This window comes from Cupriavidus sp. 21MJTG02-4 (assembly GCF_057798975.1).
In genome coordinates this window covers 1-57671 of sequence record NZ_JBYOJP010000018.1, presented here as the reverse complement: position 1 = coordinate 57671, position 57671 = coordinate 1, and the positions used below count along the sequence as shown (strand labels likewise).

The window sequence follows — 57671 nt, the reverse complement described above, 5'->3', positions numbered from 1 at the left end:
AGGGCCGGCACGGTATCGCCCACGCCGGGGCCGATCTTGGTCGGCGTGTCGCGGTCGGGGCCGGTGATGCCCATCATCCCGCCCATGGCCTGCGAGACCACGTCGTACGCCGGCCACTGCGCATACGGGCTTTCGCCGCTGCGCGGATCGCCGAAGCCGCGCACCGTGCCGTAGACCAGGCGCGGGTTGGTTTCGCGCAGGGTTTCGTAGGAAAAGCCAAGACGCTCCATCACGCCAGCGCGGAAGTTCTCCACCACCACGTCGGCGTCGTCGATCAGCCTGCGCAGGATCTCGCGGCCCGTGCCGGTCTTCAGGTCCAGCGCAATCGAGCGCTTGTTGCGGTTGACGCTCTGGAAATAGCCGCCGAAATCCTTCAGCGTGTCGTCTGCGCAAAACGGCCCGGTGACGCGCGTGCCGTCGCCGGTCATGGCCTCGACCTTGATCACGTCGGCACCGTGGTCGGCCAGGATCTGCGTGCAGAACGGACCGGCCAGCATCTGCGTGAGGTCGACCACGCGCAGGCCGGCGAGGGCGCCGGTGGATTTGCCGTGGGAGCGGGCGTCGAAAGGGGCTTGGGGCTGCATAGTTGACTCCAACATTGGCTGGTCAGGCGGCATCGCCGGCCATCCAGGCGTGCAGGCGCGGATACAGGTCCGATGCCGGATGGGTGTCCAGGGTTTCGACGAAATCCCAGAGTGCCTGCGCCGGGCGCGTGCCAAGCAAGGCCTCGACCTTGCCGCGCAGGCTGGCGGCGCGGGTGGCATAGGGCATCGGGTCGCTGAGTTCGATGGTGCAGCTCAGCGATGCGCCGGATGCCGTCACGACAGTGGCCCGGCAGGCGGTATCGGCAATGGCCGGGTCGGGGCGGATCTCGACACGACGTGCCAGTTCCATCAGCGCGGGAGCACGGCAATTGGCATCGGAGAACGACGCGAGCGCGGCCGTGTCGACACCGGCCAGCACCATCGCGGCCGTCAGCGACAGGCTGAACTTCGCTTCCAGCCCCGCTGCCGGCTCGGCAATACAGCAGACCGGCAGCCACTGCGGTGCGATGGCCAGCGAGATCGCGTCGATATCCTGCGCCTGCAGTCCGTGCCGGGCACGCAAGGTCTTCAGCGCTTCGAGTGCCGGGTGGGTGCCATGGCAGCAGGCGTGGAACTTGTGCTGGACGTCGACAAAGCGGAACGTCTCGGGCAGGCCGGCAAACGGATCGTCGATGCAACCTTGTCCGGCGCCATGGGTGGCGGCAAACCCGGCGGCACATTCGATCGCATCGGGCCGCGCGACAAAGCCCAGCGACGCAAGCGTGGCGACTTCCACGCCGGTAGACGCTGCCATGCCCGCGTGGAATGGCTTGGCCATGGTGCCGAACTGGCACTTCAGTCCGGACGCACGCGTCGCGGCGAGGCCCAGGGCATGAACAGCCTGCTCCGTGTCGAGGCCAAGCAGGCGCGCAGCGGCGGCAGCAGCGCCAAAGGCCCCGGAGGTCGCGGTCTGGTGAAAGCCGGCGTTGTAGTGCGGCCGGCCCAGCCAGCCGCCAACGCGGCAGGTCACCTCGACGCCGGTCAGGAAGGCTTCGAGCAGGGCGCGTCCACTGGCCTGCTGCTGTTCAGCGACCGCCATTGCGGCGGGCAGCACGGCCACGCTCGGATGGCCGACAAAATCGAAATGCGTGTCGTCGTAATCGAGCGCATGCGCGGCTGCCCCGTTGAGCAGCGCGGCCGCACGGGCAGGGATGCGCTGCGCCAGGCCAAAGGCGCTGGCCTGCGGCGCGCCGTCCTCGCGGCGCACCATCTCGCGCACGGCCTGGCTGACCGGTTCCTGCGCGCCGGCGATCGCCACGGCCAGGCAGTCATAGACGGACAGCCGGGCGACGTCGAGCGCGTGCGCGGGAAACCGCAGCGAACCATCCACCGCCAGGCTGGCGGCGCGCGCGGTGATGGCGGTGGGCACGGTGGCTTGCGTCATCGCGTGCACCGGCTCAGGCTGCGACCTTGCCCAGCATCGCATCGGAGATGATGCGCATCTGGATCTCGGACGTGCCTTCGAAGATCTTGGTCAGCCTTGCATCGCGCCAGTAGCGCTCGGCCGCGAAATGCGTGGTGTAGCCTGCGCCGCCGTGGATCTGCAGGCCTTCGCTGGTGACGCGCTCGCACATCTCGCTCGCGAACAGCTTGACCATCGACGCCTCGGTGTCGGCGCGCAGGCCTTCATCGATCTTCTCGCACACCGTATAGAGCAGGGCGCGCGAAGCCTCGATCTGGGTCGCCATATCGGCCAGCTTGAAGCGGATCGCCTGGAAGTTGCCGATCGGGTTGCCGAACTGGGCGCGGTCCTTCGCGTACTGGATCGAATCCTCCAGGCTGCCCTGCGCCAGGCCGATGGAGCGCGCGGCGGTATGGGCGCGCGCGGTTTCGAGTCCGGCCGTGGCGAGATAGAACGCCTTGCCTTCGTCGCCGACCATCTTCGCATGCGGCACGCGGCAGCCGTCGAAGGCCAGTTCCCAGGTGGTCCAGCCGTGGTAGCCGATCTTCGGGATGATGCTGCCCTTGACGCCTTCAGGCAGTTGGCCGCGCGGCTTTTCCACCATGAAGGCGGACAGGCCCTTGTGGCGCGCCTTGGGATCGATCACGGGATCGGTGCGGCAGATGACGAGAATGAAGTCCGACTCGTCGGCAAACGTGCACCAGTACTTGCTGCCCGTGATGACCCAGTCGTCGCCATCGCGCACGGCGCGACAGGCGATATTGGCCACGTCGGAGCCGGCGTTGGGTTCCGACAGCGAAAACGCACCGAGTAACTCGCCACGCGCCATGCGCGGCAGGTACTCGGCCTTCTTCCCGGGCGAAAGGCCCTTCAGCGCGCCGATCAGGCCATTGCCACGTGCGATCAGGCTGCCCACGCTCATCCAGCCGCGCGAGAGCTGCTCGGCCACCAGGCAGTACTCGTAGGCGCCCAGGCCCAGGCCGCCGTATTCCTCGGGAATCAGGATGCCGAAGTAGCCGAGTTCGGCCATCTCGTCGATCAGCTCGCGCGGGATCTGGCCCTTTTCCGGGTCCAGCTTGTTGGCGATGGGCAGCACGCGCTCCATCGTGAACTGGCGCGCGGCCTCCTGGATCATGCGCCGCTCTTCGGTCAGTTTTTGCACCTTGCACTCCTGGCGGTAGCCTGTGATTCGCCTGTTTGGCGACGTTTATGTACGTACATAGTAGCTGGAGAGAGTGGGTGGGTGGCAAGCCTTATCGCGGATACCCACCCAAACTGGGTGGGTATATTTCCGCAATCTACACGGCATACACAAAGGGCCTTCTGGTGATTTCCAGTTGACAGGCCTGGTTTCGCCAATCACTATGTACGGACATAAAACGAGTGACGGGACGATGCGGCAGCGTGACGCCCGAGGCCAGAGGGACAAGGAAACGGATATGAAGAAGGACCGCAGCGGCAACTATTTCGAGGATTTCCGCGTCGGCATGCGGATCAGCCATGCCACGCCGCGCACGTTGACCGAGGGCGACCGCAGCCTGTACATCGGCCTGACCGGCAGCCGCGCGGCGCTATGCACGGCCGAGACCAATGCCCGGCAGCTCGGCTTCGAGCGCCGGCCGCTGGAAGACCTGCTGGTGTTCAACACCGCGTTCGGCAAGACCGTGCCGGATATCTCGCTCAATGCCGTGGCGAACCTCGGTTACGCGGAAGTGCGCTTTATTTCGCACGTGTATCCGGGCGATACGCTGGCCGTGGATACCGAAGTCATCGGCCTGAAAGAGAACTCCAACCGCAAGAGCGGGGTGGTCTACGTGCGCTCCACGGCCCGTAACCAGCATGGCCGCGAGGTGCTGAGCTGGGTGCGCTGGGTGATGGTGCACAAGCGCGACCACGGCGCCGCCTGCGGCGAGGCCGTGGTGCCTGCCACCGAGACGGCGGTGCCGGCCGAGCGACTGCGCCGCAGCGACTACACCGCCCGCGTGCGCGAGATCGCCGCCATGACCGGCTTCGACGACCTGTGGGAAGACTACGCGGTGGGCGAGCGCATCGACCACCCGGGCGCGATGACGATCAACGACAGCGACCACAGCCTGGCCACGCGTCTCTACCAGAACACGGCGCGCGCGCATTTCGACGGCCACGCCATGGCGGCGAACGGCGGCCAGCGGCTGGTCTATGGGGGCCACATCATCTCGGTCTGCCGCGCGCTGGCCTACGACGGGCTGGAAAACGGCCTGTCGGTCCTGGCCATCAACGGCGGCAGCCACGTGAACCCGAGCTACGCCGGCGACACCATTGCCTGCGCCACCCAGGTGCTGGACAAGATCGACCTGGGCCAGGAACACGTCGGCGGGCTGCGCCTGCGCATGATCGGCGTGAAGAACGCCAGCGGCGCATCCGTTGCCTTCCCGGAGCCGGGGCAGGGCAGGCCGGCGCACCCGTCCAACGTGGTGCTCGACCTCGACTACACCATCGCCATCCCCAAACGCCAGCGGTAAGCCCCGCGCGGGCAGCCCCGATGCATCCAACCACCCAGCGAGACTAGACATGACCACCGCAACGCACCCGAACGACGCTCTCTTTGCCGGCGAAAAGGCATTCCCCGTGCTGGCCGCCTGTGAACACTTTGCCGGCAGCGAAAAGCTGATCGGCAAGGCCATGGACCTGCAGGTCGAATACGGCCCGGTCTTCGACGTGACTTGCGATTGCGAGGACGGCGCCGCCGCCGGCCAGGAGCGCGAGCACGCCGAAATGGTCGCGCGCATGATCGCCTCGGATCGCAACGTCCATGCCCGTGCCGGGGCACGCATCCATGACCCGTCGCATCCGTCCTGGCGCCAGGACGTGGACATCATCGTGGGCGGCGCCGGCAGCCGCCTGGCGTATATCACCGTGCCCAAGGCCACCAACAGCGGCCAGGTCGCCGAGGTGATCCGTTATATCGGCGAGGCCGGCAAGAAGGCCGGCCTGGACAAGCCGGTGCCGGTGCACGTGCTGATCGAGACCCATGGCGCGCTGCGCGACGTGTTCCAGATTGTCGGGCTGCCGAACATCGAAGTGCTGGACTTCGGCCTGATGGACTTCGTCAGCGGCCACCACGGCGCGATCCCGGCCGCCGCCATGCGCAGCCCCGGTCAGTTCGAGCACGCGCTGCTGGCGCGTGCCAAGGCCGACATGGTGGCGGCGGCGCTGGCCAACGGCATCGTGCCGGCCCACAACGTGTGCCTGAACCTGAAGGACGCCGACGTGATTGCCGGCGACGCGCGCCGCGCGCGCAACGAATTCGGCTTCCTGCGCATGTGGAGCATCTACCCGGCGCAGATCCAGCCGATCGTCAACGCCATGCGCCCGGACTTCACCGAAGTGGAAGACGCGGCTGGCATCCTGGTAGCGGCGCAGGACGCCGATTGGGGCCCGATCCAGTACAAGGGCGAACTGCACGACCGTGCCACCTACCGCTACTTCTGGGAGGTGCTGCAGAAGGCCAAGGTCACCGGCATGGCGCTGCCGGCCGAGGCGGAGCGCCGCTTCTTCGCGCACTGACGGAGTGGGGAGGGTGCGGCACCGGCATCGTAAAATGCGCGCATCCTCCGACTTTCCGCACCACTTGCCGCCATGACCGCGACACTGAAGGACAGCAAGCCCAGGGCCGATGTGCCGGGCACCCCCACGCGATATGCCGAGCTCGCCAGCACGCTGATGAAGGACATCGTGGAAGGGCGCCGGGTGGTAGGCAGCCTGCTGCCGACTGAGCATGAACTGGCCGAGCAGCACGGCGTGAGCCGCCACACGGTGCGGGCCTCGCTGCGCATGCTGCAGGACCTGGGCTATATCTCGCGCAAGAAGGCGGTCGGCACCATTGTCGAAAGCGCCAACCCGAACGCAGCCTACACACAGTCATTCGGCACGGCCGAGGACCTGGTGCGCGTGGCAGCCACCGAGGTTCGCGCGATCGAAGACGTGCGCGACATCACGCTCGACCGCGCCCTGGCACGCCGGCTCGAAGCACCGGTCGGCAGCGCGTGGGTGTTGCTCAGCGGCACCCGCGTCGACCCACGCAAGGACAGCACGCCCGTGGCGCGCGCCGATATCTATATCGACGCGTCGCTGGCGGGCCTGGTCGACGCCATCCGCAGCCACCCCCAGACCCTGGTCAGCGCACTGATCGAGCGCGAACGCGCCATCGCGATTGCCGAGATCCGGCAGGTGGTGACGGCCACGCTGGTCGAGGCGCCGCTGGCGGCGCAGCTGGGCGTGCCGGCCGGATCTGCGGGGCTGCGGTTGATTCGCCACTACAAGGATGGCTCGGGCAAGATCCTGGAAATCACCGACACGACCTATCCGGCCGATCGCGTATCGGTGGCGTTCCAGCTCAAGCGCAGCAGGGGGCCGGCGCTGGAGCTGTAGCGCTACCCGGCCAGGCGCCTGTCGCCATGAAGACCGGCATAGGCATTGGCGGTTTCTAGCGTGCTGATATTGTGCTTGCGCAATGCGGCAACAGACCTTCGGCGGTGGCCTGAATGACCTTGAAGAGGTCAGCTTCGCGCAGACTCATGGTCACCAATCCCTGTTCGTGCATGGCTGCCTCCCGTAGCGCCCGACGAAACTGGGAGCGTACGGGGAGGCAGCCTCAGGTGACATAGTCCTCTAGAACAAAGTTGTCGGGTTAGATTTGGCTTGACTGCTACCGTAGAGGCCCATCCTTGGAATACGCGGTATCTTTTCTCCGGCGATCTATGTGCGGAAACATGACGTGAAAAACTGGGAGCCACGTAAAACTATGGGTAAGAATAGGAAGGCGTATCAGTAGCAAGGGCTGGGGCAGGCGGTGCCGCAAGCAACCGGGGCTGGCTGGCTTCTGGCACCCCGTTGCCCAGCGATGCTCCCGCGGTGTTGTTTGGCAGCAAAATCGAGCAGGACGCGTTTGTTGATCACTCTCATACCGCGCAAAGTGTACGTTGGACCACAGTTCGCAGTACATTGGCAGGCATCTATTGAGGCCACCGATCGGAGGATCCGCCATGTGCTCCCGGGACGTCGAAGCTGCGCTCCTAAGTCGCTGCGCGACCGTTGCACGCGCGTCCACAGGGTCCGCTCTGGACCAGCGCGAGGCCAACGTATTCCGGCTGGCCGCCATGTTGGTGCAATCGAGCTTCCCGAGCGAAGCCGCGCGGCTGATGCAGGCGAGCGAGCACTACTTTGCCGCGCATCCCAGTGAACGACTGCCGGCGCAAGACGTGGTCACCAAAGGCTGGGTGACCAGCTTGCCTCGCCTGCGCGACCGGCTCAGCCACACGTTCCGTTACCAATGAGGCCATACCGCAAAGGAATCGAATTTCATATCAACCGGCGCTGGCCGCCCTTAGCGCAACTCTTGTAGCAACGGCCCTGGTTCTGAAGCGCCAGGCTTCTACGCGCGCATGTACTCAGAGAGCTTCTCGATGATCCGCAGAGGAGTCGGGATTGTGACCCAAGGTTCATTTCTCGCCGTCAACATTCCGGCGCGCAAATGCTGGGCAAAGGATGCGAGTTGTAGGTTCGAGTCCTGTGTCTGCTTCCGGAGGATCACGAACTCGACCGCTCGCTAGGTCAAATGCTGCTTGCCGGGTTGTGCGGGAAACATCGCAAACGCTTCACTCGTTTCGCCTCCTCTTAATGAAGCGGGAAGCAGAATTGACCGGTAGCAGCTTGCGCCACGTTTGTGGTGTGTTGAAGGCTTGGCCAATGACCAAAACGTCGGCGCCGACGTCAAACAATCTCTGTGTGGATGTCCGGGAGCGAATGAGCATCCCGTGTTCGCGAGGGTCGTCAGAACCGAGTCAAGGCTTGCTTTCGGCACAAATACCAAAAGGATCCCGGAAATCCCGGAGACGGGCTGCGCAATTTGCACTCCGACACGAGATACGCCTTATTCATCGCCTTCGGGTGCGTATAGCCTCAGTAAAATCCCACGAAAACGCTTGTGTAGGCGCAAAATAATGCATTTCTATGATTATCGGATAATAAAAAAACGATTATTTCGCGTGCCAGGCGGAAAATCAAGCCCCCCTCCCGTTAAGTAACTTGTAGTTACCTCGGCTGCCTTCCGGCAAATCCGATAGTGCTTGCGTATTTCCGGGGAGGGAGCTATGACGGATGTGATCACGATTCGCTCGTGATCAGGACACAACAAGGCGCGAGATCAGTAACGGCTGATCTCGCGCCGAATTTGAAATCATCCAACCGATGAATGGGAGCATTATCGCCTGAAAAAATCCTGGCCAGTGCCTCTCGCGCGCTTGCCCGAAATTTCCCCAAGTCTGGATTGACTCTGCTTCATTTTTGGCAAAAAGTCAAGGGGATCTGTGTTTGCCGCCGCGTTAGGCCTGGTCTCATCCCTCAAATCTGAGGAGCTGCGATGAAACACGAGGCACATGCGGTAGTTATGCCGCGAACGATCGCTGCGCGGCATTATGTTGATTTGCCTGAACGAGGCTTGCGCAATCTGTACGTTTTTGAGTCTCCCAAGAACGACAAAAGGTTGGCGGTATTTGGCCAAGTTTGCTTCTGGCATCTCATGTTGGCGGAGGGGAATCCCGAGATTTGCCGGTATTGCTTGTGCTCAGATCTTGCCGCCGATGTTTCCGAAGCCGTGGACGTCCATTATGTGGATGAAACCGTTGAGCGCTGGTACTTCAGCCGACGAGCTTTACCCAAGGAAGATCAGTGCCCATATCCCATCATTGTTAAGACCGAAGCACAAATTCGTGCTGCCGGGCTACTCCCGCAAAATTGGCGATTCCTCTGTGCAGCACGTACCCGTGCTCATGGCAAGTACGCAGGCAAAGAACTGTTAGTGCTCAGGGGGCTCTTTGAGAACCGCCATACCGTTGCGCTGAGCGAAATTCTTGCTCAACCAGGCATAGATGCTGCGATTATGCTCGCTGCCGTAGCACATCAACTGGCAGTAGGAGCTTTGCGAACCGAACTCAAGAAGCAATTGTTTTCACGTCGTTCCTTGATCTCGAGGATCGAAAAATGAAAACAGGTGCGAGACGATCCTTGATTCCTGCCGAATTGCAGGATATTGACGCTTGGCCAGATATCGACGTATCTCAACTCGATGAAAATGCACGTCGTGGAGTAGCGCGCAAAAAAGAGGCGATCGCCCTCTACATGGCAGGATATAGTTTCCGGGATATTGCGGCACAAACGATGATTTCGGATGATAATCTACGTCGCATCATCAAGCGTTGCCTCGCCGTAGCCCCGGATAAGCGGAACTTCGGTTTTCGTGCGCTTCATCCAGGACTTCACGTGGTGGCATACACGCGGACTAAACCGGTCGTGCGTAATTTCGTATTGGGCACGAGTTGCTCAAGCGGATTCGCTGGTGCACTCGGGCAGCTGTTTCTCCGGTTTCCCTGGCTGCGTAAGCGAGTCATAAAACAGTTTCTGGGTCAGAATGATGACGGCGAGTATGTCGAGGCCAGGAAGTCAATTGCCAACATCCACAGGGAGTTCCTTGAGGAATTAAAAGGAAAGCTCAAACCGGGCGAGTGGCCATTGAATACGCGCAATCTCGGATACTCTGCGCTGCAGAAGTATTTGCATGCGCTGTTAAAAACCAGACCTACTGCATACATCCGGGAGCGCAGTGGGGAGGATGCCGCGTGGCACTTGAGGATCGGGAAAGGGCATCCACGCTTGATCCAAGCGTGGATGCCCTTTTCGATCTTGGAATTAGATTATGTCCGGCAGGATGCGCCCGGCTACATCGAGTTCGAGGACCGCTATGGCCACCTACATAGATTGCTTGTCGCTCGTTGGTATGTCGGGTTGTTGGTCGACGAGTGCAGTGGGGGCATATGCGGCTATCACGTCGCTTATGAGGCCGAGCCGTCGTCCGATACGGCCCTCCAAACTGTCCTTAGTTCGTTGATGCCGGCAGCACAGGACGACGACGCACCATTGATGCGCGACGTTGTACCCGAACAGGCTTCACTCCTGCCGAACCTGATTCTCCTATACGCCCGCCAGGGGTGTTGCCTACTTAAAGTTGATAATGGATGGGCAAACGCTGCCAATGACTTTGTGAACAATGTCATCGATGTACTTGGTTGCGCTGTCGAGTTCGGCGTTCCACGCGCCTGGTGGCTTCGCCCCTTCATCGAACGACTCAATGGAAAGCTCGCTGAACGGGGCCTCCACCGACTTCGGTGTACCTATGGCAGTGGGCCGCATGACCCGCGGCGGCGCCGCGAGCCAGAGAAGGAGGCAGCACGGTACACGCTGCGTGACAGGGATCTTACGGCTATCCTCGATGCCGTCATCGCAGAACATCACACGGTATTTACGCCGGAAAAATTCTTCCGAAGCACGATTTTCGACACATTGGAAGACTATGCGATTCGGCCGGAACTCGATTGGGTACCACAGCCTTTGCCTAATGCGAGCGAGCCAGAACTACGGCTGCTGATGCATAAGGTGGTGGCCACAGTCCGTGGTTCCGTGAAGAAGGGGGTGCGCCCCTACGTTCAATTTGATCGATGCCGCTATACGAATCAACAACTCTCCTCCGACTTCACGCTAATTGGACAGAAAGTGGAGCTTCAAGTCCACCGCTTGGACATTCGTAAAGCATGGGCCATCGTTCTCAATACGGGAAAGGATCTCGGACAACTAAATCCTGAGGCCCGCTGGGCCGATTGGAAGTATTCAATACTGGCTCGGCGACTCATGAATCGGAAGGCCTTAGCAAGACCGGCCGAACGAGACCCTAAGTTTATTCAAAAAATTATACAGACGCGCCGTCATGAACTCATCGACGAGAAGCCAAAAAGGCGAAGCAAACGCCAAGCCTTGGATCTTGCGAATCTAGAACGCCAGATGGCGTACGACCCCAAAGAGAAAGAAACGACATCAACTGATAAGTATCGCAGCAGGGAACCGCGAGGAGCGTTCGGTATTTTTCGAAACACGAGGAGCGATGACGATGTCTGACACTAATGAAAGTCCATATGAAAGTGCCCCTTACACTCGTTGCTCAGTCGGGGAACACCCGCTTCTGGCGCACGATGTCAATAGTCCGTTGTGGACGCCTCCTATCCGATGCGCATACGACGCATGCAAACTCTGCATTCTGCAGCGTCGAAGCTTCTATCTCTCCGAGGAGACAGGAGAAGGGAAGACATCGCTCTTGCGCGCAATGTGTGAACAGCTGTCTAAGGATTTTGGTAATAATCTTGCCATTGCCTATCATTCGACGGATAACAAACAGGTACCTTCCATTCGAGCATTTTATATGCAATTTCTTTGTTCGTTAGAACATCCGCTACCCAGCGGAGAAACTCCTGCGCTAAAGAAGAGAACTTATGAGCGCATGGAAGTACTGGCAAGTACCTCGACTTGGGGCATTTTGGTGCTGCTGCTGGATGAAGCCCAAGCATTACTTCCCGTAGACTTTGGTTTTGTCAAAGATCTGCAAAATGATCTTGTTAAAAATGGATATTCGCTAGTTGTTGTGACGTGTGGGGATTCAACGTTGCAGGATAATCTAAACAATATGAGAAGGAACGAATTCGGGCGTGCATGTGCCGACCGGTTCGGCCTGCACCGCGTGCGATTGAGAGGGTATGACAAGCGTTCGCTGCATGTATTGTTCCGCGCGATTGACTGCAGAATCTGGCCAGAGGGTTCCGGCTGCACGTGGACTCAGTTTTTCTTCCCTCAAGCATTTTCAGACGGTTTTCGATTCGAAGACCACGTGGAGATTTTCTGGACGGCTTTTTCCAAGGTTGGGTTGATTAGAAGCGTAGTGATCCAGGAATCAGACAAGAAGGAGAGTTGGCTCTTGAGTCGGCGAATTTTTGAGGCTTTGGCGTACTTGGTTGTCCGTGCCACTGATGCAGATTTTATCAAAGGAAAACTCGATGAGTCGCTTTGGTTATCCGCGGCAGCACATGCTGGCGGCCTCGCGTACGATTAAACGGTTAATAATTAACCATGGTAATTAATAATGTAATTGGAGCGATGTCATGGTGGACGGGGGAGCAATGGTGGCCCTTACCATATGAATCAACTTTTTCCATCTTAATGCGATGGGTGGAACTCAACGCATTAAGCGCAACTGACCTTAGAGTCAGGCGAGTCATACGTTACCGGAGTCGAGGGCAGAAATCCTACTTCGAAGAATCCCAGGCATTAGCAAGCTCTTTGATGAAGGCAGGAGTCATAGGTAAACGCCCCGTTGAAGAAGCCGACATGATGACTGGTCGTGCTGAGAGCCTTCTAGATGCGCTCTTCTCGGAACAGCTTCGAATATGTCCGCTCTGTCTAGAAGCTGGATACCACAGCTTTTGGTTCCAATGCGTTGAGCTACCCGTTTGCCCGGTGCACGGGGCACGACTATCATCGGTTTGTCAGAGGTGTGGGGGGGCGTTGGAAAATTTGTTTGATGATTGGCGTTTGGTGCATCCATATCACTGCAAGAACTGTCGTGCATGGATCGCCGGAGGTGAGTTTCAACCGAAATTTTATCTCGAGTTTCGAGACCATGCTGAAGAGCTCCATCGAGGATTCGATGGATTAATGGCGTGGGCAAACACCTTGAACTTGGTACACGCTGATGTGGGATATTCCAAACTTGTTCTGCGAAAGTTCTGGAACGATAATCCATCACTGGCCTACGCACTATGCGCTCGCTTGTCTGTTTTTACTCCAGTTCTTCTCGAGACGGCGAAACGTCGCGTGACGATCCTCAGCTGGAGCCTGCGCCGTAGCCAGCCACCGCTGACTCGAAGAGGAGCCCGGGTCGACGAATTCCGCCAGGTTCATCTCGTCTATCGTGCTACCCTTCGGATGCTTGCACGATGGCTGCAAGCACGCTCGACGCATCCATATAAGGAGCAAGACTGTACGAATGTATGGAGCGATAGTTGGAAACTAATTTGTGATTCACCGGACCCTTATGTCGCATCTCTCCATATCTTGCGCTATCTCTTCGACGAGGGTCCAGCCATGTGCCAATACCGGCTCGATGACGATCTGCAGCACATCTATGCGGCAGAAAAGCTGCGATGGATACTTCATGGAGTTCCCAATTGTCGGCTGTGCATACGGGCTGCAACGCTTGGACTGTATGCAGCGATCTTAAGATACTTCGGTAGTGGACAGCCACTAAAAATTGAGGACTTATTGATGCGGGTCGTTCGCCAACCAACCCTAGTCAACTTGGACGATGATGCGTACAGACAAGGCTTCGTCGCCTTCGAAAGCGTCGGGGATATGCCGTTGAAACCATTCCACCGTGCATTATCGGGTACCCACAACAATCGTTCTTCCCGACTATGACGGAGTGCTGCCTCCGGATGCCGGTTATCGTATGAATGGGCGGCCCACCCCATAGGGGTTTTTATGTGAGCGCCTATTCTCGATACACAGTTCGAGCCGTATCCGGCTATTCGAACCCGTGCTGAACAGAGTAGTTTCACCCGCGTCCCATGTGTGCCGCACTGCATAGCGCCGGCGGTGGCCTCCGCTCGGGGCTCAGGCGTCTGCGGCGATGTCAATATCACGGGTCTCGCGGAAGAAGCACAGGGCAACCAGGGACAGGATCGCCCAGCCAACGGGATACCACAGTCCGGAAAGCATGTTGCCAGTCTGGGCCGCGATGGCGAAAACGAAGGTCGGCAACAGCCCGCCTACCCAGCCGGTAGCGAGGTTATACGGCACTCCCATTGAGGTGTAGCGGATGCGGGTTGGGAACATCTCCACCAGCGCGGGACCGATCGTCATCACAGTCAGGATCGAGCTGGCGAAGAAGAGCGCCAGCAGGAGCAGCACCTTCATTGCGTTAAAGGCCTTCGGATCGCTCTTGCCGGGATAGCTGTACTTTTCCAGCGCCGCGTGCAGCGCCTGCGACAACTGGGCTGATTGTGCCCTTGCCTGATCCGCAGACATGCCGCCCGCATCGTAGGCGTTCAGGATGTCGTCGCCGATCCGGATCCGCGCGGTCGCGCCAGGGGCGGCGTCGATGATCTGGTAACTGGCGCCCGCGCTGGCCAGGGCTTGCTTGACCAAGTCGCAGGACGAGGCGAACTTGCGATTACCCAGAGGATTGAACATCAGCGAGCAGTTCGCTCGGTCCACTTCGATAGAGATAGGCGCCTTGGCCTGTGCGGCGGCAAGGGCCGGATTGGCGTAAGTCACGAGTCCCTTGAACACTGGAAACGCCAGCAGCGCGCTGGCAAGAAAGCCCACTAGCAATACCGGCTTTCGGCCAAATCGGTCACAGGCCCATCCGGCCAGTGGAAACACGGGGACGCAGAGTGCGGTAGCCAGCAGGACCACCGTATTCACCGTGGTGGGATCCACTTTCAGGGACTTGGTGAGGAAGAACGTCGGATAGAGCGCAGCCATGTAGTACATGGACGTCATCCCGGCGCACAACGCGAAGGCGATGACGATGCGGCCGAGATTGGCGCGATCCAGCAAAGCATCGCGCAACGGCGCCTTCGACAGCTTGTTTGCGCTGCGCAGCTTGCGGAACGCAGGCGATTCATCCATGCGAACGCGCAGCAGCAGTGAGACCAGCAGCATCACCGATGCGGCGAGGAACGGCAGGCGCCAGCCCCAATCGTCAAAGCCGTCGCCGGCGATGGTGCGCGATGCCAGGATCACGAGGAACGACAACAGCAGGCCGACGGTTGACGACGCTGTGGTCCATGACATGTTGAGCCCGCGGCGGCGGCCGGGGGAATACTCAGCAACGTAGGTCAGGGCGCCCGTATACTCACCGCCCGCGGACAATCCTTGCAGGATGCGCAGGCAGATCAGCGCAATCGGCGAGATGATGCCCGCCGCGGCATAGGTGGGCAAGCAGCCGACACCGATCGTCGCGCCACCCATCATGCAGATCGTGATCATGAACGTCCGCTTTCGGCCGATCATGTCGCCGATGCGTCCGAACACCAGTGCGCCCAGCGGACGCATCATGAACCCGACCGCGAAAGTCAGCAGCGCAAAGATGAAGGCCGTGGACGGATCCACGCCAGCAAAGAACTTCTCCGCCAGTACCGAGGCCAGCGCGCCGTACAGGGCAAATTCGTACCACTCGAAGATGGTGCCGATCGAAGCGGCCCAGATTGCCCGCGACATTGGGCTGGTTGCGTCGGGCCCGTTGGCGACGGCTGTCTCCGTTCTGGCGGGACTGTTCATGGATATGGCTCCTGGGATTGCGGTATTTCCCGCAATGCGAGGATCGTGCGGCCGCTAGGCGGCCGTCAACGCACGGGGGGAAGCTATTCCGTACTTTGAAACGGCCGCAGGGCACAAGAACTCAATTCCCTGTCCTGAGGATGAAGTATTGGCAGAAAGCGTTGAGCGAGAAATCCCCATGGCGGTAGGGCGCCTTTAATCCAAAGTATGGATTCAGACAGCGGCGCATATTAAAAGCGCCGATAACGACACTTTAGATAAATGGTCACGCGGGGAAACTAAGTTGATAAAGCAACCGGGCGGGTCCGCGAGCGTGCTGCCGCGCCCGAGTGGGCCTAAGGGACCAGGGCACTGCGACTCGCCACTTCAATCCCTCCGAATCGCCGTTTCGAAAAAGGCCAGTTGGCGAGGCGGCGACGCGCCTCTACTCTTCGCGCATGCGTCCGGTCCAAGCGGATGCAATACAACGCATATCAAACCAAGGAGCGTATCAGCAATGCATGATTTGCCTCTCGACGGTGTGGTGGTGGTCGAGCTGAGCGACAGCGCTTCGGCGCCGTTCGCCGGCCAGATCCTGGCAGCGCTCGGCGCAGACGTCTGGAAGATCGAGCGGCCCACGGGCGATTCGGCGCGCGGTTGGGGGCCGAGCAAGTGGAAGGGAAGCGGCGCGGCCTTCCATGCCATCAACCGCGGCAAGCGCTTCATCAGCCTTGACATCAAGGATCCCGGTGACCTTGCCACGCTCCACCAGCTCATCGCGGAACGCGCCGACGTTTTCTTTCATAACCTTCGGCCCGGCTCGGCGGCGCAGTACGGGCTCGATGCCGATAGCCTGCGTGTGACCAAGCCGGAGCTGATTTGCTGCGAGATCGGGGCCTTTGGCCACCAGGGGCCGCTGAATACCGCGCCTGGGTATGACCCGCTGATGCAGGCGTTCGCGGGAATCATGAGCATTACGGGCGAGGAGGGCCAGTCCCCGGTGCGTGCCGGGGTGTCCATTGTCGACTTCGGCACGGGTATGTGGGCCGTCATTGGTGTTCTCGCCGCACTGTTTCGGCGACAACAGAAGCAGGCCGGCGCGACCGTCAACAGCTCGCTGCTGGAGACTGCCATTGCCTGGATGTCGATCGGCGTCGCCAACTACAACGCCGACGGCGAGCCGGGCTCGCGCCATGGATCTGGCGTCGCCTTTATTGTGCCGCATCGCGCCTACCAGACTGCGGACGGTGATCTGATCATCAGTTGTGCGAACGACGCGCTGTTCGCGCGGCTTTGCGAGACGCTGGACCGGCCAGAGTGGGCTGGCGACGAGCGCTTCGCCACGAATGCGGCGCGCCTGCGCAATCGGGCCCTGATCGACGGACTAATCGGCGACCGCCTGCGCGAGTATCCGCGTGTCTACTGGCAGGAGCGGCTGGGCGTGGCCGGACTGCCGTGCGCACCGATCCAGACGACCAAAGAACTGGTGGAGCACCCGCAAACGGAAGCGCTTGGCATTATCGGCAAGCCGTCGGACGATGAGCTCGCTGCCGTCGGCTTGCCGCTGTCGTTCAATGGCAAGCGCCCGCCGCCGCTGTCGGCGGCGCGGGACGTCGGTCACGACAACGCGGATCTTGCGCTCCTGACCAAGCGGTCCAAGTCTTGACGACTAGATGACATATAACAATGGAGAGAGACATGAGTGACGTTCTGAAAGCGACCGGCCGGCGAAGATGGCTGCGCCTGGCCGGCGCTGCCTTGCTCGCGGGCTGCCCGGCGCTTCTGCTGCCAAAGACCGCAGCGGCCGAGCAATGGCCGACCAAGCCGGTGAAGATTGTGATCGCGCTGGCAGCCGGCTCGTCGGGCGATATGCTGGCGCGCATTCTTGCCCAACGGCTGGAGGGCATTTGGAAGCAGCCCGTGATCGTAGAGAACAAGCCCGGGGCGGGCGGCGTGATCGGCACGGAGTATGTCGTGAACGCCACGGACGGCCACACCATCCTGCTCGGCACGCAAAGCTCGATCCTCCCCAAGTTCACCACCAAGAACCTGAAGTTCGACCCGATGGTCGACCTGGTACCCGTGTACAAGGTCATCAACTACCAGCTCGTGGTCGCGGTGAATGCCGAAACCGCGCTCAAGGCGAAAACGATGCGGGATCTGGTCAAGTTGAGCAAAAGCAGTCCTGACGGACTGTTCTTCGGCGGCGCAGGCCCGACGTCGATCTTCGACCTGACGATGGGATTGCTGAACAAATCGTTAGGCATGCGGTACACGAAGCTCGACTTCAACAGCGTTGGCGCCATGAATCTCGCGGTGATACGCAATGACGCACAGTTCATGGTGAACACGCCAAGTTCAATGAAAGCTCAGATGGATGCGGGGAATCTGAAACCGCTCGCCGCGATCAGTACCGAGCGCTATCCGAACCTGCCCGATGTGCCAACGCTGTCCGAGGCTGTGGGCTACAAGGGCTACCTGCCGCTACTGTGGGCCGGGGTCTTCGTGCCGAAATCCACATCGTCCGCTGTGGTTGACCGGATTGCGCGCGATCTCCAGACCTTGTCCGCCGACAAGCAATTCAAGGACACGGTGGAGACGCGGCTGACCGGCACCGTGGTGACATCCTCGCCGGCCGCTTTTTCAAAGCAGCTGACTGAAGAGGTGGGGATCTGGAAGGGTCTTTTCACCGAGATGAATTACCAGCCCGACTAATCATGAACGCCAACCAGAACACTGCCACCGCAGCCAACACGAGCAACTCCGAGCGACCCCTGAGCGGCGTGCGCGTCCTGGCAGTTGAGAATTTTGTTGCCGGACCGTTTGCCTCGATGTGGCTCGCGGACGCCGGTGCCGAGGTCGTCAAGGTGGAGTCGCGTGACGGCGGGGATTTTGCGCGCAGCACCACCCCGGACTTCCGAAGGAGGCAGGGTGCCTACGCCCACCCAGACAGCGGTCGCCACATTCGCTGGCGGGCTGATCAGTGCGAGCAAGGTGCTTGCCAAGGAACTGGCCCGAGACCGGATCCGTGTGAACTGCGTGTGCGTGACAGTGGTACGCGACAGCCCCTCCTGGCAGGCTGCGTTCGAAAAGGAGGGGGGGGTGTCGGAGCGCCACCGCAAACAATACGAGAAGATCATTGCCAGCAGCCCGCTTGGCGTGGCGGCCCCGCAAGACATTGGCCAGGTGGTGGCATTCCTGGCTTCGGATGCGGCGCACTACCTCACGGGGGCGACGCTCAGTCCGACGGGTGGGTTGACCATTCACTGAGGAACGTGGCGACGCCAGGTGGAACGGTAATTCCGGGCCTGGTCCGACAGGTAAACGACAGCACCCGGGATCCATTTCCAGGTGCAAGCCCCGAGCCAAACCTCTGGCTCAATTCTGTTCCTGACCCAGGCCATCCGCGAATGCGACAGACCAACGGCGACGCATCAAACAGCCCAGCGCAGACGTCATGAGCGCGAGTACAAGCAGCGCTGCGCGCACGCCCATGTGGTCGGCCAGCGCGCCGAATGCGGCAGCGCCGCTCGCACCGCCCCCCATTGCGGCCATGAAGAAAACCGCCATTCCCCGTGCGCGAAGACGGTCTGGCAGCGCCAATTGAGCGCTGACGTTCAAGGAATTGCCGATTGCAATCCACCCAGCGCCGCAGATCAACAGGACCGGCGCTGCAACCCACGCGTGCGGAGCTAGTCCAACGCCTGCAATCGCCATGCCGAGCACGAGCGAACCCTCCGTGACGATTCTTTGCGACCCGAAGCGCGCCCGAAGCCGTGGCAGCACCATCACAGCCGTCATGGCCCCGGCGCCCACGCATGCAAGTAGCGTCGTGTAGACCATCGCGCTGCCGACACCATACGCGCGCGCGAGCAGCGGCAGCAATGCCATCAGTGCCGTCACGGTCGTAAAGAGTACCCAGATACGCACGGTTGCGGCGCGCAGGCGGCAACTGCGCCGTGCGTAACGCAGGCCGGCTCGTATCGCCTGCGGGAAACGCACCGTGCGACGCTTGCGCGGCGGCGCTTCATAGTCCCATTTCCAGATCACCAGCGCGGACGTAAGCGAGAGCAGCGCACCGACGATAAACACCGAGGCGCCGCCCCACATTGCCAGGAACAGGCCGGCGACGAGGGGCCCTCCCACGCGTCCTCCGTGCACGGCAAGGCCATGCAACGCCATTGCCTGCGGCAGCTCCGGACGTGACACGACCTCGGGCAGCAAGGCGGAGAACGCTGGCCAGCGCAGTGCGGCACCGACACCTCCGGCGAAGACCAGAGCCAACAGCAAAGGAGTGTTGAGGGTACCTGTATAAGTCGCTACCGCCAGCGCGCTCGTAGTGGCCGCCGTACACAAGAGTGTGATGAGGAACCACATCCGTCTGTCCACCTGATCCGCCAATGCGCCACCGGGAAGCGCTAATAGGAAGGCGGGCAATGCCGTGGCTGTCTGCACCAGTGCGACCAGGGTCTTGCTGTCGGTCAGCGTGGTCATTAACCATGCCGCGGCAACGTCGCACATCCAGACACACACGTTGGCTGCGACCCACACCGACCAGAGCACCGAGAATCGCCGATTGCGCAGCGGTCCCCAGGCGGTGGCAGTAGCGGCATCAGCGGGCTTGCAGGGCGGCGCGGTCATGTGGTTCTTCTCCTATGTATCTTGGATTGCACATCGAAGCCACGCAGCATCGCAATGGCCTGCAAGCATACGTACCGTACTTTGAAAGGCTGTCTGCGGGCGAAGCCTGAGGATCCTCCGGTGGGGTTACCAAGGCGCCTGCGATGCGCTCATCCCGGCCGCGTCAGACGGAGGATTGTTAAGTGATGATTACCACTGTGGTCCGGATGACGTACTTGTTTAGCTTCAGCTGAATGCCTACATTCATTCCTGCGAACTTATCGTTCAACCACATCACCAACGAGGTGACCCGAATGGAAACTATCAAGATTAAGAACCGGTACTGGGATATCGCAGCAGATATCCATTTCCCGCCGGGATTCGACCCGAAGAAGAAGTACCCGGCCATCATCAGCGCGCACCCGATCGGTAGCTGCAAAGAGCAAACCTCCGGTAACGTCTACGGCGAGGCCCTGGCGAAGGAAGGCTTTGTTGTCCTCGCATTCGATGCGAGCTTCCAGGGCGCCAGCGGTGGCGAGCCACGCTACATAGAAGATCCCACCCTGCGTGTCGAGGATTTCCGCGTTGTCGCCGACTATCTGGTGACGCTCGACTACGTCGATGAAGATCGTATCGGCGTGCTGGGCATCTGCGGCGGTGGCGGCTATTCGATCAACGCTGCAATGACCGAACGCCGCATCAAGGCGGTGGGCACCGTCACCGGCGTGAATTACGGCCGGCTCATGCGCGAAGGCTTCAGCGGATATGATCCCGTCGGCGCGCTGGAAGCGATGGCAAAGCAACGCACCGCCGAAGCGCGTGGCGCGCAACTGCGTGTCGACGACCTGCTGCCGTCGTCACCGGAAGAGGCAAAGAAGCGCGGTCTCACGGAAATCGATGTGTTCGAGGCCACGGAGTACTACCGGACACCGCGGGGCCAGAAGCCACACGGCGCCAACCGGTCGCTCTTCTCCCACCAGGGTGCAGCTGTGGGCTGGGATGCGTTCCATCTCGCGGAGGTGCTGCTCACTCAACCGCTGATGGTGGTTGTGGGGGACAAGGTTGGCGCCTTCGGTGCGTATCGGGATGGATGCGAAATCATTGGCCGCGCACGATCCCAAAGAAAGGAACTGGTCGTGGTTGAGGGATGGTCGCACTACGACCTCTATGACAAGCCCGAACCCGTGTCCAAGGCGCTCGCCAGGCTGATTCCGTTCTACAAGGAAAACCTGTAAGCAAGGCAGGCGTGACTCCGGTCGCGCCCGTCTTCAGTAGTTGACGCCACAGCACCAATTGCGACAAGGCGTCGGTGTGAGGGCATTTGCTTCGCGGATATCGAACCGAGACTTCGAAAAGCGCCAATTGCAAGGTGCGTTACGCGCGACTAACTTGCATGGACTAGAAGTGCCGCAGTTTCGACTGTGAGCCACGACAACGACTCGGAGACTATTCAATGCGAGGCATGGTTTTTCAGGGGAACTGCAAGGTTGAGGTGCTCGAATTCGACGATCCCATTCCCGGACCCGGAGAGGCGATCATCGAAATGAAGGCGTCGGGGATGTGCGGAACTGACCTGCATTACTACCGTCACGGCATGGCTGAATCCCTGGCGATGCTTGGGCTAAAAAATCGTCTCGAGTCTGACACGATTATTGGAGGACATGAGCCATGCGGTGTAGTGGCTGCGCTTGGACCGGGCGTAGATCCGAAGACATTCAAGGTCGGCGACCGCGTCATCGTCTTCCACTACGCGGGTTGCGGCCTGTGTGACCATTGCCGGACGAGCTGGACCCAGCTATGCGACCACGGCGCACGCATCTATGGGGTCCTGAGCCATGGTGGACACGCGAACTACATGAAAGTGCCTGTATCGTCGTTGGTGCATCTGCCTCAGGAGGTGTCCTTCAAAGCCGGCGCAGCCGTGGCTTGTGGCACTGGTACGGCCTACGGTGCACTGCAACGCCTTGATATCAGCGCGCGCGATACGGTTGCCGTCTATGGCCTTGGCCCGGTTGGCCTGTCGACGGCACAGCTTGCCGCAGCCATGGGGGTCGAGGTGTTCGGCGTTGATATCCATCCGGATCGCGTCGAGCAGTCGAAGGCGTTTGGCGTTGCGCATGCCATCGATGCGAGCAAGGTGGATCCCGTCGAGGAGATTTACAAGCTTACGGGTGGAAGGGGCGTGTCGTGTGCGGTGGAGTGCGCGGGCGGTGAGGTACCGAGAAGCCAGGCGGTCCGCAGCACAAAGATCTGGGGCCGCGTGGTGCTCGTCTCCGTCGGCGGGAACATGACGCTGGACGTGATGAAGGACCTGATCGGCAAGCAGAGGACCTTGATGGGGTCTTTCACCTTCTCGGAAATCAGCATGAAGGACTGCGCCCATTTCATCGCCGACCGCGGCGTCGAAGTGGACAAGCTCTTCACCAACGAATGGAAGCTCGAGCAGGCCAGTGAGGCCTATGCCGACTTCAATAAGCAATCTGGCGGCAAAAGTGTTTTCGTCTTTTGACGAATTCCGTACCAGGTGCAAGCAAAATCTGAAGCCTGCCGTTGACTACGGCAGCGGGAGTCAACATGACGAATAGGATTATCGAGCTGAAGCATCCGCGCCGGCTGTATATCGGCGGCGAATGGGTGCAGCCCTCCACTTCGGAAACCTTTGACGTGCTCGATTGCTCGACGGAAGAAGTCGTGGCAACGGTGGCGAAGGCTTCGTCCGCGGATATGCAGCATGCCATTTCCGCGGCCAGGCAGGCCTTTGACGAGGGGCCCTGGCCGCGCCTCACGCCCCAGGAGCGGGCGGTCTATCTCGAGAAGTTCGCCGACCGGCTGGAAGCACGGAACGATGATTTTGCCCGCGTGTGGGCGATCGAGACTGGGATTGTTTACAAGATCGCCCAGCCCCGCATCGGGCTGTTCATCAGCGGTGCCTTCCGGCAGTACGCGGCGATGGCATCGACGTTTCCCTTCAGCGAACCGCATCGGTCGGTCACCGGGAACGAAAGCTATCGCGTCTATGAGCCCGTTGGCGTGGTTGGCGAGATCATCCCCTGGAATGGCCCTGCAGGCCTGATGGCCTACAAGACGGCACCAGCGCTGCTAGCCGGCTGCACGCTGGTGATCAAGTCGCCACAGGAGGCGCCATGTTCAGCCTACATGCTGGCGGAGATCTGCGAAGAGATCGGGCTCCCGCCGGGCGTGATCAACGTTGTGACGGCGGACCGGGATGTGTCTGAAGAGCTGGTCCGCCATCCCGGCGTGGACAAGATCACCTTTACCGGATCCACCGCCGCCGGACGTCGGATTGCGTCGATCGCCGGCGATCGGGTGGCACGTGTCACCCTGGAGCTCGGCGGCAAGTCGCCGGCCATCGTCCTCGATGACTACGATATCGAGAGTGCGGCGAATACGCTTGGCAATTCGTACTTTGGATACAACACCGGGCAGATCTGTCACAGCCTGACGCGTGTGATCGTGCCGCGCGCCAAGCACGACCTCATGGTCGAAGCCCTGTCGGCCATCGCGCAGCGGATCGTCCTTGGCGATCCGTTTGCAGCGACGACGACATCGGGGCCGCTGGCCAGTGCGCGGCAGCGTGAGACGGTCGAACGCTTCGTCGCCGGAGGCGTGGCACAGGGAGCTGTGCTTGCTACCGGCGGCAAGCGGCCAGCGCATCTGGAGCGAGGGTTCTTCTTTGAGCCTACCGTCTTCGGCAACGTGGACAACCGGTCGACGATCGCCCAGGAAGAGATCTTTGGCCCGGTCCTGAGCGTCATTCCGGCCGATGACGATGCCAGTGCGATCCGGATGGCAAACGACACGCCTTTTGGCCTGAATGCCGCCGTCTTTACCAACGACCGGGACCGGGCGATGCAGGTGGCGCGGCAAATCAGGTCAGGGACTGTTGGCCACAATGGTCCGCGTACCGACTTCTCGATCGGCTTTGGCGGCTTCAAGCAGTCAGGCATTGGCCGGGAGGGGGGCGTGGAAGGGCTGACGGCTTTCATGGAGTCAAAAACCATCGTCCTGGCCTGACGGGCAGTGGCTGCTGGCGTCCCAAAGTGCAAGGGAACACTCCGAAGCGTCCTGCCGAGTCCCAGCGCTTCGGAGGAGCGCCTCCTGGAATGCGCTTGGCAACGCGCATGGCCGTGCACGCATGCGCACCGCACGTCATCGCCCGCCACTTACGCTGCGGGATGCAGCGCAGCACGGCCGGCCCCTGAGTGCCGGCAATGCGCTCGCGAAGGGGGGTTAACCCTCGTGGCGCCGGTTCGATCCGACGTTCAGACTTTATCTAACGTACGTCAGGTGTATTGCATCCGGGCGCGGATCTGCATCGGGCGGGAATGACATTAATGAACTTTCTCCTGACGCCGGATACGCGCATTCATTTTGGGGCTTCCTTGATGCGATCGGCATTGCCGGCGGCGATCCCGGAGCTGGAACTCTGCTAGCGTGGAGCGCAAGGCCCCGCCGCGAGTAGCCGACGCTACGGCGGTGCCGGGCGGAGAAGGTCTCACAAGACTTTGATTTTGTTTCTGCATGTTGCTCGGTGAGTGGGAGCGGGAGCGGGGCCATGGTCGCCGTGGCAGTTTGCTTGCCGCCCCCCCCCATTGACCGTACCGCATGCATGGCGCTTGCGTGTCGAGTGGGAGCCCAGGCGCCGGCTGGTGGCCACGGCCAGGTCCTCCAGGAGCGGATGACGGCACCTGAGAAAGCCGAGCTGATGAAACCGAACGAAAGCCCATGACCGAATTCAACCGCCTGCACCTGATCCGGCAAGTCGATATCTTCACGCTGCGGCTGTTCCTGTCCGCCGTCGAAGAGCAGCAAATCGGACGCGCGGCGATCCGCGAGAACATCGCTGCTTCGACGGCGACCAAGCGTATCCAGGATCTGGAGGACATCGCCGGCGTCAAGCTGTTGGAACGCGGGCCCAAGGGCGTGGTGCCGAGTCCCGCGGGCGCCGTGCTGGTGCGCTACGCCCGCCAGATCCTGGACAGCATCGAGAACCTGCGCTCCGAGATCTCCGCCTTTACCGAGGGCATGCGCGGCAAGCTCGTGGTGGCGTCGGCGCGCTCCATCATCGTGCCGTTCCTCGCCCGCGAACTGGGCGACTACGCGCGCGACTTCCCGTTGGTGGAACTGGTGGTGAATGAACTCGAGAACATCGCGATTGTCGATGCGGTGTCGCGCGGCGATGCGGACATTGGCGTGTTCGCCATGGCGCATGAACTGGACCTGGGCGGTGTCGACGTGACACCGTACCGCCGCGACCGGCTGGCCGCCGTGGTGCCCCTCACGCATCCGCTCAGCGCGCGCGAGACGGTCAGGTTCGAAGACCTGCTGCCGGAAAGGCTGATTCCGGTGGAATCGATGGTGGGCATGTTCCGCGCCGCGGCGAAACGGCTGGGCGCCGAGTTCGCACCGTCTTTCCACGTGGTCAGCGCAGGCGTTGCCACCAGCCTGGTACAGGCCGGCCTGGGCCTGACCGTGCTGCCGGAGTGCCTGTTCAGCCATGAATTGTTCGACCAGGTCGCCTGCGTGGCCATTGACGAGTCCTGGGCGGTACGCACCACCCACATCGCCACCGCGCGCGGCCGTGTCCTCAGCCCGCCTGCCGCCGCGCTGATGAAGCAACTGCTCGACCGTCCACGCGGAGAGCCGCCGGCATCCGAGCAGGGCTGACCCTTACCGAAAAACCGCGGCGCTGCCTCGGCTTGCCGCCGAGCCACGGGTACCCGCCAGTCACTTCGACTTCACCGAATCGACGCTTCGGAAAAGGCCAGTTGGTTTGCCGGCTGCACACCACTACGCTTCCAACACGCATCGCAGCGACGTACCGCTGCCATGCAGGCAGATGCCAACGCACACCATTGGAGGCAATACAGTGCAACCGAATTTCCTGAATGAATCGCAGGCCCTGTGGCTCGATACCGTGAACCGCTTCATGGACAACGAGGTCACAGTCGAGTACATCCGCAAGTGCGATGTGAACCGCGACTACCCCTACGAGGCCTACGAGAAGATCGCCAAGCAGGGCTGGCTGGGCCTGCTGTTCAGCGAGGAGGAGGGCGGCGCTGGCGGCGACATCTTCGACTACACGCTGATGGCCGAGGGCCTGGGCAAGTACGGCTTCGACTTCGCCGCCGCGATCCTAGTGCCCACCTTCACCGCGATGAACATCGCCAAGTACGGCACGGCCGCACAGAAGGACAAGTACATCAGGCCGTTTATCGAGGGCAAGATCCGCTTCTCGGTGTCGATCTCCGAACCCGATGCCGGCTCCGACGCCTCCAACACCAAGACCCGCGCCCGCCGCGACGCCAACGGCGACTGGATCGTCAGCGGCCAGAAGCTGTGGTGCAGCGGCGCGGCCGCCAAGGACGTGGTCATCGCCATGCTGGTGCGCACTGACCCGGACAACAAACACGGTGGCCTGTCAGTGCTGCTGATCCCCAACGACACGCCCGGCCTGGTCATCAACAAGCTGCCCACTCTGTCGCGCCATGCCACCGGTACGACAGAGATCTTCCTCGACAACGTGCGCGTGCCCGCCGACGCCATGCTGGGCGAGGAGGGCCAGGGCTGGAAGATCATCACCGAACACCTGGAGCTGGAGCGCTGCTCGGTGGCCGCGGCCTACGTGGGCAACGCGCAGGAGGCCGTCTCCAACGCCGTGCGCTACGCCCATGAGCGTATCCAGTTCGGCAAGCAGCTGTGGGACTTTCAGGTGCTCAAGCACATGCTGGCCGACCGCCAGACCGAGGTCGACGCGGCCCGCCTGCTGTGCTACCGCGCCGCGCAGATGGCGGCCGAGCACATGCCCTGCAGCCGCGAGGTGTCGATGGCCAAGCTCTACGGCTCCGAGACGCTGAAGGCCTGCGCGCTGACTGGCATGCAGGTGCTGGGCGGTTACGCCAACCTGCCGGAAGCCGACATGGAGCGCTACCTGCGCGAAAGCATCCAGTGCACGATCGGCGGCGGCACCTCGCAGATCCAGAAGACCATCATCGCCAAGTCCATGCGCATGGGCTGAGCGCGCAACGACTTCAAGGAACCATCGAAATGACTGACACGACCAAGCGCGTTATCAACAACCGTATCGACCAGACCTTTGATGAGCTGCAGGTTGGCCAGGTGTTCCGCTCCGGCGGACGTACCGTCACCGAAGCCGACGTGGTCAATTACTGCGCACTCACCGGCAACTGGATCGAGATTCACTCCAACACGCACTACGCCTCAAAGACGCGGTTCGGCCAGCGCCTGGTGCAGGGTTCGCTCACGTACTCGATCGTCACGGGCCTGATCCAGTTTGGCCTGGGCATCCAGGCAAACTACGGCATCGACAATATGCGCTTCCGCAACCCGGTGTATATCAACGACACCATCTACGCGGTGTGCGAGGTGATCGGCAAGAAGGAGAAGGACGACAAGTACGGCGTGATCAAGTTCCGCATTAGCGCGATCAACCAGAACGGCGACCTGCTGCAGCAAGGCGAATGGAGCCTGCTGATGCTGCGCAAGCGCGAAGACCTCGACGCGCTGATCGCATCGTCGCTGCCCGAACTGAAGGCGGCCTGAGGCATGGCGGCCATGTCGACCAAGCCAGTGGCAGCCATCATCGGGATGGGCGATGCCTATGCGTCCCGGGCGGATCGCAAGGACCCCCTGCAGCTCGCAGCCGAAGCCACCCGGCGCGCGTTGCAGGACGCGGGCATCAGCAAGGACCAGGTCGACGCCGTGTACACGGGACGGTCGCCCTGGGCGGACAAGCGCTCGCAGTGGAGCAATATCTTCATTTCGCACATGCAGATGGCGGTCAAGCGCACCAGCGAGATCACCATGCACGGCGCGGGGCTGACGGCGACGCTGGCGGTTGCTTCCGAGATGATCGCGGCGGGCCAGGCCGAGTATGTGCTCTGCCTGCAAAGCGACGCGACCGAGCTGTTTGTCGATGCCGTGGCGATGGGCGCCGAGGCCGATGCCGATCCGCAGTTCGAGGTGCCGTACGGCCCGATCATCCCGGCGCTGTACGGCCAGGCCGCCTGCCGCTACCTGCATGATTACGGCCTCACCGAAGCCGACCTGGCCGAAGTGGCGGTGTCGAACCAGCGCTGGGCCGTGCATCACCCGCACGCCGCCAAGGCAAGGTTTGGCGAGATCGACCGCGACACCGTGCTGGCTTCGCCGTACGTGGCCACGCCGCTGCGGCGCTGGATGTGCTCCACCTGGGGCGGCGGCACCGGCGGCGCGCTGGTGGTCACCTCGCCGGAGCGGGCCAAGGCGGCGCGCAACCCGGTCTACCTGATGGGCTATGGCTCGGCCACCACGCATGAGTACCTGGGGGACCGCATGAACATGCGGTCGTGCAAGTTCCCGGAACTCGGGCAGATGCCGAACCTGACCCATACGGCGACGGCGGCGGCGGCAAGCCAGGCCTATGCGATGTCGGGGCTGACGCCCGCTGACATCGACATGGCGCAGATCTCGGTCAACTTCGCTCACATGGGACCGATCGTGATGGAAGACCTGGGCTTCGCGAAGAAGGGCCGCGGCATCGACGTGTACCGCGAAGGGCGTACCGGCCTGGATGGGGATTTGCCCACCGATACCAACGGCGGCTGGCTGTCGTTCGGCCAGCCGGGGATCTCCTGCAATATGGACAGCATGGTCGAGGCGGTGCGCCAGCTGCGCGGCGAACCGCTCGGCCAGTCGCCCAGCCGCCGGCCGGGGACTGTCCTGGTGCAGGGCGCCGGGGGCATGCTGGCTGCCGGCAGCGTGCTGCTGCTGTCTTCCTCCACCTGAACCTCATCGGAGCACGTGATGACCCAAACGCAAGATGGCTGGCCGCAGCCGTACCAGCTTCTCGATGCCAAGCCCTACTGGGAAGGCCTGGGTGCAGGACTGCTGAAGTACCAGCGTTGTGGCGGATGCGGCCAGGCGGTATGGCCGGCCCATTCCTTCTGCCCGCACTGCAGCGCCGACAAGCTCGCGTGGGAAGTCTCCGCGGGCCACGGCAAGCTGTATTCCTTCAGCACGGTGATGCGCGGGCCAACGCCGGCCTTTGCGGCGATCGCGCCGTACACGGTCGGGTTCGTCGAGATGGATGAGGGCTATTTCCTGTTCACGCAGATCGAAGGGCCGCCGGAGACGCTGAAGATCGGCACCCCAGTCCAGGCCCGGATGATCGAACGTGGCGGGCAGAGGCTACCGGTGTTCGCCGGCGTCTGATGCAAGCAATCGGATAGCTCTCACGCTAGATTCATGCGATGAGGTGGTTCTGGCATAGAGCCCGGATCCACCAAGGCAAGCAGGAAGTAAAGGCATGAATACCACGCCGGCCGGGTTGCAGAAGATCGAGGGGAAGCAGCCGCGCATGAATGTGTTCGCCTGGGCGATCGCGCTCGCCACGGGGCTCGACTACTTCGACAACGCGATGTTCGGCTTCTTCACGCGGTACATCGCGGGCGGCATCAATGCCTCGCCTGATGAACTGGTCTGGGCGTCGACGATGTATGCCATGACCTCGGTGCTTGGCATCCTGCAGCAGCAGTGGTGGGTCGAGCGCGCCGGCTACCGGCGTTATGTCAGCGCCAGCCTGCTGTTGTTCGCCGCCGGCTCGGTGGCGTCCGCGCTGTCCGAATCGTCGATGGAACTGGCAGTGGCTCGCGGGCTGCAGGGGTACTTCATCGGCCCGATGATGAGCGCTTGCCGCATCCAGCTTCAGGTCAGTTTCAACCCGCAGCAGCGCCCGGCAGCCATGCAGGTGTTCCTGGTGATGATCTTGCTGGCGAGCGCGCTCGCGCCACTGTCCGGCGGCTATCTGATCGCACACTTCGGGTGGCGCGCGCTGTTCGCCGGCACGGCGCTCGGCGGTGCTGCTCTGGCCCTGTTGGCCTGGTTTGCTGTGCCGCATTCCGGCCAGGTGCACCTCGAAGCGCGCGGCGACATGCATTTCTGGCCGTATATCCTGTTTGCCTCCGGACTGAGCGCGCTGCTGATCGTGATGCAGCAGGTGCGCTTTGAAGTGTTCAGCGCCTCGCCCGCACTCGTGCTCCTGAGCGTGGCCGGTCTGCTGGCGCTGGCGTGGTTCGTCTGGCACCAATGGCATCACCCCCGGCCCCTCGTTCGCCTCCATGCATTGCGTGAAAAGACGTTCCAGGTCGGGATCGTGCTGTACATGCTCTTTTACTATCTGAGTCACTCAATGGGTTACCTGGTTTCGCGCTTACTGGAAGGCGGGCTTGGCTACCCGGTGGAGAGCGCCGGGCAACTGGTTGGCATCACGTCACTACTCTCGCTGCCCCTGGCATTCGCGTACTTCCGGTACTCATCGCTGGTCCAGCACAAGAAATGGATGATCGCTCCCGGCTTCCTGCTGGCGGCTCTGATCGGCGGCTGGATGGGACATATGCCGCCCGGCGCCAGCGTGTCGTGGCTGGTGCTGCCACTGGTGCTGCGCGGCCTGCTGTTGTTGTTCGTGGCTTTGCCTGTGGCCAATGTCACTTTCCGGATCTTCGCGGTAGAAGAGTTCAATCATGGCTACCGTTTCAAGAACATCGTCAAGCAACTGACCTATTCATTTGCCACGGCGACCATGATCATCCTGGACCAGCACCGGTTCGCTGTTCATGATTCTCGTCTTGCTGAGTTCGTGAACCCGTTCGACGCGATCTACCAGGCCACGCGCGATCGGATGGTCCATGCATTCGAGAGCATGGGCCACAACAGCAATGAAGCCGCCAGCCTGGCGCTGCATGAGATCGGCCGCATGGTCACGCAGCAGGCAAGCTTCCTCAGGACGCTGGATGGCTTCTATTTTGTGATGTGGGTCGCCGTTTGCGGCGGAATATTTGCGATGTGGCAAAGACGGATTGATTGAACATGGCGCCGGAAGATACCGAAGAAGCGAGCGACTGGCGCGACTGGGAGAACTTCTGCAGGGTAGTGGAAGCCGGCAGTTTCACGGCCGCTGGCACCAGGGCCAGGCTGCCCAAATCCTCGGTCAGCGCATCGGTGACGCGGCTAGAGCAACAGCTTGGCATCCGGCTGCTGGAGAGAACCACCCGCCGCGTGCGCGTCACAGAAGCCGGCGAGGGGGTCTATGCGCGCGCGGCACCGCTGCTTGCGGCGCTGCGTGACGTCGCGGCCGATGCGAAGTCGGCAACGCCGGAAGTCCGGGGAACGCTGCGGGTGAGCGCGCCCTACGAGAGCGGATGGCTGCATTTGTCCCCGGCACTCGCCAGGCTCCTCAAGACGTATCCTGACCTGCGCGTCGAGATCGATGAATCGCGAGGGGTGCCCGATCTCATCGAACAGGGGTACGACGTTGCCTTTGTCAGGACCACCACGCAACTACCAGGCAGTTCGATGGTGAGCAAGCGGGTGGTGGCAATGGAGCGGGCCTTTTATGCATCCGCTTCCCTGTGCAAGGCGCGCGGGCTCCCCCAGGCGCCGCAAGAGCTTGAAGCATGGCCTGCTCTCGTCGAGCCGGACGACCAGTACTGGGAGTCCTGCCAGGATGGGAGGGAGGTGGTGCGGATATCCGTGCAACCACGCATCCGAACCTCCAATGCGGAGATACGGGTGCGGGCCGCCATTGACGGGCTGGGGGTGGCGCGCATTGCGTCGAGGTTTGTCGAGGACTACGTCAAGCGCGGGGACCTCGTACGAGTCCTACCCGCATTCAGTTCATCGCCATCGAGGATCTATGCGCTGACGCCGGCGCGCCGACTGATGCCGGCAAAGGTGCGCGCCTTGCTGGACGCCGTCGGTAGTGCCGACGAATAGCGACGGCCTGCCAGCTGGCGGCCCACCGCTAGCCGAAAACCGACTGGGTCGCCTGGGCGGCGCGACACAACGGTGCGCCGTTTCCAACGCCCACTGGGCATTCATCGGCGCGGCAGTTTCAAAGTACGGGACGCCTTGGGAGCCTTGGTTGACTGGCGCAGGGCCGACGGTCACGATCGATCCACCACCCGGTGTCTCACTCAGATGAGGCTACGAGTCAAATGGAAGTTAACGAGATGTCCAAGGTTCTTGAAGGTATCCGCGTCCTCGATTTCGGACGCTTCATTGCCGGCCCGTTCTGCGCGGCGCTGCTCGCGGACTACGGCGCCGATGTCATCCGCATCGATCGGGTAGGCGGCAGCGAAGACCGGTTCATCGTGCCGGTCACGGATTCGGGGGAGGGCGCGCTATTCCTGCAGTGCAACCGCAACAAGCGCTCGGTCACACTGGACATCGACAGCGAACAGGGCCGCGAGGTGGTGCGCCGTCTGGTGGAAACGGCTGATGTGGTGGTGGCCAACATGCCGCCCAAGACGCTGGCAAATCTGGGGCTGGACTACGCCATGCTCAGCGCGGTCAATCCCCGCATCATCCTCACCGCTTCGACCGCCTTCGGATCGCATGAAGGTGCTGGCCACCGCGTCGGATTCGATGGGGTGGGCCAGGCGCTCAGCGGAGCGGTCTATATGTCGGGCACGCCTGACAGCCCCACCAAGGCGATGGTGCCGGTGGTCGACTTTTCCACGGCCCTGTCATGCGCGCTCGGCACCGTGCTGGCATTGTATGAGCGGCGCAGCAGCGGCCGCGGGCAGTGGGTCGAAGCCTCGCTGCTGCAGACGGCGCTGAACCTGTCCAGCGGGGCGCTGATCGAGGAAGCCACGCTTGCCCTCGACCGGCAGGCGATCGGCAACCGCAGCCCCTCCTATGGACCGTCGGACATTTTCCGCGTGACCGACGGCTGGATCATCGCGCAGGTGATTGGGCAGCCACTGTTCCGACGCTGGGCCAACCTGATCGGCGCGCCGGAACTGGTGGATGATCCGCGCTTTCGCGACGACCTGCAGCGCGGCGAGCACGGCGAGTTGCTGAGCGAGCTGATGGGCCAATGGTGTGCCACCCGCACCCGCGACGAGGCACTGCGGGAACTGGAAAAGGCCAAGATCCCGGCGGCGCCGATCTATTCCCCGCGCGAGGCGCTCGATGATGCCTCGATCCAGGAGTCGGGCGCCTACATCTGGCTCGACTACCCGGGCCTGCCGCGCAAGGCGCCGATTGTGGCGCCGCCGGCGATGCTGTCGCGCACGCCGCCCGATGTGGTGCGCCGTCCGCCCATGGTTGGCGAACACACCGAAGAAGTGCTTGCAGAGGTGGGCTACGACCTCGCCCAGGTGCAAGCCATGCGGGAGGCGGGCATCGTCTGACGGAGCACTCGCATCGGAGTAATGTGCGATGCGAAATGGTGGTTCGACAGAGACTACCGCAACGCAACCGGTCCGCTCATCGGTCAACTCGAGTTTCTCTAGAAGCCACCGCCCACGCCCGCCTGGCCGGCCTGAGAACGCCATTCGGTCAGACGCCTTCAGTGCGCAAAGATGCTTTGGGCACTGTGTTCCATTACCTCCTCGAGCAGCGCTTCTTTCGAGTTGAAGTGGTAGTAGATGCTGGGCGCTTCAATGCCGCCGGCCTGGTCGGAAATCCCGCGCCCGTTTGCGCCTGGCGAGTCCAGAGAAATTGCACGCTGCATTGAGAAATAATCCGGTACGACGCGTGGGAAGGATGTGATGCGCTTTGATCTGGTCGACTTGAAACTGTTCACGCATATTGCGGAGGCGCTGAGCCTGACCGGCGGTGCGCGACGCTCAAACCTGTCGCTGGCCGCGGCCAGCATCCGCATCAAGCGTCTCGAAAAGGACGTCGGCGTCAGGCTACTGAGCCGCAGCAGCCAGGGCGTGAAGGTGACCGGAGCAGGCGAGACCCTGCTCGCCCATGCGCGCCGGGTAGTGCGCCAGCTGGAGCAGTTGAGCGGTGATCTCCAGGAGTATGCGGCAGGCGTGAAAGGCCATGTGCGCGTCTTCGCCAACACCACCGCGATGAGCGAACTCCTGCCGGCCGTACTTCGCACTTATCTTGTCAGTCATCCGGACGTGACCATCGATATGCACGAGCGGCTGAGCCCCGACATCGTGCGCGCGGTGCTGGAGGGGATCGCCGACATCGGCATCATTGCCGGAAACGTGCGCACCGAAGGGCTCGAAGTCATGCCATACCGGCGCGACCGCCTGGTACTTGCCACCGCGCTGAGCCATCCGCTGGCCCGACGCAACAGCGCGGACTTTGTCGATACGCTGGACTACGACTTCATCGGCCTTCCGGAGGCAAGCGCGATCCACAATTTCCTCAAGCGGGCCGCCGCCGACCTGCAGCGTGAGCTGCGCTGGCGCGTCCAGGTCAGCAACTTCGAAGCCGCGTGCCGGATGATCGAGGCCAATGTTGGCGTCGGAGTGCTGCCCGAAAGCACCGCGTCCCGTCACGCCGGTACGATGGCGCTGCGCATTGTCGAGCTCGACGACGATTGGGCCGAGCGCAAGCTGCAGTTATGCGTTGCCGACCTCGGCGCCTTGCCGTTGTTTGCACGGAAGTTGGTGGATCTGCTGGTCGAGGACAGTGTCGAGCGCCAGGACTGATGGTTCCCGGCCATCGGGATCTCAAGCACCCGCTCAAGCAGATGCTCGACCCGCCCCATCTCTGTGGGGGCGAGCGCTCTCGAAAAATGCCGGCAGGGATCAAGCAGTTGCAGCCGCCAATTGCCGAAATACCGACAAAGATCACCCCACTTCTTTCGATGCACGGAGACTGTCAGTCTTCCCATTTCCGTGTCCGTGAGCAGGGCCTGTATACCCGGATTTCGGGATCAGCGGCACGAACACTGCTGCAACGACGGCCGGGACGACGAACGCATAGAAATTCCATTGCAATCCCAGATTCGAACCGACGATCCACCCGCCGATGAGCGGACCGAGGATGGATCCGAACCGCCCCAACGCTTGCGCTGCTCCAATCGCCGAGCCCCTGCAGGAAGCGGGAAAGTGCGCAGCAATGTATCCGTAGATCAGGGTAGTGGTGCCGATGGATCCGATTCCCGCACCGAACACTGCGAGCATCAGCCAAGCGAAGTCCAGCTGCTGGCTCAGCGCAATCAGCGACAGTCCCCCAATGAGGAAGAACGGGATGATCACTCTCTTGGAACCGACACGATCAGCGAGCCAGGAGCCTCCGACCATGCCAACGACGGCGCCAAACTGCATCACCAGGAGGAATTGCAGGGACGAACCCAGCGGATAGCCAGCCTTGCGCATCAACTGAGGCAGCCACGTGTTCAGCCCATAGACGATCAATTGCACGCAGAAGCACACAAAGGCGAAGAGCAGAGCGGAGGAGCGAAACTCGGCCGACATCAACTGACGGTATCCACGCGCTCCCGCTGTGGCATCCTGCAAGCGGTGCTGCTGCTGGTCGCGCAAAATCTGGGCGAGATCGAGGGAATACTGGGTGGCGAGTTGGCGCGCTTCCTCCATGCGGCCGCGGTCCACCAGGAAGTTCACTGACTCAGGCAGGAGACGATACATCACCGGCAGGATCAGAACGTAGAGCGCACCGAGGGCGTAGAGCGTGCGCCAGCCATGTGCCTGAAGCAGGGCAATGGCGAGCAAGGCGCAGATGATGCCGCCAACCGAGTAGCCCGTGAGCGTGAGCGCGTTGTACAACTGGCGCCGGTTCGTCGGCGCATACTCAACGGTGAGCGCCACGGCCGATGGCACCACGCCGCCCAAGCCGATGCCGGTAACGAAGCGGGCAGCCGCCAGTGAGAACGGGGAAGGCGCGAGTGCGCAAAGGATCGAGCCGATGGAGAACCACAGCACGCCAATCATGATCAGGTTCCGTCTGCCCATGCGATCGGTCATCGGACCCGCCGCCCCCATGCCAACCATCAGGCCCACCAATGTCCAGCTTCCTATCATCCCCGCTGCTGCGGGGCTCAGGTTCCAGCCAGGCTCTTCCAGAAGACGCGGAACGGTCGCGCCATAGATGATGAGGTCATAGCCGTCCGCCACCAGTGTCAAAAAGCACAAGATAACTACTAGCAAGCCACTGCGGGCCGGCAATGCTGCGTGATTCATCTTGTCTCCTTTGTCATCGCCAATGAACCGCTGAGCGAGCTCACTTGCGTTCTGCAGGTGGTGGTTCGGCTGCCCTCGGTTGAGGCGGTTTGTCGTTGCCACCCTGCAGCGCCGGCTTCCTATCGGTCCTCCGTAGTCTGTGTGGCACTGCGCGGCCGCGTCAAAGCGCAACGCGAAACTCTCCCGTACTTCGAAAATGAAAGTGCTTGGCCTCCAAGGGGATATGGAATCCATAGCCAAAGGAGACGGCCGCGTGGCTCTGTGGTATTCCGAAGTACGGGACGTCCGCGAGGCGCAGGTTGCAAGCTTCTCGACTATCCTGCGTCATGTATGGTTGTAGGGATGGTGAAAGGACTGCTGGTGGGAATGCGGGTCGCATATCGGCGGATGTGAGACCACCAACTGGCTGAATCTGCTCCGTGGGACGAAGCCCAGGGCGGGGTAGCTCGAACGTAGATCTGAGCGCAGATTAAAGCAAAGGCACCGAGGAGCACGAAACCATGGCGCAAAAGCCAACAGGACCCCTGGCGGGAATCAAGATCGTTGAGTTGGGCGGCATCGGTCCAGGGCCGTTCTGCTGCATGCTGTTGTCCGACCTGGGGGGCGACATCATCCGCATCGATCGCCCTTCTCCGTCAGACGGGGGCGCACCGGTCGAGGCACGCTTCGACCTGCTCAATCGCGGCCGCCGCAGCGCGGCACTGGACCTCAAGCACCCGCAAGCAGTCGCGACCGTACTGCGGCTGGTCAGCCAGGCCGACGCGGTGATCGAGGGCTTCCGGCCCGGCGTAGCGGAACGGCTGGGGCTTGGCCCCGAGGACTGCCATAAGGTCAACCCGCGGCTGGTCTATGGCCGCATGACAGGCTGGGGGCAGGACGGCCCGCTCGCCCAGGAGCCGGGGCACGATATCAACTACATTGCACTGACGGGCGTGCTGCATTCCGTCGGCAAGGCTGGCGAATCGCCGTCGATCCCGCTCAATCTGGCCGGCGATTTCGGCGGCGGCTCGCTGTACCTGGCGCTGGGCGTGGTGAGCGCCATCCTAGAGAGCCGCATGTCGGGACGGGGGCAGGTGGTGGATGCCGCGATGGTGGACGGATCGGCGTCGTTGATGACGCTGATCTATGGCCTGCGGGCGGCCGGCTACTGGACGGACGAGCGGGGCACCAACCGCCTCGATTCGGGCGCCCCCTGGTACAACGTGTACGAGACGAAGGACGGCAAGTATGTCGGAATTGGCGCCAATGAAACGCGCTTCTACCGCAACGCCGTGAAGCTGCTGGGGCTGGATGCCGACAAGCTGCCCGGCCAGCATGACCGCGCCGGCTGGCCGGCGATGCGCGAGCAGTTTGCCGCCGCTTTCCGCACGCGCACGCGAGACGCGTGGGTTGTGCTCGCGGCTGGCACAGAGACTTGCATCACGCCCATACTTTCGCTCGGCGAGGCACCGCACAGTCGCCATCTGCAGGCGCGCAAGACCTTCGTCGAAGTCGATGGCGTGGTGCAGCCCGCGCCGGCGCCGCGCTTCAGCCGCACGCCGGGGAGCATCCAGCGTCCACCGGCCCGGCCGGGACAGCACACGGACGAGGTGCTGGGCGACTGGGGACTCTCTGCGGAGGAACTTGCGGCACTGCGCAGCGCGGGGGCGATCCGCTAGCGGGGGACAGAAGGAAGACGGTCGGGTACCAGCCTTCTCTGGGAAGCGCCTGAGTAGCGTCCGCTACGCGTCATGCTCGGGCGGCAGGGCATCCAACAGTCTCTTGCCCTGCTGCCAGTCGGCGGTGTCGAACCCTTCCGTAAATGCCCCTTGTATCCCGACCAGCGCCTGGCGCGCAGCTTCGGTCTTGCCTAGTTGTTGCCATAGCCGCGCCAGGCTGTGCGACGCGCGCAGTTCAAGCGACTTCGCACCTTGCCGGCGGGCAATCATGATGGCTTTATGAAAACACGCTTCCGGTGCTTCGTGGTCCAAGGACATGCGGGGCTGTGCGCCGAAGTGTTGGAGCAACAATTCTCCCTCGAGCCGATGCAACTCCGCTTCATAGTAGCGTTCCCCCGTATTGCTCGCCCTGGCTAGCGCTTCGGCTAGCACGCACAGACCCGCGCTGGCTTGGCCCGCGTTCGCATGGGCTTGCGCCAGCAGGGCCAGAAAGTAAGGACAACCGAACGCGGCGCCCGCAGCCTGGTAGGCGGTCAGGCCATCGCGCATCTGCGCGATGCCTTCCTCTCTGCTTCCCTGCTCGGCGATCGCCCAACCCCGCAGGATGGTTCCCCATGCTAGCCAGAACGGAAACCCCTGTTCGGCTGAGAGCGCGACTGCGGCTTCGGCGCATTCGCGAGTCTGCTGCACCTCGTGCAGGTACTGATGCATCTCGGCAGCATGGACCAGGGCGAGTGCCAGGCTCAACGGGTGAGAGACTTTCCGGGCTAGCGCCAGCGCCTCCTGACTTTGTTTGCTGGCCTGGAGCGGGAATCCCAGGTACCACATGACCCATGCCAAAAGACTGAAGCCGCGTACCCCAGGGTTCTGCCCATAAAGTGCCGCATGGACTTGGTGGTGTTCGGATTCATAGTGGGCAATCGCCTGCTCCAGGTGGCTCCGAGCCTTGTGGAACTCGCCTAGATAGAGCGAGCTTCCTCCCAGCGCAATATGCGCCTGCCCGAGCAACACCGGGTCTTGCGTCTTCTCGGCCAGGCTGAGCAGCCCCTTACCCAGTTCATACGCGTTACTGTGCTGCGCACTTGTGGCAAAAAACATGCGCAATCCCAACTTCACCTGGAAGAGCTGCGGAGTGTCGCCAATCTTCTCGCTTAGGATCAGGGCCCGAGAATAGTTCACCTGCACCTCAAATGAGGCATAACCCTTCGCGGCAATCAGGGCTTGTCCAAGGGTGACGCGCAACGTCAACTCCAGACGCGCGCGCTCCGAGGTGTCGGGCAGTTGAATGAGCCGCTCCAGAGCCGCATTCAGGTGACGGATTGCATCGAGATGAGCCGAACGATCAACCGCCTGGCGTCCAGCGCAGTGCAGGTACTCCACCGCCTTTGGAGTGTTGTCGCTTCGCCCATAATGGTGGGCCAGTTCGTTGCAGCGCTCTTTCAACTGATTGCGGAAAAGGTCTTCGATGGCTCGACCCGTGCGTTCGTGCAGGGCAGAGCGCTGTTCCGAGAGCAAGGAGTTGCCGGCGACTTCCTGCGTGAGCGCGTGCTTAAACGCATACTCGACCTCGGGAAAGGCTGGTCGCCCGTAGATAAACTCCGCGGCCTGCAGGCCGGCTAGCAGAGGATACAGGCACGCTTCCGACTGTCCGGCGACCTGCCGGATCAAGCTCAAGGGGAACTCTTTGCCGATCACGGCCAGGGTCTGCAGCAGTTCCTTCTGCGCGCGAGGCAACCGATCTATGCGTGCGGCTAGCACCCCCTGTACTGTGGTCGGAATATACAGCGCGGCGGGGGTTTCTTCGATGTGGTATCGGCCCGGTATACCGAGCAGCGCCTTTTGCTCGGCCAGCGTCTGGACGACCTCCTCCATGAAAAAGGGATTCCCCTCGGTCTTTTCCAGGATGAGCCGCTTGAGCGGCCCCAGCCCGGAGTCATCGCCCAATAAGACACTGAGCAAGCCCTGTGCCTCTGCTGAGCCCAACGGAACGAGCCTGACTTCAGTGCAATTGTCCCGGTGCCTCCCGGCGAGGCGATACTCTGGCCGGTAGTTCACGAGAAGTAGGATTCGGGCGTCCGCTACCCGATCAATGAGAAATGCGAGGAACGCTTCGGTTTCGCTATCCAGCCATTGCAGATCCTCTATCATGACTTCGACAGGCTGATTGCAGCTCTCGCGCACCAGCAGGCGCGTGATGGCCTGGAACGTGCGCTCCCGCCGCAGATCGGCGCCCATGTCAGCCAGCCCGGAGCCATCGCTGATACCCAGCAGTTGAAGCAGGTAGGGCAAAAGGTCTTCCAGGCTGCGCTCTGTTGTGAGCACTTTTCCCGTAACCTTTTCGCGACACTGCCGCTCGCTGTCCTCGGCGGTAATCTGAAAATAGTTCCTCAAGAGTTCAATGAGCGGCAAATACGCAAAGGCTTTGCCGTGCGACACTGAGAAGGTCTCCAGCACGAGGCAGCCGCTCTGCGAGCGCGCCTTGAACTCGTGAAATAGCCGAGACTTTCCAACCCCCGCATCCCCCGCCACCGCAACGATCTGCCCGTGTCCGGCCGTGCACTGTTCTAGCGCCCGGTGCAGTGCTTCCAGTTCGGCCTCGCGGCCCACAAACTGGGTCAGACCGCGGCGCGCCGCCACTTGCAAGCGCGTGCGCAGCGCCCCCAGGCCCAGCATTTCGTAGACCGGCAGTGGCTTCGGGATACCTTTGACCTGAGCCTCGCCCAGCGCCTTGAACTCGAAGTAACCTTCAGCGAGCTTGTGCGTGGCTTCGCTGACCAGGATGGACGCAGGCGCGGCCATGGTCTCCATCCGCGAGGCAATGTGGATCGTGTTTCCTACCGGGTCATAGTCAGTGTGCAGGTCGCTCTTGCGGATCGAACGCACGACCACTTCGCCCGTGTGGACGCCCACCCGGATCTGCAGCGGGATACCCTGCTCCAGCCGAAGACGGTCGCTGTGCCGATGCATCGCCGCCTGCATGCGCAGCGCTGCATAGAGCGCCCGCTGCGGGTGGTCCTCGTGAGCAATGGGCGCGCCGAACAACGCCAGTATTCCATCGCCCAATGATTTGGCAACGTAGCCCTCGTAGTAATGAACAGCCTCCATCATCATTTCGATGACGGGGGCGATCAGGCGGTACGCCTCCTCTGGGTCCCGGTCGTGGATCAAGGCCGTCGAACCCGCCATGTCTGCAAACAGGACGGTGATGGTCTTGCGTTCGCCTGCTATCTCACCCCGGGCTTCCAGGGCGGCTTGTTCGGCCCGAATGCGCTCGGCCAGGTAGGGAGGAGTGTAGTGAATGGGGGCAGCGAATGATGCTTCGGGCAATTCGGTGACGGGCTCGCCGCACGCAATGCAGAAGCGCGCCGTCGGATCCAGTGCGCGGCCGCAGCGCTGGCAAACGCGTGCCAGCCTGTTGCCGCACTGCTGGCAAAAATTGGCTTCAACGGCATTTTCGAACCCGCACTTTGTGCACTGCGCCATGGGAGTCTCCTTCTGGCCTCCTTACTCAATTAGATGCCCCAATGCCGTCCCTCGCAAGACAGGCGGGTAGTCGCGCCTCTTGGCATGTCGCATCGAGGCGAGTTCAACCTCACGCGTGGCCCGACGCTAGCGTCGTTTGCCGTCTCCTGCGCCGCTGCCAGCGCGATCTCGATTTGCGATCTGGCGGGCGTGAAGAATGCCGTTCTTCAGCTGTCACCCCCAAGGAGGAAGCTGCTTCCGGTTCAGCTTTCGCAGCAGCTCACCATTGACCCTTTTTTCCACTGTACGGGACATCCACGGCTCCTGCGTTGAACTTGCCGGCGTCCATTTCTATGCTTACCCGCCGAAGCCTGTGTGCAGCAGGTCAAAAATTGGGACGTCATTCGAAACCCTTTCTCGAATGCGTTTCAGTGACTTCGTAGTGTCAAAAAAAGATGAGTAGCGAAAGTCGTTACCAAACCGGACGGGAAATCCACGTCCAAACCAGGAAAGAAGGAGGAGGCGCTTATGAAGTTGAAGTGCATTGCTACGGTATCAATGCTCGCTGGTGCGGGAACCGCATTTGCGCAGACAAGTGTCACGCTCTATGGCGTGGTCGATGCCAACGTCGAGTATGTCAATCATGTTGGCGCGGTGCCGGCAGCAACAAACGGTTTCAACCCTGGGCCCGCCAATAGTGCTTACCGCATGGGCTCGGGCGGCCTGTCCGGATCGCGCTGGGGTATTCGTGGCACGGAAGACCTGGGTAGTGGGCTGAAGTCAGTCTTCGTCCTCGAAAGCGGCTTTGCCGCGGATACAGGTCTTGGCCAGCAAAGTGGCCGGATGTTTGGTCGCCAGGCTTTTGTCGGCCTGCAGAGCGCCAGCCTCGGGCAGCTGACTTTTGGCCGTCAGTACACCTCGATGTTTGATGCGCTGGCTAACTTCGCCCCGGCTGCCTTCGCGACGCTCTACGAACCGACGGTGTTGCAGAATGGTGGCAACTACCGGGAGGACAATACCGTCAAGTACACGGGGCAATTCGGTCCTCTGTCAGCATGGGCTCACTGGTCGTTCGGTGTTGGGTTGACCCAGCCGCAAGTCGCCGCAGCAGTGCCTGCATTCGGCGGCAACGGAGAGGTTCCCGGGCAGTTCCGCCGCGACAGTGCATATGGCGCAGCCGCGATGTACGCGGTCGGCCCGTTTGCCGGGACCATCGGCTACGACCAGTGGAATCCGTCGATTGGTATTGCCAGCGGTTCGGTCAAGAAAGCATCGGTTGCTGCGAGCTATACCGTTGGCACGGCGAAAATCATGGGCGGCTACCGTTGGGGGCAAAGCAAGAATTCAACGGATGCCGTGATGGTGCGCGACGATTACTACTGGATTGGCGCCAACTATCAGGCAACTTCTGCCCTGGGTTTCACGCTTGAGTATTCGTACGATAATCTGAAGAACCTGTACGGCAACAAAAATGCGCCCAATCCCTGGCAGATCGCATTTATTTCGAACTATGCATTTTCCAAGCGTACCGATGTTTATCTGACCACCGCATACGCCAAGAACGCCGGCCTGACACTTGATTCATTGGCGACCGGCTACCTCACCAGCCTGGCCCTTGGCTCCAGCTACGTACTGCCAAGCGGTGGAAGTTCGATGCTGGGCGTGGCTGTCGGCCTGCGTCACAAGTTCTAAAGTCGTTCGATATCTGCCTGGCGGGCCACATTGCCTTGCCAGGCAGATCGCGGCAGTCTTCACCAACGACCAGGGCCGCGCGATGTAGATGGTTCCGAACATCCGATCAGGGACGGTCGGCCCCAATGGGCATCGTACCGATTCGTCGATCGCATTCGTCGATTCAAGCAATCGGGCACTGGCCGCAATAGTGATGTGGAAGGCCTGACCGCTTTCATGAAATCACAAGCAATCGCGTCGCTTGCCTGCATTCTGCAGTTACGCAAGGGAAAGTCGCGACAGGTGTGTAGCTTTCGCACCTTGCGGATTCCCCGCAGGTCTAGCGCGGAGCCGCCGGCCGGGCGCCGGTGAGGCGCACGTGAAGTGGGTTAACCCCCATGGCATTCACGCAATCCGCTGTTCAAACTCTACCTAACGTTCGTCAGGTAATCGAGTCCTCGGATGCGGATCGGCCTCGGACGGAACTACCCCTCAAACACACGGAGACGCCCATGTTGCAGCAAGCCGGCGCAAGGTCGAGGGATCACCAGTACGATACCGGTACGATTTTTAGAAGACTGGGCCGATCCGCCACGGCGGAAAGCGAGGTGAGGGTCATGCCGCTGGCACGCGGTCTGGCCGTGCTGGCAGCTTTCGGCCCCGAGCAGGTGTGGCTGGGCAACCAGGAAATCTCCCTTGAAACCGGCATCCCCGCGGCGACGGTGTCCCGCTTGCTGCAGTCGCTGGTCGCGCTGGGCTACCTGCACCACGACGAAGCGCGCCGCAAGTACCGCCTTACGGCGGCCTCATTGTCGCTCGGTTACGCAGCGATCGCCGACCCTGCGGTTCGGCGGGAGGCCAACGTCGAAATGCGGAAGTTCGCCGAAGCTACGGATACCAACGTGGTGCTCGGCACACGAGACCGGCTCGATGTGATCGTGCTCGACAGCCGTGTCGGCAGCCAGGTAGTACTGGACCTGCGCCTCACGCCGGGTACGCGGCTGCATATTGCGTCTTCCCTGATGGGATCGGCTTTGCTGGCTGCGATCCCGGAACTGGAACGCTGCTACCTGCAGGGCAACGTGGAGCGAAAGGCCGGCCGCGAGTGGCCGACGCTACGGCGGCGCATGGCTGAGAAGATCTCCCAGGTCCACGCACGGGGCTTCTGCATGTCGCTCGGCGAGTGGGAGCCGGAGCTGGCTACGGTCGCCGTGCCGTTCTGCGTGCCGGACCAGCCGCCCCTGGCATTGGCCTGCGTAGGCCGTACCGCCCGCATGACGCGTGCCCGTATCGAGCGGGAGCTCGGGCCGCGGCTGGTCGCCACGGCGCAATTGCTGCAGGAGCGGCTGACGGCACGTGAGTAAAGCGCGCCAGGAAACCGCACCGGAGTCCATGACGGAATCCAAGCGCCTGCACCTGATCCGCCAGGTCGATCTTCTCACGCTGCGGCGGTTCCTTTCCGCCATCGAAGAGCAGCAGATCGGGCGCGTCCGCCGGCCTGATGATTTGTTCCCTACCTTGTAAGGCGCACGGAGTGGCAATGACTCAATCCTCACCGGTCACCATGACGCTGGAGCGTGGTCTCAAGGTGCTGCGCGCCTTTCGCGCGGAGCGGGTGCCCCTGACCAACAGCGAGCTGGTGCGTCGAACGGGGCTCTCGAAGTCGACGGTGTCCCGGCTGACGGTGACGCTGGTCAGCCTGGGCTTCTTGCGCCGGGTGGCGGGCGGGCCGCAATTCGAGCTGGCCGGTGGTCCGCTCGGCATCGGGCACGCGTACCTGGAGACCAACGCGGTGACGCGGCTCGCCCAGCCGTTCATGCAGCAACTGGCTGACCGGCTCAACGTGTCCGTTGCACTTGCCGTGCCTAACCAGCTCGACATGCTCTACATTGCCTATCGGACCAGCACGCGCATCGCCACGCTGCGGCTGGGCGTGGGCTCGCTGCTGCCGATGGGCCTGACAGCGATCGGCCGCGCCTGGCTGTGGGGACTGCCCAAGGACGCACGGGCTGACTATGTGGCGTCCGTGGTCGAGGCCGCGGGCCCGCAGGCGGAAGAGATCAGGAAGAACATCGAAGCCGCATTCGATGACTTGCGCGAGACCGGCGTCTGCATGTCGGTCGGTGAATACCAGCGCAACGCATATGGCATTGCCTTGCCGCTAAGGGTGGGCCGCGGCAGCATGCTGATGGCGCTGAACTGCGGCGCGGTCGAGCTTCGGCCGGACGTCGAGTCGATACGGGCGAGCATGGTGCCGGAACTCAGGGCCGCCGCGGTGGAACTGATGGTGCTGCTGCGCGATGTCGGTACCGAGGCCTAGTGCGCCGGTAGCCGGGTCGTGTATCCGTCCCGCATGATCCGTCATGCGTAGGTCTGGATCGCGTTCCGTACTTCGGAAATGAAAATCGAGACAACGGATTCGACTACGCCCGCAACCGCGCGGGGTAACCCGCGCCAACTCCCGGATGCATGCCGCGCCGCGGCATTCCAAAGTACGGCACAACTCTGCCGGGACGATTGACTTGATCAGGAGCGTCGAGCACGCTGGTTCCATGCGATGGAGATGGCGCTGCCTGGAGTTCCCGATGCTGCATGGGGCCTGCATTGCCCGCATCGCGCCGCTGTAACCGTGCAACCAATACGCTGGATTTTCGATGAGTGACTCTCTGCACAATGACTGGATCCCTACGGGAGACGATATCGCCACGGCGAACGTATCGGCGCTGGTCGCGCGCCTGGGGCTGAAGGACTACGATGAACTGCTGGCCTTCTCGAACGAGAAGCCCGACGCCTACTGGAATGCCGTCAACGACTTCTGCGGGATGGTCTGGGACGTTCCGTACGAGCGATACCTCGACGCGTCCAAGGGGCAGCCGTTCCCGAAATGGTTCCCGGGTGGCCAGCTCAACTGGGTCAGGTCCGCGCTCAGGTGGGCCGACGACCCGAAGATGGCGTCGCATGCCGCCGTGGTGGCCGAGCGCGAGGACGGCTCGGTTCAGCGCCTGAGTTATGCCGAACTGGCGCAAAAGGTGGCTGCCTTCGCCGGCGGCCTGAAGGCCCTTGGCGTGGGGCGAGGAGACCGGGTCGGCTTGCTGATGGAAAACGGTGTCGAGGCAACGGTGACCTCGCTGGCCATCGCCTGGATCGGCGCGGTGACGGTGCCGTTGTTCAGCGGCTTCGGCGTCGATGCGATCGTGTCGCGCCTGTCGTCGTGCTCGGCCAGCGCACTGGTGGCCACCACCGGATTCTCGCGCCGGGGCAAGTGGGTCGATACGCGCAGCCTGGTCGACGAGGCCATGTCGCGCCTGCCGGAGATCGGAACCACGATCTGGAAGCATGCGGGCGAGGCCATTGCCTTCGGCGACAAGGTGCTCGACTGGCAACAGGTGGCCGGTGCGCAGCCTGACGCCACGGCAGCACGGATGTCGCCGAACGATCCATTCATGATCATCTATACCTCCGGCACCACCGGGAAGCCCAAGGGCACCGTGCATACCCACGGCAGCTTCCCGATGAAGATCGCACACGATTCTGCGGTCCACTTCAATGTCAGTCCGAAGGATGTGTTCTGCTGGCCCGCGGACATGGGCTGGGTGGCAGGCACGCTGGTGATGTCGTGCGCGCTGCTGCGCGGCGCGACGCTGGTCTGTTATGACGGTGCCCCCGATTTCCCGGACTGGTCGCGCATGTCGCGGATCATCGAACGCTACGGGGTGACGCACTTCGGCTCCGCGCCCACGCTGATCCGGGGCCTGGCCGCCAACGAGGCCAACGCCACGCAAGGCGATGTGTCGACGGTCAGGTTGCTGATCACGGCAGGGGAGGGTATCGATCCCGAGCACTTCCTGTGGTTCCAGAAGGCGTTCGGCAGTGGCCGCAGTCCCGTCATCAACTACACCGGCGGCACCGAGGTTTCGGGCGCGCTGCTGTCCAGCGTGATCGTGAAGCCGATCAGCCCGGCCGGGTTCAACACCGCATCGCCGTCTGTGGCTGCCGACGTTGTCGACGCGGATGGCAGGTCGCTGACCAATACCGTGGGGGAACTGGCGATCCGCCGGCCCTTCGTCGGCATGACGCAGTCGTTCTGGCAGGATGACGAGCGCTACCTGGATGCCTACTGGCGCACGGTGCCGGGCATCTGGGTGCACGGCGACCTGGCGCTGCGCCGCGACGATGGCACCTGGTTCATGATGGGGCGCTCCGACGACACCATCAAGCTGGCGGGCAAGCGGCTCGGGCCCGCCGAGATCGAGGACGTGCTGCTGGAACTGCCGGAGATCGCCGAGGCCGCCGCGATTGGCGTCGAGGATCCGGTCAAGGGACAGAAACTGGTGGTCTTCCTGGTGCCATCCGCCGCCATGGCGCTGTCGCAGGAAGCGCTGGCGTCCGCTGTCAGCAAGCATGTCGATGGCCGCCTGGGCCGCCCGTTCCGCCCATCCGTGGTCCACGTAGTGGCGCAGCTGCCGAAGACGCGCAGCTCGAAGATCATGCGGCGCGTCATCCGCAGCGTCTACACCGGCGTGCCTGCCGGCGATCTGTCCGCGCTGGACAATCCGCCGGCGCTTGATGAGATTCGCGCGGCCGCAGCGCATTGATGGCGTATTGACGCCGCATCGATTGACGGGGGCGCGTGTATTTCCTTGTTCGCTGCACACGCCCCCGCACTTTTATTCAGGAGATTCCATGTCAAAAAGCAACGCCGCCGCGGGTGCGGCCTATGAGAACTATTCGAGCCTGGCGTTCGACCGCCCGAGCGAGGGCGTCCTGCGCATCACGCTGAACCGTCCCGAGCGCCTGAACGCGCTGGATGCCCGGGGCCACGACGAGATCGCCCGCGTCTGGCGCGACATCGACGCCGACCCGACCGTGAGCGCCGTGGTGCTGTGCGGCGCGGGCAAGGCATTTTCGGCCGGCGGCGACTTCGAGATGGTCGAGGAGATGATCGATTCCTTCGATGCGCGCGCCCGCGTCTGGCGCGAGTCAAAGGACCTGGTCTACAACATCATCAATTGCTCCAAGCCGATCGTTTCGGCGATCCATGGCTCCGCGGTCGGTGCGGGACTGGTCGCTGCGCTGCTGGCGGATATCTCGGTGGCGGCCCGCACCGCGCGGCTGGTGGATGGCCATACGCGTCTCGGCGTTGCCGCTGGCGACCACGCAGCGATCGTGTGGCCGTTACTGTGCGGCATGGCCAAGGCCAAGTACCACCTGCTGCTTTGCGAGCCGGTGAGCGGCGAGAAGGCAGAGCAGATGGGCCTCGTGTCGCTTGCCGTGGATGAGGCGGACCTGCAGGACACGGCGGTCTCGATCGCCACCCGTCTTGCCAATGGTGCACCGTCGGCGATCCGCTGGACCAAGTATGCGCTGAACAACTGGCTGCGCCAGGCAGGGCCGACCTTCGACGCCTCGCTGGCGCTGGAGATGTTTGGCTTCGGCGGTCCCGAGGTCAAGGAAGGCGTGGCCTCGTTCCGCGAGAAGCGCGGTCCGGTGTTCCCGCGTACGACCACGGCCTGAGTTTGCGCCTTGCCTCCGCGGCACGTCACCGCGGAGGGTCTTGCCCACATTCACTTCAATAGTGTCCAGGATCTATGCGCCGACGCCGGTGCGTCGGCTGATGCCGGCAAAGGTGCGCGCCTTGCTCGACGTCGTTGGCAGTACCGACGAACAGCGGCGCCATGTCGTGACGGTAAACGGGGCGTTCGGAAATTGCATAGGCGGGAAACCGGCCTGGCGGCGATGATATTCATCGTCCCTGACCGCTTTCCGAACCACCATGCGCGTTCATCTGCAGTCCCACATGCACGTCAGCCTGCACCGGCTGTTGCTGGCCTTCCCGCTGGCTGTCGCCGCCACGCACGGCAGGCTGGTGATCAGGCGGCGCGGATATGAACGCCTGCTGCTGCCCGGGCAGGAGGTGACCATCGAGCCGTTCGGTGTCATCGACCTGCACCTGGACGGCAGCAGCGTGCAGCCATCCGCCTGTATCCTGGCGATCCAGGACATGGTGCCCGCGGCGCTGCACGCTTCCCTGCATCACCGTATCTGCAAACGTGTTTTCCTGCAGCCACAGTACGCGTGGAGCGCCGCCTTTATCGCTGAGCGGCTGAATCTGTCGACTGCGCAGGTGCGCCGCACGCTGTTCGCGCAGGGGACGGCCCTGACCGATCTATGCCGCACGCAACGGCTGATGCGGGTGCTGTTCGAAGCGATGGCGGGCGATGTTGCGGTGTCCGCTCTGGGGCGCTTCGCCGGCTGGCCTGCCACCAGTGACCTCGACTGCGCTTTCTACGACCGCTTTGGCTTGTCGATGGATGCGGCCAGGCGGCTTGCGGCCAGCCGCTCGTCGGGCCGGCGGCTTTCGGTCGCATGAGCCGGGCGACGCGGTATGCCGGTTCCGGGTCGCGACCCGGCCAGACCATTTCGATGCACGGAACGTCTTGTGAGCCTTGATTGACCGGCGAAGCGCCGGCCGTCAGGATCGATTCCATCAGCCGTCGTCTCCCCCAGACGAGGCAGCCAGTGAGATGGAAGCTAAAGAAGATGTCCAAGGTGCTTGAAGGTATCCGCGTCCTCGATTTCGGACGCTTCATTGCGGGCCCGTTCTGCGCAGCGTTGCTCGCCGATTACGGTGCCGACGTCATCCGGATCGACCGGGTAGGCGGCAGCGAAGACCGGTTCATCGTGCCGGTCACGGACTCCGGGGAAGGGGCGCTGTTCCTGCAGTGCAACCGCAACAAGCGTTCGATCACGCTGGACATTGACAGCGAGGAGGGCCGTGAGGTGGTGCGCCGCCTGGTGGCGACGGCTGACGTGGTGGTGGCGAACATGCCGCCGAAAACGCTCGCGAACCTGGGGCTGGATTACGCGACGCTGAGCGCGATCAATCCCGGCATCATCCTGACCGCTTCGACGGCCTTCGGCTCGCATGAAAGCGCTGGCCACCGGGTCGGCTTCGACGGGGTGGGGCAGGCGATGAGCGGCGCAGTCTACATGTCGGGCACACCGGACAGCCCTACTAAGGCGATGGTGCCGGTGGTCGATTTCTCGACCGCCTTGTCGTGCGCGCTGGGCACAGTAATGGCGCTGTACGAGCGGCGCAACAGCGGGCGCGGGCAATGCGTCGAGGCGTCGCTGCTGCAGACGGCGCTGAACCTGTCCAGCGGGGCGCTGATCGAGGAAGCGGCGCTTGCCATCGACCGGCAGGCGATGGGCAACCGCAGCCCCTCCTATGGACCCTCGGACATCTTCCGCGTGGCCGACGGCTGGATCATCGCCCAGGTGATCGGGCAGCCGCTGTTCCGGCGCTGGGCCAATCTGATCGGTGCACCGGAACTGGTGGACGATCCCCGCTTCAGCGACGACCTGCGGCGCGGTGAGCACGGTGATTTCCTGAGCGACCTGATGGGCAAATGGTGCGCCACCCGCACTCGCGATGACGCGCTGCGGGAATTGGAGAAGGCCAAGATCCCGGCGGCGCCGATCTATTCCCCGCGCGAGGCGCTCGATGATGCGTCGATCCAGGAGTCCGGCGCCTACATCTGGCTCGACTACCCCGGATTGCCGCGCAAGGCACCGATCGTAGCGCCGCCCGCAGTGCTGTCGCGTACCCCGCCCGATGTTGCGCGGCGGCCGCCCATGGTTGGCGAACACACCGAAGAAGTGCTGGCTGAGGTGGGCTACGACCGCTCGCAGGTGCAAGCCATGCGCAAGACCGGCATCGTCTGACAGCACGATCCGCACCGCGAGCAATTCGCAGAATGCGAACCGGTGGTTCGCCAGTGACTACTTGAGCGCAACCGCCCGGTTCCACTAGCATCGATTAAGGGTTACGGTGACCTGTCCCGGCCAAAGGACCGGAAAGCACGGTGCCCTCGCGTAGCGAACAGTTGTAAGGCAATGGAAATGGAAAGGGCCCGGCCGCATGACGCCGGACCGACAAGAAAGGAGACAGCAGTGCAAGCAAATCAATCGCGGCCACTTGAAGGCATCCGCGTACTGGACCTGACTGTGGCGCTTGCCGGGCCGTATGGCTCGCTGCTGCTTGGCGGAATGGGCGCGGAGGTGATCCGCGTGGAAGCGCCCGGTGGGGGGGACATCGCACGAACCAACCCGCCGTTCGTGGGCAGCCACGGCATCCACTTTGGCCAGCGTGAAGACGGCGAGGTATCGCTGACGGTCCTGAACCGGGCCCGCAACAAGAAGAGCATCACGCTGGACCTGAAATCGGAGCAGGGCCGCGAGCTGTTCATGCGGCTGGCCGAGGAATGCGACGTGGTGCTCGAGAACTTCAGCGAGGGCACCACCGCCAAGCTCGGCGTCGACTACGAGCAGGTGAAGCAGCGCAATCCGCGCATCGTCTATGCGTCGGTCAAGGCGATGGGCGAGCCGAGTGCGTTTCCGGGGCTCAAGGGCATGGACATCATCGTCCAGGCGCTCAGCGGCCTGATGGAGGTCACCGGCTACGCCGATGGCCCGCCGACGCGCTGCGGCCTGCCAATTGCGGACATGGTCGCGCCGATGTACGTCGTCAATGGCATCCTGGCCGCGCTGATCCACCGGGGCCGCACCGGCGAGGGCCAGCGCGTGCAGGTGTCGATGCTGGATTGCCTGGCATCGTGGGTGGCCGAAGAGCACTTTGACGTCATGGGACGGGAAGGCTATCCCTCGCGCACTGGCAACTACCACGACCGGCTCGCGCCGTTCGGGGTCTACCCGACGCTGGACGGGCACGTGGCAATCGTCGCGTTCCAGCCGGACTGGATGCGCGGGCTGCTGGAATCGATCGGGCAACCCGAACTGCTCGAGGACCCCCGTTTCAGCGGCCGCGGGCCTCGCATGCGCAATGCCACGGCACTCAACGAGGTCATCGCGGGCTGGACGAAGCAGCGCAGCTCGGCCGAGGTGGTGCGCGAACTGCTGAACAACCGCGGTGTGCCCTGCGCGCCGGTGCGCAAGCCCAACGAGGTGCTGCACGACCAGCGGCTGCATGACAGCGGCGCGCTGATGAACCTGGCCCACCCCGAGTTCGGCCCGGTGGACGCGGTGGGCATGGGACTGCCGATCCGATTCTCGGCGACGCCATCGCAGTTCGACCGGCCTGCCATGGAGCTGGGCGGTGCCAACGAGGAGATTTACGGCGGGCTGCTCAAGCTCAGCCCGATAGAGATCCAGGCATTGCGCGAAACGGGGATCGTCTGACCATTGCCCCGCCGGCCGATTCAACAGGAGACAACGCAATGATTTCACGCCGTACTTGCCTGCAGCTGCTACCCGCGCTGGCAGCGCTACCTCTGGCGGCACGTGCGCAGGCCTACCCGTCCCGCCCGGTCCGCTTTATCGTGCCTCTGAGCCCGGGCTCGGGTACAGACGTCGTTGCGCGCTACATGAGCGCGGAGTTGGCGAAGACGATGGGCGGGTCGTTCGTCGTCGAGAACCGCATGGGCGCCAGCGGGATCATCGGCACCGATCTGGTAGCAAAGGCGCCCGCCGACGGCTATACGATCCTGTTCAACTATGCGGCGCACTACTCGAACCAGTTCGTCGAGAGGACGCCGTATGATGCGGTCGGCGACTTCGAGCCGGTCGCCCGCCTGGCGACCTCGGCGATGGTGCTGGTCACTGCGGCGAACTCGCCGTTGCACACGGTGCGGGACCTCATTACCGCCGCGAAACGCAAGCCGGACGGGCTGTCCTATGGCTCGCCCGGCAATGGCACCACGCCGCAGATGGCTGCGGCGCTAATGAGCAATATGGCCGGGATCCGGATGAACCACGTTGCCTACAAGGCGCCGGCGCAGGTCGCAATCGATGTGGCGGGCGGACAGCTGGATGCCGGCTTCGGCGGCGTGGCCACGTCGTTGCCGCTGGTGAAGGCGGGGCGCTTGCGGGTGCTGGCCGTGACCAGCAAGCAGCGGTCGAGCTATTTTCCCGACGCGCCCACCCTGGACGAGGCCGGCCTCAAGGGCTATGAACTGGTCACCCCGATCTGGGCATTTGCCCGCCGCGGCACGCCGCAGGCAATCGTTACGCAGTTGTCCGACGCCATGACTAAAGCCGCCGCGGCGCCGGCCTTCAAGGCGTTCTGCATCAACCAGGGGCTGGAGGTCGACATCCAGGACGCTGCGAAAGCCCGCGCCAATGCGCCGGCCGAACTTGAGCGCTGGAAGAAGCTGGTGGCGCTGTCTCAGGCGAAGGCAGGATAACCATGCCTGCATGCCGAGGGCTTTCTCCCTCTCTCCCGCGTGCCGGAGAGGGGGAACCCGGTCCGCGATCGGGAGGTGCTGCTGCAGTATTGGCTCACGAAGCCACGGCCTGCGCCCGCCGCGCCGGCTTGCGCACCTGCTTGGGCCGGACGCCCTCAAACAGGATCGCGCAGAGTTCGTCGATCACCTTTTCGGGCGAGCCCTTCTTCGGGTTGAACCAGGTCTGCACGGAGGTAATCGTGCTCAGGACGAACACGCGGCACAGGGCGATGTCGATGTCCTCGCGCAGGTGCCCTTCGGCGCGCAGGTCTTCCAGCATGCAGCTCCAGAACGCCTGATGCTGGGCCCGTCGCTTGAGATGGCGCTCGCGCACCTTGTCCGGCAACTCGGCCAGCTGGCGCCCATGCGCCAGGGTGTAGTCGCCGTACTTGATCATCGCGCTGAAGAGGCCGAGCAGGCCGGCACGGAAGCGCTGCTCGGCGTCGGCGCCTGGCGGGAGCGCCGCGATGCGCGCCTGCGTGTGCGCAAAGATGCTTTGGGCACCGTGTTCCATTACCGCGTCCAGCAGCTCTTCCTTCGAGGAGAAGTGGTAGTAGATGCTGGCCGCTTCGATGCCGGCCTGGTCGGCAATCCCGCGCATGGTAGTGGCGGCATAGCCTTGCGTGCCAAAGGCGCGCGCCGCCAGGCGCATCAGCTTCTCGCGGGTGTCCACAGTGGTGGCGTTGGCCTGGCGTTTTGTCATGATTTATGAGGGCCTGAACCGGGTTCCTGGCAGTGTTGTGGGGATATTCCCCATGGAAGTTACTGCATCGGGCGCGCAAAATCTACCTAACGTTTGTGGGGCTAGGCCCGTGCGGCCGGACTGGAACACGGTCAGGCTTGGAGGAGGGCGGCAATTCACGCCCGGCGGGTCCGGAAATCGCACCGCTCAGGTGTACTGCGCGCTGCTGTGGGAGATAATCCGGTACGACGTTAGGGAAGAATGTGATGCGCTTTGATCTGGTCGATCTAAAATTATTCACGCATATTGCGGAGGCCCAGAGCCTGACCGGCGGTGCACAACGCTCGCATCTGTCCCTGGCGGCGGCCAGCACCCGCATCAAAAACCTGGAGGAACACGTCGGCGTCAAGCTGCTGAGCCGCAGCAGCCAGGGCGTGAAGGTAACCGGGGCGGGGGAGACGCTGCTTGCCCACGCGCGCCGCGTACTCCGCCAGCTGGAGCAGTTGAGCGGCGATCTCCAGGAGTATGCGGCAGGCGTGAAAGGCCATGTGCGCGTCTTTGCCAACACCACGGCGATGAGCGAGTTCCTGCCAGCCGTGCTGCGCACCTATCTGGTGAACCACCCCGACGTGACCATCGACATGCACGAACGGCTGAGCCCGGACATCGTGCGCGCGGTGCAGGACGGGATCGTGGACATCGGCATCGTCGCCGGCAACGTGCGTACCGAAGGGCTCGAAGTCATGCCATACCGGAACGACCGCCTGGTGCTTGCCACTGCACTGAGCCATCCGCTGGCCGAGCGCAGCAGCGTGGATTTCGTCGATACGCTCGACTACGACTTCATCGGCTTGCCGGAAGAGAGTGCGATCCACAATTTCCTCAAGCGGGCCGCGGCGGACTTGCAGCGTGAGCTGCGCTGGCGCGTCCAGGTCAGCAACTTCGAGACCGCCTGCCGGATGATCGAGGCGAATGTCGGTGTCGGCGTGCTGCCGGAAACCACAGCCCGCCGCCATGCGAATACGATGGCGCTGCGGATCGTCCAGCTCAACGATGAATGGGCCGAGCGCAAGCTGCAGATATGCGTTGCAGATCTCGGCGCATTGCCGCTGTTTGCGCGCAAGCTGGTGGATCTCCTGGTCGAGGACGGTCTCGGGCGCCAGGACTGAAGGCGCCCGCGAACCCCTGATTCCGCTACTTCTGCGCGGCGACCATCTGCCGGAGCTGGTGCTTGAGCAGCTTGCCGCTGGCCGTCGCCGGAATCGCGGCCACGCGCAGGATCTTCCCCGGGCGCTTGTATGGCGACAGGCGATCGATCAGATAGGCGTGCAGCGCCTCCGCATCGAACTTCTCTCCATCCTTGATTTCGACAAAGGCGATCACTTCCTCGTTGCCGTCCGCAGCGGGCTGCCCGACCACGGCCGACAGGCGCACGGACGGATGTGTGTTGATGACCGATTCGACTTCAATCGGGTAGACGTTGAAGCCGGAATGGATGATCAGGTCCCCGGTGCGGCCGACGATGAACAACGCGCCGTCGGGACCCAGCCGGCCGATATCGCCGGTGTTGAGCCAGCCGCCGGGGCGCAATGCCTCGGCGGTCAGGTCCGGGGCATGGTAGTAGCCGCGCATGACGCCGGGACCTCTTACCCATAGCTCGCCCGGTTCGCCCTCCGGCACCGGCTTGCCGTCCGTCCCGACCACCTGCAGCTCCGCGCCTTCGACGATCTCGCCCGCCGCGCAATCGGTGCGCGGCCGTTCCATGCGTGTCACGAACAGCGAACCCGCATACTCGGTCATCCCGTAGCCATGGTGCAGCGGCTGGCCGAACATCGTCTCGACCTCCTGCTTGAGCGTCGGATCGAGCGGCCCGCCGCCCGTGTAGAGATAGCGCAGCCGCGGCGACGGCAGCAGCGGCAAGCCGCTCGCACGCACGTGCGTGACGATACGGCTGAACATCATCGGTACGCCCTGCAGCAGCGTGATGGCACCTTGCCGGATTGCCGCGATGACATCCTCCGCATTGAAGCGCGCACACAGGTACAGGCTGGCGCCAGCTTGTAAGGTCGAGAGCAGCAGCGTCCCCAGCCCGAAGACATGCGACATGGGCATGACCGCGTAGGCGCAGTCGTCGGCCTGCATGCGGCGGGAATCGACCGTGACGCGCGCAAAGTGCAGCAGGCCCCGATGGGTGACCATCGCGCCCTTGGGCTGCCCCGTCGTGCCGGACGTATAGATCAACGCGGCGACGTCGCGCGCGAGCGCTTCAGGCTCGCGCTCGCTGGTTTCGTCGACGGCGCTCGCCATCAGCGGGCCCAGACCGGCCGGGGCGATCTCCCGGGCCCGATAGCGCACGCCGTGCCGCAACGCATCCGGCGACGCAGCGTGGGTGAACAACATCAGGCGTGGCCGGCAGTGCGCCCGGATCACCTCGATTTCCCGTTCTGTCAGGCGGGCATTGACGACGACCGGCCACGCCCCCAGTTCCGACAAGGCGAACACCAGCGTGATCACCGCCAGGCAGTTCTCGGCCGTGATCAGCACCCGGTCGCCGGTGCCGACGCCCTGCGCCTGCAGATAGCGCTGCGCATCCTCGATACCCGCCCACAGCTGCGAGAAAGTGGTGGTGCGGCCATCCTCGAAGACCGCCACATGCCCGGGTGCCTGGATGGCCCAGTGGCGCGGGATGTCGCTGATCCGTTGTGCGGGTTCTCGGTCCGGTGGCATTTCGCGGGAATCCTTGTGCGGGTGGAAAGCGGTTCCGCAGGGCGGGGCGCAAGCAGAACGACGCCAGTGTATGTGCGCCGGAAGTGACGTGCAATCCCGTTGCTCCGGGCCGGCTATGGGCGACCTTCAGGCATCGCGCGCCTGGCGGATCATGTTGCGGGCAATGATGACCTGCTGGATCTGCGTGGTCCCCTCGTAAAGGCGGAACAGGCGCACGTCGCGGTAGAAACGCTCGATGCCGTACTCGGCGATGTATCCGGAACCACCGAGGATCTGTACCGCGCGATCCGCCACGCGGCCCACCATCTCAGTGGCGAACATCTTGCAGCACGAGGCTTCGGTGGAAACGTTCCGGCCCTCGTCGCGGCGGCGAGCGGCGTCGATCACCATGCATTCGGCCGCATAGAGTTCGGCCTGGCTGTCGGCGAGCATGGCCTGGATCAGCTGGAATTCGCAGATGGGCTGGCCGAACTGCTTGCGCTCCAGCGCATAGTTCAGGGCGTCGCGCAGCACGCGCCTGGCCACGCCGACGCTGACGGCGGCGATGTGCAGGCGCCCCTTGTCCAGCACCTTCATCGCGGTCTTGAAGCCCTGGCCTTCCTTCAGGCCGATCAGGTTGGCGGCGGGCACGCGCACGTTCTCGAAGATGACGTCGCAGGTGTGCGCGCCTTTCTGGCCCATCTTCACGTCGCGCTTGCCGAAGCTGATGCCCGGCGTCTTAGCATCGACGATGAATGCCGAAACCCCGGCCGATCCCTTGATATCGGGATTGGTACGCGCCATCAGCGTGAACATGCCGGCTTGCGGCGCGTTGGTGATGAAGCGCTTGGTGCCGTTGACCACATAGTGGTCGCCATCCTGGATTGCGGTAGTGCGCAGCGAGCTGGCGTCCGAGCCGGCGTCCGGTTCGGTCAGCGCAAACGAGGCCAGGATCTCGCCGGTGGCCAGGCGCGGCAGCCAGGCGGCCTGTTGTTCGGGCGTGCCATCCATGAGGATGCCCTGCGAGCCGATGCCCACGGTGGTGCCCAGCAGCGAGCGGAACGCCGGCGAGGTCTGGCACAGCTCCATGACCACGCGCACCTCCTCTTCCATGGTCAGTTCCAGGCCGCCGAAGCGCTCGGGGATGGTCATGCCGAACAGGCCCATGTCGCGCATGTCCTGCACGATGTCCTGCGGGATTTCATCGGTCTCGGCCACCAGTGCCTCGGCGGGCACCAGGCGTTCGCGCACAAAGCGGCGCACGCTGTCGAGCAGGGCTTCGAGGGTGTCGTTATCGCGGATCATTTCAGGTTTTCCTAGATGGCGGGACGGCGGGCACAGACCGGCCGTCTTCGTGACGCCGAGAAAAGGGCCGTGCCCTGGCCAGGATTAATGCGGTGGCTCAGTAGCGCTCAAACACCGCAGCGATACCCTGGCCGCCGCCGATGCACATGGTTTCCAGCCCATAGCGGCCGCCGCGGCGCTGCAGTTCGTG

Annotated in this window: 47 protein-coding genes and 2 pseudogenes (1 of these 49 running past the window's edge); 36 read left to right on the top strand and 13 right to left on the bottom strand. The window is 62.8% G+C overall.

Features of this window, described 5'->3' with window-relative positions:
- The 3 genes in view from AC3FKH_RS28075 to AC3FKH_RS28065 are tightly spaced (at most 22 nt apart) and all read right to left on the bottom strand, a layout consistent with a single transcriptional unit that may run on beyond the window.
- Nucleotides 1-584, bottom strand: the 5' end (the start) of a protein-coding gene (locus AC3FKH_RS28075) for a CaiB/BaiF CoA transferase family protein (protein WP_488678974.1). It extends 670 nt beyond the left edge of the window; 584 of the gene's 1254 nt are visible here — the first part of the coding sequence; the start codon lies at nucleotides 582-584; its stop codon lies off the left edge, out of view.
- Nucleotides 585-606: 22 nt separating this feature from the next.
- On the bottom strand, nucleotides 607-1968 hold the full coding sequence (locus tag AC3FKH_RS28070) for an MmgE/PrpD family protein (RefSeq protein ID WP_488678973.1): 1362 nt from the start codon (nucleotides 1966-1968) through the stop codon (nucleotides 607-609).
- A gap of 13 nt (nucleotides 1969-1981) precedes the next feature.
- Nucleotides 1982-3148, bottom strand: coding sequence for an acyl-CoA dehydrogenase family protein (locus AC3FKH_RS28065; protein ID WP_488678972.1), 1167 nt, complete (start codon nucleotides 3146-3148; stop codon nucleotides 1982-1984).
- A gap of 277 nt (nucleotides 3149-3425) precedes the next feature.
- Here AC3FKH_RS28065 and AC3FKH_RS28060 point away from each other — a divergent pair, with 277 nt between their 5' ends.
- The 4 genes from AC3FKH_RS28060 to AC3FKH_RS28045 all read left to right on the top strand — a co-directional run bounded on the left by AC3FKH_RS28060 (nucleotide 3426) and on the right by AC3FKH_RS28045 (nucleotide 7301).
- On the top strand, nucleotides 3426-4487 hold the full coding sequence (locus AC3FKH_RS28060) for a MaoC family dehydratase (protein ID WP_488678971.1): 1062 nt from the start codon (nucleotides 3426-3428) through the stop codon (nucleotides 4485-4487).
- Between the two features lie 49 nt (nucleotides 4488-4536).
- Nucleotides 4537-5532 (top strand): HpcH/HpaI aldolase/citrate lyase family protein, encoded by a 996-nt coding sequence (locus AC3FKH_RS28055; RefSeq protein WP_488678970.1) that lies wholly within the window; start codon nucleotides 4537-4539, stop codon nucleotides 5530-5532.
- Nucleotides 5533-5604: 72 nt separating this feature from the next.
- Nucleotides 5605-6396, top strand: coding sequence for a GntR family transcriptional regulator (locus tag AC3FKH_RS28050; RefSeq protein WP_488678969.1), 792 nt, complete (start codon nucleotides 5605-5607; stop codon nucleotides 6394-6396).
- Between the two features lie 614 nt (nucleotides 6397-7010).
- Nucleotides 7011-7301 (top strand): hypothetical protein, encoded by a 291-nt coding sequence (locus tag AC3FKH_RS28045; RefSeq protein ID WP_488678968.1) that lies wholly within the window; start codon nucleotides 7011-7013, stop codon nucleotides 7299-7301.
- A 98-nt stretch (nucleotides 7302-7399) separates the two neighbouring features.
- Here the strand turns inward: AC3FKH_RS28045 and AC3FKH_RS28040 are convergent.
- Nucleotides 7400-7561: pseudogene (locus AC3FKH_RS28040) on the bottom strand (hypothetical protein); the annotation flags it as partial.
- 825 nt (nucleotides 7562-8386) lie between these two features.
- On the opposite strand from AC3FKH_RS28040, the gene AC3FKH_RS28035 reads away from it, so the two are divergent.
- From AC3FKH_RS28035 to AC3FKH_RS28020, 4 genes are all read left to right on the top strand, one after another.
- The gene (locus AC3FKH_RS28035; RefSeq protein WP_488678967.1) at nucleotides 8387-9010 is read left to right on the top strand and encodes a hypothetical protein; all 624 of its coding nucleotides are present in this window, start codon (nucleotides 8387-8389) and stop codon (nucleotides 9008-9010) included.
- On the top strand, nucleotides 9007-10971 hold the full coding sequence (locus AC3FKH_RS28030; RefSeq protein ID WP_488678966.1) for a helix-turn-helix domain-containing protein: 1965 nt from the start codon (nucleotides 9007-9009) through the stop codon (nucleotides 10969-10971). Before AC3FKH_RS28035 ends, AC3FKH_RS28030 begins: the two co-directional genes overlap by 4 nt.
- A complete protein-coding gene (locus tag AC3FKH_RS28025) occupies nucleotides 10964-11956 on the top strand; it encodes an ATP-binding protein (RefSeq protein WP_488678965.1) in 993 nt (330 codons plus the stop codon). Before AC3FKH_RS28030 ends, AC3FKH_RS28025 begins: the two co-directional genes overlap by 8 nt.
- Nucleotides 11957-12408: 452 nt before the next feature.
- Complete coding sequence (locus AC3FKH_RS28020) at nucleotides 12409-13320, top strand: hypothetical protein (RefSeq protein ID WP_488678964.1); 912 nt, start codon at nucleotides 12409-12411, stop codon at nucleotides 13318-13320.
- 195 nt (nucleotides 13321-13515) lie between these two features.
- Here the strand turns inward: AC3FKH_RS28020 and AC3FKH_RS28015 are convergent, their stop codons facing one another.
- A complete protein-coding gene (locus tag AC3FKH_RS28015; RefSeq protein WP_488678963.1) occupies nucleotides 13516-15186 on the bottom strand; it encodes an MFS transporter in 1671 nt (556 codons plus the stop codon).
- A 496-nt stretch (nucleotides 15187-15682) separates the two neighbouring features.
- Here AC3FKH_RS28015 and AC3FKH_RS28010 point away from each other — a divergent pair, with 496 nt between their 5' ends.
- The 4 genes and pseudogenes from AC3FKH_RS28010 (at nucleotide 15683) to AC3FKH_RS27995 (ending at nucleotide 18435) form a co-directional block, all read left to right on the top strand.
- The gene (locus AC3FKH_RS28010; RefSeq protein WP_488678962.1) at nucleotides 15683-16831 is read left to right on the top strand and encodes a CaiB/BaiF CoA transferase family protein; all 1149 of its coding nucleotides are present in this window, start codon (nucleotides 15683-15685) and stop codon (nucleotides 16829-16831) included.
- A 32-nt stretch (nucleotides 16832-16863) separates the two neighbouring features.
- Complete coding sequence (locus AC3FKH_RS28005) at nucleotides 16864-17880, top strand: Bug family tripartite tricarboxylate transporter substrate binding protein (protein ID WP_488678961.1); 1017 nt, start codon at nucleotides 16864-16866, stop codon at nucleotides 17878-17880.
- 2 nt (nucleotides 17881-17882) lie between these two features.
- A pseudogene (locus AC3FKH_RS28000) lies at nucleotides 17883-18047 on the top strand (CoA transferase); the annotation flags it as partial.
- 49 nt (nucleotides 18048-18096) lie between these two features.
- Entirely contained in the window at nucleotides 18097-18435 is a 339-nt protein-coding gene (locus AC3FKH_RS27995) for an SDR family oxidoreductase (RefSeq protein ID WP_488678960.1), read from the top strand.
- A 108-nt stretch (nucleotides 18436-18543) separates the two neighbouring features.
- On the opposite strand, the gene AC3FKH_RS27990 is transcribed toward AC3FKH_RS27995, so the two are convergent.
- Complete coding sequence (locus tag AC3FKH_RS27990; RefSeq protein WP_488678959.1) at nucleotides 18544-19806, bottom strand: MFS transporter; 1263 nt, start codon at nucleotides 19804-19806, stop codon at nucleotides 18544-18546.
- 293 nt (nucleotides 19807-20099) lie between these two features.
- Between AC3FKH_RS27990 and AC3FKH_RS27985 the strand changes: the two genes are divergently transcribed.
- The 11 genes from AC3FKH_RS27985 (at nucleotide 20100) to AC3FKH_RS27935 (ending at nucleotide 32999) form a co-directional block, all read left to right on the top strand.
- The gene (locus AC3FKH_RS27985; RefSeq protein ID WP_488678958.1) at nucleotides 20100-21020 is read left to right on the top strand and encodes an alpha/beta hydrolase; all 921 of its coding nucleotides are present in this window, start codon (nucleotides 20100-20102) and stop codon (nucleotides 21018-21020) included.
- A gap of 218 nt (nucleotides 21021-21238) precedes the next feature.
- On the top strand, nucleotides 21239-22294 hold the full coding sequence (locus tag AC3FKH_RS27980; RefSeq protein WP_488678957.1) for a zinc-dependent alcohol dehydrogenase family protein: 1056 nt from the start codon (nucleotides 21239-21241) through the stop codon (nucleotides 22292-22294).
- 65 nt (nucleotides 22295-22359) lie between these two features.
- Entirely contained in the window at nucleotides 22360-23820 is a 1461-nt protein-coding gene (locus AC3FKH_RS27975) for an aldehyde dehydrogenase (RefSeq protein ID WP_488678956.1), read from the top strand.
- A gap of 711 nt (nucleotides 23821-24531) precedes the next feature.
- Complete coding sequence (locus AC3FKH_RS27970; protein WP_488678955.1) at nucleotides 24532-25473, top strand: LysR family transcriptional regulator; 942 nt, start codon at nucleotides 24532-24534, stop codon at nucleotides 25471-25473.
- 202 nt (nucleotides 25474-25675) lie between these two features.
- The gene (locus AC3FKH_RS27965) at nucleotides 25676-26824 is read left to right on the top strand and encodes an acyl-CoA dehydrogenase family protein (RefSeq protein ID WP_488678954.1); all 1149 of its coding nucleotides are present in this window, start codon (nucleotides 25676-25678) and stop codon (nucleotides 26822-26824) included.
- A gap of 29 nt (nucleotides 26825-26853) precedes the next feature.
- Nucleotides 26854-27369, top strand: coding sequence for a MaoC family dehydratase (locus AC3FKH_RS27960; RefSeq protein WP_326348367.1), 516 nt, complete (start codon nucleotides 26854-26856; stop codon nucleotides 27367-27369).
- 12 nt (nucleotides 27370-27381) lie between these two features.
- Nucleotides 27382-28593, top strand: coding sequence for a thiolase family protein (locus AC3FKH_RS27955; RefSeq protein ID WP_488678953.1), 1212 nt, complete (start codon nucleotides 27382-27384; stop codon nucleotides 28591-28593).
- A gap of 18 nt (nucleotides 28594-28611) precedes the next feature.
- Entirely contained in the window at nucleotides 28612-29019 is a 408-nt protein-coding gene (locus AC3FKH_RS27950; RefSeq protein WP_488678952.1) for a Zn-ribbon domain-containing OB-fold protein, read from the top strand.
- 94 nt (nucleotides 29020-29113) lie between these two features.
- Nucleotides 29114-30670 carry an MFS transporter gene (locus AC3FKH_RS27945; RefSeq protein ID WP_488678951.1) on the top strand — a complete coding sequence of 519 codons (1557 nt, stop codon included), beginning with the start codon at nucleotides 29114-29116 and terminating at the stop codon, nucleotides 30668-30670.
- A gap of 2 nt (nucleotides 30671-30672) precedes the next feature.
- Nucleotides 30673-31578 carry a LysR family transcriptional regulator gene (locus AC3FKH_RS27940; RefSeq protein WP_488678950.1) on the top strand — a complete coding sequence of 302 codons (906 nt, stop codon included), beginning with the start codon at nucleotides 30673-30675 and terminating at the stop codon, nucleotides 31576-31578.
- 236 nt (nucleotides 31579-31814) lie between these two features.
- Nucleotides 31815-32999 (top strand): CaiB/BaiF CoA transferase family protein, encoded by a 1185-nt coding sequence (locus tag AC3FKH_RS27935; protein WP_488678949.1) that lies wholly within the window; start codon nucleotides 31815-31817, stop codon nucleotides 32997-32999.
- Nucleotides 33000-33157: 158 nt separating this feature from the next.
- Here AC3FKH_RS27935 and AC3FKH_RS27930 read toward each other — a convergent pair whose 3' ends face one another.
- Entirely contained in the window at nucleotides 33158-33322 is a 165-nt protein-coding gene (locus AC3FKH_RS27930) for a TetR family transcriptional regulator (protein ID WP_488678948.1), read from the bottom strand.
- A gap of 37 nt (nucleotides 33323-33359) precedes the next feature.
- Here AC3FKH_RS27930 and AC3FKH_RS27925 point away from each other — a divergent pair, with 37 nt between their 5' ends.
- Nucleotides 33360-34262, top strand: a complete 903-nt coding sequence (locus AC3FKH_RS27925; RefSeq protein ID WP_488678947.1) for a LysR family transcriptional regulator — start codon at nucleotides 33360-33362, stop codon at nucleotides 34260-34262.
- Between the two features lie 141 nt (nucleotides 34263-34403).
- Here the strand turns inward: AC3FKH_RS27925 and AC3FKH_RS27920 are convergent, their stop codons facing one another.
- Complete coding sequence (locus AC3FKH_RS27920) at nucleotides 34404-35756, bottom strand: MFS transporter (protein WP_488678946.1); 1353 nt, start codon at nucleotides 35754-35756, stop codon at nucleotides 34404-34406.
- Between the two features lie 500 nt (nucleotides 35757-36256).
- On the opposite strand from AC3FKH_RS27920, the gene AC3FKH_RS27915 reads away from it, so the two are divergent.
- Nucleotides 36257-37414 (top strand): CaiB/BaiF CoA transferase family protein, encoded by a 1158-nt coding sequence (locus tag AC3FKH_RS27915; protein WP_488678945.1) that lies wholly within the window; start codon nucleotides 36257-36259, stop codon nucleotides 37412-37414.
- A gap of 63 nt (nucleotides 37415-37477) precedes the next feature.
- Here the strand turns inward: AC3FKH_RS27915 and AC3FKH_RS27910 are convergent, their stop codons facing one another.
- Nucleotides 37478-40897: an adenylate/guanylate cyclase domain-containing protein gene (locus AC3FKH_RS27910; RefSeq protein ID WP_488678944.1), complete on the bottom strand. Its 3420-nt coding sequence runs from the start codon at nucleotides 40895-40897 to the stop codon at nucleotides 37478-37480.
- A 507-nt stretch (nucleotides 40898-41404) separates the two neighbouring features.
- Here AC3FKH_RS27910 and AC3FKH_RS27905 point away from each other — a divergent pair.
- From AC3FKH_RS27905 to AC3FKH_RS27860, 10 genes are all read left to right on the top strand, one after another.
- Nucleotides 41405-42568 (top strand): porin, encoded by a 1164-nt coding sequence (locus tag AC3FKH_RS27905; protein WP_488678943.1) that lies wholly within the window; start codon nucleotides 41405-41407, stop codon nucleotides 42566-42568.
- Between the two features lie 596 nt (nucleotides 42569-43164).
- The gene (locus tag AC3FKH_RS27900) at nucleotides 43165-43911 is read left to right on the top strand and encodes an IclR family transcriptional regulator (RefSeq protein ID WP_488678942.1); all 747 of its coding nucleotides are present in this window, start codon (nucleotides 43165-43167) and stop codon (nucleotides 43909-43911) included.
- A 28-nt stretch (nucleotides 43912-43939) separates the two neighbouring features.
- Nucleotides 43940-44071, top strand: coding sequence for a hypothetical protein (locus tag AC3FKH_RS27895; RefSeq protein WP_488678941.1), 132 nt, complete (start codon nucleotides 43940-43942; stop codon nucleotides 44069-44071).
- Between the two features lie 16 nt (nucleotides 44072-44087).
- On the top strand, nucleotides 44088-44867 hold the full coding sequence (locus AC3FKH_RS27890; protein ID WP_488678940.1) for an IclR family transcriptional regulator: 780 nt from the start codon (nucleotides 44088-44090) through the stop codon (nucleotides 44865-44867).
- 334 nt (nucleotides 44868-45201) lie between these two features.
- Complete coding sequence (locus AC3FKH_RS27885) at nucleotides 45202-47142, top strand: AMP-binding protein (RefSeq protein ID WP_488678939.1); 1941 nt, start codon at nucleotides 45202-45204, stop codon at nucleotides 47140-47142.
- 88 nt (nucleotides 47143-47230) lie between these two features.
- The gene (locus AC3FKH_RS27880; RefSeq protein ID WP_488678938.1) at nucleotides 47231-48061 is read left to right on the top strand and encodes an enoyl-CoA hydratase/isomerase family protein; all 831 of its coding nucleotides are present in this window, start codon (nucleotides 47231-47233) and stop codon (nucleotides 48059-48061) included.
- Nucleotides 48062-48344: 283 nt separating this feature from the next.
- Complete coding sequence (locus AC3FKH_RS27875; RefSeq protein ID WP_488678937.1) at nucleotides 48345-48917, top strand: AraC family transcriptional regulator; 573 nt, start codon at nucleotides 48345-48347, stop codon at nucleotides 48915-48917.
- A 170-nt stretch (nucleotides 48918-49087) separates the two neighbouring features.
- Nucleotides 49088-50272 (top strand): CaiB/BaiF CoA transferase family protein, encoded by a 1185-nt coding sequence (locus AC3FKH_RS27870; protein WP_488678936.1) that lies wholly within the window; start codon nucleotides 49088-49090, stop codon nucleotides 50270-50272.
- Nucleotides 50273-50500: 228 nt separating this feature from the next.
- Nucleotides 50501-51745 carry a CaiB/BaiF CoA transferase family protein gene (locus AC3FKH_RS27865; RefSeq protein ID WP_488678935.1) on the top strand — a complete coding sequence of 415 codons (1245 nt, stop codon included), beginning with the start codon at nucleotides 50501-50503 and terminating at the stop codon, nucleotides 51743-51745.
- A gap of 38 nt (nucleotides 51746-51783) precedes the next feature.
- Nucleotides 51784-52749, top strand: coding sequence for a tripartite tricarboxylate transporter substrate binding protein (locus AC3FKH_RS27860; RefSeq protein WP_488678934.1), 966 nt, complete (start codon nucleotides 51784-51786; stop codon nucleotides 52747-52749).
- Nucleotides 52750-52843: 94 nt separating this feature from the next.
- Here AC3FKH_RS27860 and AC3FKH_RS27855 read toward each other — a convergent pair whose 3' ends face one another.
- On the bottom strand, nucleotides 52844-53491 hold the full coding sequence (locus tag AC3FKH_RS27855; RefSeq protein WP_488678933.1) for a TetR/AcrR family transcriptional regulator: 648 nt from the start codon (nucleotides 53489-53491) through the stop codon (nucleotides 52844-52846).
- A 245-nt stretch (nucleotides 53492-53736) separates the two neighbouring features.
- Here AC3FKH_RS27855 and AC3FKH_RS27850 point away from each other — a divergent pair, with 245 nt between their 5' ends.
- Nucleotides 53737-54639 (top strand): LysR family transcriptional regulator, encoded by a 903-nt coding sequence (locus AC3FKH_RS27850; protein WP_488678932.1) that lies wholly within the window; start codon nucleotides 53737-53739, stop codon nucleotides 54637-54639.
- A gap of 25 nt (nucleotides 54640-54664) precedes the next feature.
- Here AC3FKH_RS27850 and AC3FKH_RS27845 read toward each other — a convergent pair whose 3' ends face one another.
- The 3 genes from AC3FKH_RS27845 to AC3FKH_RS27835 all read right to left on the bottom strand — a co-directional run.
- On the bottom strand, nucleotides 54665-56197 hold the full coding sequence (locus tag AC3FKH_RS27845) for a class I adenylate-forming enzyme family protein (protein WP_488678931.1): 1533 nt from the start codon (nucleotides 56195-56197) through the stop codon (nucleotides 54665-54667).
- Nucleotides 56198-56323: 126 nt separating this feature from the next.
- Entirely contained in the window at nucleotides 56324-57481 is a 1158-nt protein-coding gene (locus AC3FKH_RS27840) for an acyl-CoA dehydrogenase family protein (RefSeq protein WP_488678930.1), read from the bottom strand.
- 97 nt (nucleotides 57482-57578) lie between these two features.
- A partial coding sequence (locus tag AC3FKH_RS27835) for a hypothetical protein (RefSeq protein WP_488679051.1) occupies nucleotides 57579-57671 on the bottom strand: 93 nt, incomplete at its 5' end.

What these genes read in the sequence shown, in the direction of transcription:
- AC3FKH_RS28070 (WP_488678973.1), bottom strand. Translation starts at nt 1,968, where the DNA reads ATGACGCAAGCCACCGTGCCCACCGCCATCACCGCGCGCGCCGCCAGC.
- AC3FKH_RS28060 (WP_488678971.1), top strand. Translation starts at nt 3,426, where the DNA reads ATGAAGAAGGACCGCAGCGGCAACTATTTCGAGGATTTCCGCGTCGGC.
- AC3FKH_RS28055 (WP_488678970.1), top strand. Translation starts at nt 4,537, where the DNA reads ATGACCACCGCAACGCACCCGAACGACGCTCTCTTTGCCGGCGAAAAG.
- AC3FKH_RS28050 (WP_488678969.1), top strand. Translation starts at nt 5,605, where the DNA reads ATGACCGCGACACTGAAGGACAGCAAGCCCAGGGCCGATGTGCCGGGC.
- AC3FKH_RS28045 (WP_488678968.1), top strand. Translation starts at nt 7,011, where the DNA reads ATGTGCTCCCGGGACGTCGAAGCTGCGCTCCTAAGTCGCTGCGCGACC.
- AC3FKH_RS28035 (WP_488678967.1), top strand. Translation starts at nt 8,387, where the DNA reads ATGAAACACGAGGCACATGCGGTAGTTATGCCGCGAACGATCGCTGCG.
- AC3FKH_RS28030 (WP_488678966.1), top strand. Translation starts at nt 9,007, where the DNA reads ATGAAAACAGGTGCGAGACGATCCTTGATTCCTGCCGAATTGCAGGAT.
- AC3FKH_RS28025 (WP_488678965.1), top strand. Translation starts at nt 10,964, where the DNA reads ATGTCTGACACTAATGAAAGTCCATATGAAAGTGCCCCTTACACTCGT.
- AC3FKH_RS28015 (WP_488678963.1), bottom strand. Translation starts at nt 15,186, where the DNA reads ATGAACAGTCCCGCCAGAACGGAGACAGCCGTCGCCAACGGGCCCGAC.
- AC3FKH_RS28010 (WP_488678962.1), top strand. Translation starts at nt 15,683, where the DNA reads ATGCATGATTTGCCTCTCGACGGTGTGGTGGTGGTCGAGCTGAGCGAC.
- AC3FKH_RS28005 (WP_488678961.1), top strand. Translation starts at nt 16,864, where the DNA reads ATGAGTGACGTTCTGAAAGCGACCGGCCGGCGAAGATGGCTGCGCCTG.
- AC3FKH_RS27990 (WP_488678959.1), bottom strand. Translation starts at nt 19,806, where the DNA reads ATGACCGCGCCGCCCTGCAAGCCCGCTGATGCCGCTACTGCCACCGCC.
- AC3FKH_RS27985 (WP_488678958.1), top strand. Translation starts at nt 20,100, where the DNA reads ATGGAAACTATCAAGATTAAGAACCGGTACTGGGATATCGCAGCAGAT.
- AC3FKH_RS27980 (WP_488678957.1), top strand. Translation starts at nt 21,239, where the DNA reads ATGCGAGGCATGGTTTTTCAGGGGAACTGCAAGGTTGAGGTGCTCGAA.
- AC3FKH_RS27975 (WP_488678956.1), top strand. Translation starts at nt 22,360, where the DNA reads ATGACGAATAGGATTATCGAGCTGAAGCATCCGCGCCGGCTGTATATC.
- AC3FKH_RS27970 (WP_488678955.1), top strand. Translation starts at nt 24,532, where the DNA reads ATGACCGAATTCAACCGCCTGCACCTGATCCGGCAAGTCGATATCTTC.
- AC3FKH_RS27960 (WP_326348367.1), top strand. Translation starts at nt 26,854, where the DNA reads ATGACTGACACGACCAAGCGCGTTATCAACAACCGTATCGACCAGACC.
- AC3FKH_RS27955 (WP_488678953.1), top strand. Translation starts at nt 27,382, where the DNA reads ATGTCGACCAAGCCAGTGGCAGCCATCATCGGGATGGGCGATGCCTAT.
- AC3FKH_RS27950 (WP_488678952.1), top strand. Translation starts at nt 28,612, where the DNA reads ATGACCCAAACGCAAGATGGCTGGCCGCAGCCGTACCAGCTTCTCGAT.
- AC3FKH_RS27945 (WP_488678951.1), top strand. Translation starts at nt 29,114, where the DNA reads ATGAATACCACGCCGGCCGGGTTGCAGAAGATCGAGGGGAAGCAGCCG.
- AC3FKH_RS27940 (WP_488678950.1), top strand. Translation starts at nt 30,673, where the DNA reads ATGGCGCCGGAAGATACCGAAGAAGCGAGCGACTGGCGCGACTGGGAG.
- AC3FKH_RS27935 (WP_488678949.1), top strand. Translation starts at nt 31,815, where the DNA reads ATGTCCAAGGTTCTTGAAGGTATCCGCGTCCTCGATTTCGGACGCTTC.
- AC3FKH_RS27930 (WP_488678948.1), bottom strand. Translation starts at nt 33,322, where the DNA reads ATGCAGCGTGCAATTTCTCTGGACTCGCCAGGCGCAAACGGGCGCGGG.
- AC3FKH_RS27925 (WP_488678947.1), top strand. Translation starts at nt 33,360, where the DNA reads ATGCGCTTTGATCTGGTCGACTTGAAACTGTTCACGCATATTGCGGAG.
- AC3FKH_RS27920 (WP_488678946.1), bottom strand. Translation starts at nt 35,756, where the DNA reads ATGAATCACGCAGCATTGCCGGCCCGCAGTGGCTTGCTAGTAGTTATC.
- AC3FKH_RS27915 (WP_488678945.1), top strand. Translation starts at nt 36,257, where the DNA reads ATGGCGCAAAAGCCAACAGGACCCCTGGCGGGAATCAAGATCGTTGAG.
- AC3FKH_RS27910 (WP_488678944.1), bottom strand. Translation starts at nt 40,897, where the DNA reads ATGGCGCAGTGCACAAAGTGCGGGTTCGAAAATGCCGTTGAAGCCAAT.
- AC3FKH_RS27905 (WP_488678943.1), top strand. Translation starts at nt 41,405, where the DNA reads ATGAAGTTGAAGTGCATTGCTACGGTATCAATGCTCGCTGGTGCGGGA.
- AC3FKH_RS27900 (WP_488678942.1), top strand. Translation starts at nt 43,165, where the DNA reads ATGCCGCTGGCACGCGGTCTGGCCGTGCTGGCAGCTTTCGGCCCCGAG.
- AC3FKH_RS27895 (WP_488678941.1), top strand. Translation starts at nt 43,940, where the DNA reads ATGACGGAATCCAAGCGCCTGCACCTGATCCGCCAGGTCGATCTTCTC.
- AC3FKH_RS27890 (WP_488678940.1), top strand. Translation starts at nt 44,088, where the DNA reads ATGACTCAATCCTCACCGGTCACCATGACGCTGGAGCGTGGTCTCAAG.
- AC3FKH_RS27885 (WP_488678939.1), top strand. Translation starts at nt 45,202, where the DNA reads ATGAGTGACTCTCTGCACAATGACTGGATCCCTACGGGAGACGATATC.
- AC3FKH_RS27880 (WP_488678938.1), top strand. Translation starts at nt 47,231, where the DNA reads ATGTCAAAAAGCAACGCCGCCGCGGGTGCGGCCTATGAGAACTATTCG.
- AC3FKH_RS27875 (WP_488678937.1), top strand. Translation starts at nt 48,345, where the DNA reads ATGCACGTCAGCCTGCACCGGCTGTTGCTGGCCTTCCCGCTGGCTGTC.
- AC3FKH_RS27870 (WP_488678936.1), top strand. Translation starts at nt 49,088, where the DNA reads ATGTCCAAGGTGCTTGAAGGTATCCGCGTCCTCGATTTCGGACGCTTC.
- AC3FKH_RS27860 (WP_488678934.1), top strand. Translation starts at nt 51,784, where the DNA reads ATGATTTCACGCCGTACTTGCCTGCAGCTGCTACCCGCGCTGGCAGCG.
- AC3FKH_RS27855 (WP_488678933.1), bottom strand. Translation starts at nt 53,491, where the DNA reads ATGACAAAACGCCAGGCCAACGCCACCACTGTGGACACCCGCGAGAAG.
- AC3FKH_RS27850 (WP_488678932.1), top strand. Translation starts at nt 53,737, where the DNA reads ATGCGCTTTGATCTGGTCGATCTAAAATTATTCACGCATATTGCGGAG.
- AC3FKH_RS27845 (WP_488678931.1), bottom strand. Translation starts at nt 56,197, where the DNA reads ATGCCACCGGACCGAGAACCCGCACAACGGATCAGCGACATCCCGCGC.
- AC3FKH_RS27840 (WP_488678930.1), bottom strand. Translation starts at nt 57,481, where the DNA reads ATGATCCGCGATAACGACACCCTCGAAGCCCTGCTCGACAGCGTGCGC.